The organism is Aneurinibacillus danicus, assembly GCF_007991215.1.
Lineage (GTDB): Bacteria > Bacillota > Bacilli > Aneurinibacillales > Aneurinibacillaceae > Aneurinibacillus > Aneurinibacillus danicus.
In genome coordinates this window covers 1-44,279 of sequence record NZ_BJXX01000124.1, presented here as the reverse complement: position 1 = coordinate 44,279, position 44,279 = coordinate 1, and the positions used below count along the sequence as shown (strand labels likewise).

At 47.3% G+C, this 44,279-nt stretch carries 42 protein-coding genes and 2 other annotated features; of the genes, 2 read left to right on the top strand and 40 right to left on the bottom strand.

Going from position 1 to position 44,279, the window contains the following annotated elements; genetic code table 11:
- Positions 1-542: 542 nt before the first annotated feature.
- Complete coding sequence (locus ADA01nite_RS13665; protein WP_146810777.1) at positions 543-773, top strand: glutaredoxin family protein; 231 nt, start codon at positions 543-545, stop codon at positions 771-773.
- Between the two features lie 152 nt (positions 774-925).
- On the opposite strand, the gene phoU is transcribed toward ADA01nite_RS13665, so the two are convergent.
- Positions 926-1,570 carry a phosphate signaling complex protein PhoU gene (gene phoU / locus ADA01nite_RS13660; RefSeq protein ID WP_146810775.1) on the bottom strand — a complete coding sequence of 215 codons (645 nt, stop codon included), beginning with the start codon at positions 1,568-1,570 and terminating at the stop codon, positions 926-928.
- A gap of 286 nt (positions 1,571-1,856) precedes the next feature.
- Between phoU and ftsW the strand changes: the two genes are divergently transcribed.
- Positions 1,857-3,044, top strand: a complete 1,188-nt coding sequence (gene ftsW, locus ADA01nite_RS13655) for a putative lipid II flippase FtsW (RefSeq protein ID WP_146810773.1) — start codon at positions 1,857-1,859, stop codon at positions 3,042-3,044.
- Positions 3,045-3,202: 158 nt separating this feature from the next.
- On the opposite strand, the gene tuf is transcribed toward ftsW, so the two are convergent.
- From tuf to pstS, 39 genes are all read right to left on the bottom strand, one after another.
- Positions 3,203-4,393, bottom strand: a complete 1,191-nt coding sequence (gene tuf / locus ADA01nite_RS13650; protein ID WP_146810771.1) for an elongation factor Tu — start codon at positions 4,391-4,393, stop codon at positions 3,203-3,205.
- Between the two features lie 137 nt (positions 4,394-4,530).
- Complete coding sequence (gene fusA / locus ADA01nite_RS13645) at positions 4,531-6,612, bottom strand: elongation factor G (protein ID WP_146810769.1); 2,082 nt, start codon at positions 6,610-6,612, stop codon at positions 4,531-4,533.
- Positions 6,613-6,683: 71 nt separating this feature from the next.
- The gene (gene rpsG, locus ADA01nite_RS13640; protein ID WP_146810768.1) at positions 6,684-7,154 is read right to left on the bottom strand and encodes a 30S ribosomal protein S7; all 471 of its coding nucleotides are present in this window, start codon (positions 7,152-7,154) and stop codon (positions 6,684-6,686) included.
- Positions 7,155-7,212: 58 nt separating this feature from the next.
- Positions 7,213-7,635, bottom strand: a complete 423-nt coding sequence (gene rpsL, locus ADA01nite_RS13635) for a 30S ribosomal protein S12 (RefSeq protein ID WP_146810766.1) — start codon at positions 7,633-7,635, stop codon at positions 7,213-7,215.
- Between the two features lie 149 nt (positions 7,636-7,784).
- Positions 7,785-8,033 carry a 50S ribosomal protein L7ae-like protein gene (locus tag ADA01nite_RS13630; RefSeq protein ID WP_146810764.1) on the bottom strand — a complete coding sequence of 83 codons (249 nt, stop codon included), beginning with the start codon at positions 8,031-8,033 and terminating at the stop codon, positions 7,785-7,787.
- Between the two features lie 82 nt (positions 8,034-8,115).
- Positions 8,116-11,757 carry a DNA-directed RNA polymerase subunit beta' gene (gene rpoC / locus ADA01nite_RS13625; RefSeq protein ID WP_146810762.1) on the bottom strand — a complete coding sequence of 1,214 codons (3,642 nt, stop codon included), beginning with the start codon at positions 11,755-11,757 and terminating at the stop codon, positions 8,116-8,118.
- Positions 11,758-11,792: 35 nt separating this feature from the next.
- Positions 11,793-15,320 (bottom strand): DNA-directed RNA polymerase subunit beta, encoded by a 3,528-nt coding sequence (rpoB, locus tag ADA01nite_RS13620; protein ID WP_146810760.1) that lies wholly within the window; start codon positions 15,318-15,320, stop codon positions 11,793-11,795.
- Between the two features lie 263 nt (positions 15,321-15,583).
- A complete protein-coding gene (locus ADA01nite_RS13615; protein WP_146810758.1) occupies positions 15,584-16,183 on the bottom strand; it encodes a class I SAM-dependent methyltransferase in 600 nt (199 codons plus the stop codon).
- A gap of 158 nt (positions 16,184-16,341) precedes the next feature.
- On the bottom strand, positions 16,342-16,707 hold the full coding sequence (gene rplL, locus ADA01nite_RS13610; protein WP_146810756.1) for a 50S ribosomal protein L7/L12: 366 nt from the start codon (positions 16,705-16,707) through the stop codon (positions 16,342-16,344).
- A gap of 29 nt (positions 16,708-16,736) precedes the next feature.
- The gene (rplJ, locus tag ADA01nite_RS13605; RefSeq protein ID WP_146810754.1) at positions 16,737-17,234 is read right to left on the bottom strand and encodes a 50S ribosomal protein L10; all 498 of its coding nucleotides are present in this window, start codon (positions 17,232-17,234) and stop codon (positions 16,737-16,739) included.
- Positions 17,235-17,260: 26 nt separating this feature from the next.
- Positions 17,261-17,396 (bottom strand) — a sequence feature (ribosomal protein L10 leader region).
- A 45-nt stretch (positions 17,397-17,441) separates the two neighbouring features.
- Positions 17,442-18,131: a 50S ribosomal protein L1 gene (gene rplA, locus ADA01nite_RS13600; protein WP_146810752.1), complete on the bottom strand. Its 690-nt coding sequence runs from the start codon at positions 18,129-18,131 to the stop codon at positions 17,442-17,444.
- A gap of 128 nt (positions 18,132-18,259) precedes the next feature.
- On the bottom strand, positions 18,260-18,685 hold the full coding sequence (rplK, locus tag ADA01nite_RS13595) for a 50S ribosomal protein L11 (RefSeq protein WP_146810750.1): 426 nt from the start codon (positions 18,683-18,685) through the stop codon (positions 18,260-18,262).
- Positions 18,686-18,712: 27 nt separating this feature from the next.
- On the bottom strand, positions 18,713-19,246 hold the full coding sequence (gene nusG, locus ADA01nite_RS13590) for a transcription termination/antitermination protein NusG (RefSeq protein WP_146810748.1): 534 nt from the start codon (positions 19,244-19,246) through the stop codon (positions 18,713-18,715).
- 37 nt (positions 19,247-19,283) lie between these two features.
- Positions 19,284-19,493, bottom strand: a complete 210-nt coding sequence (secE, locus tag ADA01nite_RS13585; RefSeq protein WP_146810746.1) for a preprotein translocase subunit SecE — start codon at positions 19,491-19,493, stop codon at positions 19,284-19,286.
- 36 nt (positions 19,494-19,529) lie between these two features.
- A complete protein-coding gene (rpmG, locus tag ADA01nite_RS13580; protein ID WP_043063763.1) occupies positions 19,530-19,679 on the bottom strand; it encodes a 50S ribosomal protein L33 in 150 nt (49 codons plus the stop codon).
- A 144-nt stretch (positions 19,680-19,823) separates the two neighbouring features.
- On the bottom strand, positions 19,824-21,800 hold the full coding sequence (locus tag ADA01nite_RS13575; RefSeq protein WP_146810745.1) for a methyl-accepting chemotaxis protein: 1,977 nt from the start codon (positions 21,798-21,800) through the stop codon (positions 19,824-19,826).
- Positions 21,801-21,955: 155 nt separating this feature from the next.
- Complete coding sequence (gene sigH / locus ADA01nite_RS13570; protein WP_146810743.1) at positions 21,956-22,594, bottom strand: RNA polymerase sporulation sigma factor SigH; 639 nt, start codon at positions 22,592-22,594, stop codon at positions 21,956-21,958.
- Between the two features lie 76 nt (positions 22,595-22,670).
- Complete coding sequence (locus ADA01nite_RS13565; protein ID WP_146810741.1) at positions 22,671-23,183, bottom strand: NYN domain-containing protein; 513 nt, start codon at positions 23,181-23,183, stop codon at positions 22,671-22,673.
- A 12-nt stretch (positions 23,184-23,195) separates the two neighbouring features.
- Complete coding sequence (gene rlmB, locus ADA01nite_RS13560) at positions 23,196-23,960, bottom strand: 23S rRNA (guanosine(2251)-2'-O)-methyltransferase RlmB (RefSeq protein ID WP_246147341.1); 765 nt, start codon at positions 23,958-23,960, stop codon at positions 23,196-23,198.
- Positions 23,953-24,360 (bottom strand): Mini-ribonuclease 3, encoded by a 408-nt coding sequence (locus tag ADA01nite_RS13555; RefSeq protein WP_146810785.1) that lies wholly within the window; start codon positions 24,358-24,360, stop codon positions 23,953-23,955. The genes rlmB and ADA01nite_RS13555 overlap by 8 nt, the downstream gene beginning before the upstream one ends.
- A 19-nt stretch (positions 24,361-24,379) precedes the next feature.
- Entirely contained in the window at positions 24,380-25,792 is a 1,413-nt protein-coding gene (gene cysS, locus ADA01nite_RS13550) for a cysteine--tRNA ligase (RefSeq protein WP_146810739.1), read from the bottom strand.
- The gene (gene cysE, locus ADA01nite_RS13545) at positions 25,779-26,531 is read right to left on the bottom strand and encodes a serine O-acetyltransferase (protein ID WP_281286012.1); all 753 of its coding nucleotides are present in this window, start codon (positions 26,529-26,531) and stop codon (positions 25,779-25,781) included. Before cysE ends, cysS begins: the two co-directional genes overlap by 14 nt.
- Positions 26,489-26,748, bottom strand: a binding site (T-box leader). Its footprint overlaps the gene before it by 43 nt.
- A gap of 18 nt (positions 26,749-26,766) precedes the next feature.
- A complete protein-coding gene (gene gltX / locus ADA01nite_RS13540) occupies positions 26,767-28,245 on the bottom strand; it encodes a glutamate--tRNA ligase (protein ID WP_146810735.1) in 1,479 nt (492 codons plus the stop codon).
- Between the two features lie 37 nt (positions 28,246-28,282).
- Positions 28,283-28,765, bottom strand: a complete 483-nt coding sequence (gene ispF, locus ADA01nite_RS13535) for a 2-C-methyl-D-erythritol 2,4-cyclodiphosphate synthase (RefSeq protein ID WP_146810733.1) — start codon at positions 28,763-28,765, stop codon at positions 28,283-28,285.
- Positions 28,762-29,448 carry a 2-C-methyl-D-erythritol 4-phosphate cytidylyltransferase gene (gene ispD, locus ADA01nite_RS13530; RefSeq protein ID WP_174760610.1) on the bottom strand — a complete coding sequence of 229 codons (687 nt, stop codon included), beginning with the start codon at positions 29,446-29,448 and terminating at the stop codon, positions 28,762-28,764. Before ispD ends, ispF begins: the two co-directional genes overlap by 4 nt.
- A 16-nt stretch (positions 29,449-29,464) precedes the next feature.
- On the bottom strand, positions 29,465-30,559 hold the full coding sequence (locus tag ADA01nite_RS13525) for a PIN/TRAM domain-containing protein (protein WP_146810729.1): 1,095 nt from the start codon (positions 30,557-30,559) through the stop codon (positions 29,465-29,467).
- Between the two features lie 176 nt (positions 30,560-30,735).
- Positions 30,736-31,215: a CarD family transcriptional regulator gene (locus ADA01nite_RS13520; RefSeq protein WP_146810727.1), complete on the bottom strand. Its 480-nt coding sequence runs from the start codon at positions 31,213-31,215 to the stop codon at positions 30,736-30,738.
- 166 nt (positions 31,216-31,381) lie between these two features.
- Positions 31,382-32,110 (bottom strand): CDP-diacylglycerol--serine O-phosphatidyltransferase, encoded by a 729-nt coding sequence (gene pssA / locus ADA01nite_RS13515; RefSeq protein ID WP_146810725.1) that lies wholly within the window; start codon positions 32,108-32,110, stop codon positions 31,382-31,384.
- A 121-nt stretch (positions 32,111-32,231) separates the two neighbouring features.
- Positions 32,232-33,311, bottom strand: coding sequence for a DNA integrity scanning diadenylate cyclase DisA (gene disA, locus ADA01nite_RS13510; protein WP_146810723.1), 1,080 nt, complete (start codon positions 33,309-33,311; stop codon positions 32,232-32,234).
- A 1-nt stretch (position 33,312) separates the two neighbouring features.
- Positions 33,313-34,686, bottom strand: coding sequence for a DNA repair protein RadA (radA, locus tag ADA01nite_RS13505; protein ID WP_146810721.1), 1,374 nt, complete (start codon positions 34,684-34,686; stop codon positions 33,313-33,315).
- A 175-nt stretch (positions 34,687-34,861) separates the two neighbouring features.
- Complete coding sequence (locus ADA01nite_RS13500; RefSeq protein WP_146810720.1) at positions 34,862-37,315, bottom strand: ATP-dependent Clp protease ATP-binding subunit; 2,454 nt, start codon at positions 37,313-37,315, stop codon at positions 34,862-34,864.
- A gap of 39 nt (positions 37,316-37,354) precedes the next feature.
- Positions 37,355-38,425 (bottom strand): protein-arginine kinase McsB, encoded by a 1,071-nt coding sequence (gene mcsB / locus ADA01nite_RS13495; protein WP_146810718.1) that lies wholly within the window; start codon positions 38,423-38,425, stop codon positions 37,355-37,357.
- A 12-nt stretch (positions 38,426-38,437) separates the two neighbouring features.
- A complete protein-coding gene (gene mcsA, locus ADA01nite_RS13490) occupies positions 38,438-38,959 on the bottom strand; it encodes a protein-arginine kinase activator protein McsA (RefSeq protein ID WP_146810716.1) in 522 nt (173 codons plus the stop codon).
- A gap of 36 nt (positions 38,960-38,995) precedes the next feature.
- Positions 38,996-39,454, bottom strand: a complete 459-nt coding sequence (locus ADA01nite_RS13485; protein ID WP_146810714.1) for a CtsR family transcriptional regulator — start codon at positions 39,452-39,454, stop codon at positions 38,996-38,998.
- Between the two features lie 187 nt (positions 39,455-39,641).
- Positions 39,642-39,881, bottom strand: a complete 240-nt coding sequence (locus tag ADA01nite_RS13480) for an HAD family hydrolase (RefSeq protein WP_146810712.1) — start codon at positions 39,879-39,881, stop codon at positions 39,642-39,644.
- 23 nt (positions 39,882-39,904) lie between these two features.
- Positions 39,905-40,660 carry a phosphate ABC transporter ATP-binding protein PstB gene (gene pstB, locus ADA01nite_RS13475; protein ID WP_146810710.1) on the bottom strand — a complete coding sequence of 252 codons (756 nt, stop codon included), beginning with the start codon at positions 40,658-40,660 and terminating at the stop codon, positions 39,905-39,907.
- 19 nt (positions 40,661-40,679) lie between these two features.
- Complete coding sequence (gene pstA / locus ADA01nite_RS13470; protein WP_246147340.1) at positions 40,680-41,558, bottom strand: phosphate ABC transporter permease PstA; 879 nt, start codon at positions 41,556-41,558, stop codon at positions 40,680-40,682.
- Positions 41,559-41,560: 2 nt separating this feature from the next.
- Positions 41,561-42,484, bottom strand: coding sequence for a phosphate ABC transporter permease subunit PstC (gene pstC, locus ADA01nite_RS13465; RefSeq protein ID WP_146810708.1), 924 nt, complete (start codon positions 42,482-42,484; stop codon positions 41,561-41,563).
- Positions 42,485-42,562: 78 nt separating this feature from the next.
- Positions 42,563-43,690: a phosphate ABC transporter substrate-binding protein PstS gene (gene pstS, locus ADA01nite_RS13460; protein WP_218029562.1), complete on the bottom strand. Its 1,128-nt coding sequence runs from the start codon at positions 43,688-43,690 to the stop codon at positions 42,563-42,565.
- Between the last annotated feature and the right edge of the window lie 589 nt (positions 43,691-44,279).

Here is a 44,279-nt window from a genome sequence, read left to right as displayed (position 1 = left end):
TACTTTTATAGGTTTGTTTTACTCGCACACATCGAGTAGTACTGTTCAGTTTTCAAGGAACTTCTTTTTTTTATGTATCGTTGCATTTCAACGAATACCTTATTATTTTATTACATTTCAAATCTAATTACAAGCGTTTTTTAAAAAATATTTCAACGTTCTTCTAGTTCCTTTTGTGACGACAAGAATTAATTTATCATATAACAAATAATATGGTCAACTGTTTTTTCAATAAAAAACACAGAAGATATTTCTCTGCGCTTTTGTTTTCTCACGATGGAGTCACGGACCGGCCAAAAGCCCCGCATTCATTCGCTTCCTCCATTTCCCCAATATATTTGTTGTTTTTCTTGATTAACGACGTTTTATGATAACGGTCAAGTACAGCACTCATCACTACAATGGCTACAATACGAAAATATTTTTCTTTTTCTTCTTTTATTCGTAAAAACCTTAAAGTGATGAAGTGTATTCCAACCTTACATGCCGAATCATTTTCTATATAATTAAAGAGGGAAATCGTAAAAACAGGAGGGATTAATATGGCAATTATTGTGTATTCCGCTCCCGGATGCAGCACCTGCGAACTTGTCAAAAACTATCTGAGAGATAAAGGCTATACATTTGAAGTCCGCGATCTGCTGTCTAATCCGGTATATCAGAAGGAAGTTGAAGCGCTCGGCATTATGGGCATTCCGGTTACCGTAGTCAACGGCAAGGCTGTAAAAGGATTCGAGCCTGCTGAATTGGATAACCTTTTGCAAGAAGCATAACCTTCTTCTTTATTCAAGTGGAAGAACAACGGGGTCATCCGCAAGACGTATACAGCTATATTTTGCTTTATTCCTGTAAAGCGAAATATACTTTTCTATACCGCAAGAAAAAGGCGACTGCATCGATGCAACCGCCTTTCCTCTTTATATATCTACGTATTCAAATCAGCAATACTTCCCGTAGATATATATAATGCCCATTCCCCGATATTGGTTGCATGGTCCCCGATTCGTTCCAGCGACTGCAGCACTTTAATCAACTGCACGCCTTCTTTTATTAGTTCCGGTTGTCTTTCCATGCTCCATTCCACATAATCAAAACACTTACTGTAGTATGCGTCAATAATATCATCCATTTCATCGAGAAGACGCAATCGACGTGCATCCCCACTCTTGATCGCCTGCACGCACACATCCAGCATCTCTTTCACTTTTTCACCCATCGTCGGCATTTCAAATAAAGCGAGTTGATACGCTTTTCCATCGAGGCGGACGACCACTTTAGCGATCGAAACCGACAAATCCCCAATGCGCTCTAAATCGGTTACAATCTTCAAATAAGAGCCAATCGCCCGCAAGTCAGCCGCTACAGGTGCTTGCAATGCGATAAGACGGAGACTCATTTTAAAAATTTTTTCGGCCAGCACATTTAACTTTTCGTCACGCACGATAACTTCTTTGGCTAGCGTTAAGTCCGCTTCCAGAAACGCCCGCCATGCCTGCAGAAACCCTGCTTGAGCAATGGCCGCCATCTCCGCCACTTCATTCGTCAATTGATTTAACTGACGTTCTTGCATTCAGGCTTTCTCCTCCTTCCCATTTCAATAATTGCTACTTTCTATATAATTTCGCCCTCCATGTTTCCGATAAGAACAACGCTACATGCAATATCTTTTCATCATAAAATAGAAGTATTAATTGAAAGTTAAGCCATTGTTAATATGCAATGAAATTCTATGACTACTTTTCTCCGTGCAAAGAAAGTAAAAAATACCCCTGATTCCCTTAACAGAGTGTAGTAAACTACTAATATGCATTTCTATGTTTATGCAATTTAAGCAAATTATATATCCGGAGGAAAATATGAAAACAAGAGGAAGACCTGACTTTCCCATTCTTCTCCTTACCCTTTTTCTTGTAGGATTTGGGATTGTGATTGTTTACAGCGCCAGTTCAGTTCTCTCCCTGGATAAATTCGGTACTGACACATACTTTATGAAGAAACAGGTGATGTGGGCCATTATCGGCATAGTATTCATGCTGTTTACCATGAATATTCCATATACATTCTACAAGAAACACTTTTTTGGGATTGCTGCGATTGCCTTTCTGCTGTTGATTGCTGTACTGATTCCGGGCATCGGCGTCATACGAAACGGAGCACGCAGTTGGATTAATCTTGGTATCGGTTCACTGCAGCCGGCCGAATTCGCCAAGCTGGCGGTGATTATTTATCTATCCGCATTAATCTCAAAAAAAGGCAAGAAAATTCGTGACGTTAAGAAAGGGCTTGTCCCTGTTTTCGTTATCGTCGGTTTGTTCTGTACCATTATTGGGATACAGCCTGACTTCGGATCAGCCGTTATTCTGCTAATGACATCCCTTGCGGTTATTGTTGCAGGCGGAGTGAATTTAAAGCATCTCTTTTTTGCGGGCATTCCTTTCGCTATTGGCGGCTTTCTATTTGTATTTCTTTCACCATACCGCTGGAACCGTCTGCAAAACGTAGGCGATCCCTGGGCGGACGGGTTGGAAGGACTTGGATCCGGTTATCAGCTTGCTCACTCTTATTTCGCGCTTGCACATGGTGGTATCACCGGGGCGGGCTTCGGTCAAAGCATAGAGAAATATCTTTATCTTCCCGAGGTACAGACCGACTTTATTTTTTCCATTTTGGCGGAAGAGCTCGGATTTATCGGATCTACCATCTTTTTGGTGATATATCTGCTCTTCCTATGGCGCATTCTGCTTATTACGCTGCGAATTAAAGATACGTTTGCCACATTGGTTGGTGTTGGCGTAGTTAGTATGATATTTATCCAGGCTTTTATCAATATCGGTGGAGTTACGGGCCTCATTCCGATTACCGGCGTTCCGCTTCCGTTCATCAGCTATGGAGGTTCATCCTTGTTGCTTAATATGATCAGTATCGGTATCATATTAAGTATTTCCCGTGAAAACTATAAACAAACCATCCGGAAGCTAGATAATCAGGAACGACGGCCTGTACGCAGTACAACAAAAGTGAATACACAGCGGCAGAAAGCATAGGGCAAACCCGGGAGCAAACAAACATAGTGATTAACATGCCAAAAAGCCCCTCTCACTACGAGTGAGGGGGGCTTTTGAATACCTGAATACAGATTATGATTCCAAATAAAAAACCCGGTCCAAAGACCGAGTTTTTTCTTATGCACAGTATGCAGAAATTACTTAAGGATAGTAGCAACCGCACCGGCGCCAACAGTACGTCCACCTTCGCGGATAGCGAAGCGAGTACCTTCTTCCATAGCGATCGGGCTGATGAGTTCAACAGTGATCTCAACGTTATCGCCAGGCATAACCATCTCAGTGCCTTCCGGCAGCTTGATGATACCAGTTACGTCTGTTGTACGGAAGTAGAATTGCGGACGATAGTTCGCGAAGAACGGAGTGTGACGTCCACCTTCTTCTTTAGACAGAACGTAGATTTGAGCAGTGAATTGAGTATGCGGTTTTACAGAACCCGGCTTAGCCAGAACCTGTCCACGCTCAACTTCATTACGGTCAATACCGCGAAGCAGCGCACCGATGTTGTCACCAGCTTCTGCTTGATCCAGAAGCTTACGGAACATTTCTACACCTGTTACAGTTGTAGTTTTCGGCTCTTCAGTCAGACCAAGGATTTCAACTTGGTCACCAACTTTAACGATACCGCGCTCTACACGACCAGTAGCAACTGTACCACGGCCAGTGATGGAGAATACATCCTCAATCGGCATCAAGAACGGCTGATCAACAGCACGCTCCGGAGTCGGGATGTAGCTGTCAACAGCATCCATCAGTTCAAGGATTTTTTGAGCCCATTCGCCAGTCGGGTTGTCCAGAGCTTCTTTAGCAGAACCTTTAATTACCGGAATGTCATCTCCCGGGAACTCATATTCGGACAGAAGGTCACGAATTTCCATTTCAACCAGTTCAAGCAGCTCTTCATCGTCAACCATGTCACATTTGTTCATGAATACAACGATGTAAGGAACGCCTACTTGACGAGACAGAAGGATGTGCTCGCGAGTTTGCGGCATCGGACCGTCAGCAGCGGATACTACCAGGATAGCACCGTCCATTTGAGCAGCACCAGTAATCATGTTTTTAACATAGTCAGCATGACCCGGGCAGTCAACGTGTGCATAGTGACGGTTGTCAGTCTCATACTCAACGTGTGCAGTGGAGATTGTGATACCGCGCTCACGCTCTTCCGGAGCAGCATCGATGCTGCCGTAATCCATAGCTTGCGCTTTACCAGTCTGAGACAGAACGGTTGTAATAGCAGCAGTCAGGGTAGTTTTACCATGGTCAACGTGACCAATAGTACCAATGTTTACGTGCGGTTTAGTCCGCTCAAATTTTGCTTTAGCCATTTGGGAAAAAGCCTCCTTAATCAAAGGTTTTAAGAAGTTAAGTATTTATAAAGAAAGATCCAAACGTGCGAAGGCCATATACCTTCTACACATTTTAACCCTTTCTTTAATTATAATAAAGGGTTTTTGCTGAAAAATTACAGACCTTTAGCTTTCTTAACGATCTCTTCAGCAATGCTCTTCGGCACTTCTTCATAATGATCGAAGTGCATAGAGTAAGTACCGCGACCTTGCGTACGAGAACGCAGGTTTGTTGCGTAACCGAACATTTCAGACAGCGGAACAAAACCGCGAACCACTTGTGCGTTACCACGAGCTTCCATACCTTCGATACGTCCGCGACGGGAGTTGATGTCACCCATGATATCGCCCATGTATTCTTCCGGTACGGTAACTTCTACTTTCATCATCGGCTCAAGAATAGCAGGGTTAGCTTTCTTACCTGCTTCTTTCAGAGCCATAGAAGCGGCGATTTTGAACGCCATCTCGGAGGAGTCAACCTCGTGGTAGCTTCCGTGAACAAGCGTTGCTTTCAAATCGAGAATCGGGTAACCGGCAAGAACGCCGTTTGCCATCGCTTCTTCAATACCTGCTTGAACTGCCGGAATGTATTCACGCGGAATCGCACCACCGACGATTTTGTTTTCAAATACAAAACCTGTTCCCGGTTCGCCTGGTTCGAATTCAACCACAACGTGGCCGTATTGACCTTTACCACCAGATTGTTTTGCATACTTGGTTTCAACTTTCGCACCTTGGCGGAAGGCTTCTTTGTATGCAACCTGTGGAGCACCGACATTAGCTTCTACTTTGAATTCACGACGCATACGATCAACGATGATATCAAGGTGAAGCTCACCCATACCTGCAATAATCGTTTGGCCTGTTTCTTCATCAGTATACGTTTTAAATGTCGGATCCTCATCAGCCAATTTCGCAAGCGCCATCCCCATTTTATCCTGGTCGGCTTTTGTTTTCGGCTCAATAGCAATACGGATAACCGGTTCAGGGAATTCCATAGATTCCAGGATTACTGGATTTTTCTCATCGCACAAAGTATCCCCTGTAGTTGTATCTTTCAAACCTACGCCCGCAGCAATATCGCCGGAATAAACCTGTTTGATTTCTTCACGGTGATTTGCGTGCATTTGCAGGATACGACCAATACGTTCGCGCTTACCTTTGGTAGAGTTCAGCACGTACGAACCAGACTCGAGTGTACCGGAGTACACACGGAAGAACGTTAGCTTACCCACATAAGGGTCAGTCATAATTTTGAATGCAAGTGCTGCGAACGGACCTTCGTCGCTTGATTCTCGCGTTACTTGCTCATCACTATTCGGAAGCACACCTTTAATCGCCGGAACGTCAGTCGGTGCCGGGAGATAATCGATAACAGCATCAAGCATCGGCTGAACGCCTTTGTTCTTGAATGCAGAACCACAAGTAACAGGATAGAACTTAACGCTAATCGTCGCTTTGCGGATCGCCGCTTTCAACTCTTCAACTGTTACTTCTTCACCTTCGAGATATTTCATCATGAGTTCTTCGTCAAAGTCAGCAACTGCTTCGATCAGCTGACTGCGCAGTTCTTCTGCCTGCTCAGCGTACTCAGCAGGGAAGCCTTCAGTGATTTCAATATCTGTTCCAAGGTCGTTTGTATAGATATATGTTTTCTTCTCGACAAGGTCGATGATACCACGGAAGTTCTCCTCTGCACCGATCGGCAATTGGATCGGATGCGCGTTCGCCTGCAGACGTTCGTGCAGCGTACGAACGGAAAAGAGGAAGTCCGCACCGAGTTTATCCATCTTGTTGACGAACACGATACGCGGCACGCCGTATGTCGTCGCTTGACGCCATACTGTCTCCGTTTGCGGCTCTACACCGGATTGGGCATCGAGAACGGCAACCGCACCATCGAGGACGCGGAGAGAACGCTCTACTTCAACTGTGAAGTCTACGTGACCCGGAGTATCGATGATGTTAACGCGGTAACCTTTCCATTGAGCAGTTGTTGCAGCGGATGTAATTGTAATACCGCGCTCCTGCTCTTGTTCCATCCAGTCCATTTGCGACGCACCCTCGTGAGTTTCACCGATTTTATGCACGCGGCCTGTATAGAACAGGATACGTTCCGTCGTCGTCGTTTTACCGGCATCGATGTGAGCCATGATACCAATATTACGAGTCTTGGCTAAGGGGAATTCGCGTCCCATGTAAGTACTAGCCCCTTTCTCAATTTAGAGATTTGGCAAGGTCAAAGCGGACTCCATGTCCGCTTTGTATTCTACCAGCGGTAGTGAGCAAATGCTTTGTTTGCTTCCGCCATTTTGTGCGTGTCTTCACGCTTTTTCACAGCTGCGCCTGTATTGTTGGCAGCATCCAGAATTTCGCCTGCGAGGCGTTCTTCCATCGTTTTCTCACCGCGTTTACGGGAGTATTCTACCAACCAGCGAAGTCCAAGAGTAGTGCGGCGCTCCGGACGAACTTCAACCGGAACTTGATAGTTCGCACCACCTACACGGCGTGCGCGCACTTCGAGAACCGGCATGATGTTTTTCATTGCTTCTTCAAACACTTCCATGGCATCACGGCCAGAGCGTTGTTGAACAAGATTGAAAGCATCATACAGAATGCGCTGAGAAACTCCGCGCTTACCATCAATCATCATACGATTGATTAGGCGAGTTACTAATTTGCTATTGTAAATCGGGTCAGGTAACACATCACGACGAGGTACTGGGCCTTTACGTGGCATTCGTTTCCCCTCCTTTGCCTTTAAGTTTTTTCGTATGTCTTATCTCGCTTTAAGCAGATTAAGCTTTCGGCGCTTTTGGACGTTTTGTGCCGTATTTGGAACGGGATTGCAGGCGGTTTTGTACACCCGCTGTATCCAGCGCACCACGTACGATTTTGTAGCGTACACCTGGCAGGTCTTTTACACGGCCGCCACGGATAAGAACAACGCTGTGTTCTTGCAGGTTGTGGCCGATTCCAGGGATGTATGCAGTAACCTCGATTCCGTTTGTTAAACGTACACGAGCATATTTACGAAGCGCTGAGTTCGGTTTTTTCGGAGTCATTGTACCTACACGAGTACATACACCACGTTTTTGTGGAGAATTCGTGTTAGTCAGCTCTTTCTTCATGCTGTTGTAGCCTTTTCCAAGAGCCGGAGACTTAGATTTGTAAACCTTCTTTTCGCGACCTTTGCGTACGAGTTGGTTAATTGTTGGCATGTGTCGCACCTCCTTCCAATGTTCACGAGTAAATTTAAGACCACAGGTCCTGGCGGTTCATCGATAGGCAAACGAAAAGTTTTTGCTTCCGAGAGCACACCGTAAAGATGAGCTCCCGGAATAAACAAAAACGTAATTTGAGTTGCATATTATAATTTCAAACCAACCATCGCGGCTCCTACATCAATCCCGCATGCCTTGCCTAAGCGGCGCATTGAATCGACGTAATGAACCGGCAGACCTTTATCTTGGCATAGTGAGATAACCTTTCCGGTTAATCGGGTATCTGCGTCCCGCGCCACGATGACTTCGGCTATCTGGCCATTCTCAATCGCTCGTGCGGTCTGCTTCACACCAATCACAGTCGCTTTAGCCTGTTCTACTTTTTCATAAGACATTTACATATCCTCCAAAGCAGTATTAGGCACACTCAGACATCATATCATTTACGGCGCTGTGTGTCAACAAATTTAATTTAGATTATTTTTCAAGCATAACGTCTTCGAACCGTTCTTCTTGCAAAGCGGAATCCGCCGCTTTCTCTGCCGGCATGAGTTCATGCTGCAAAGAAATATTGCGGTAACGGTTCATGCCTGTACCGGCAGGAACCAGCTTACCAATGATAACATTCTCTTTTAGACCTAACAAACGATCCACTTTTCCTTTAATCGCAGCATCTGTCAGGACACGTGTAGTCTCCTGGAACGAAGCTGCGGATAAGAAGGAATCTGTTTCAAGCGATGCTTTGGTAATACCGAGAAGCACCGGACGTGCAACAGCTGGCTGTTTGCCATCCCACAGTACTTTCTTGTTTGCCTCTTCGAACTCGTGGATTTCCACATAAGAACCCGGCAGAAGATCCGTATCTCCGCTATCAATGACGCGCACTTTGCGCAGCATCTGACGGATCATAACTTCTATGTGCTTGTCGTTAATTTCTACCCCCTGCATACGGTATACTTTCTGTACTTCCTGCAGGATGTAGTATTGAACACCGCGCATACCGCGGATTTTAAGCATCTCTTTCGGATCGATAGAGCCTTCCGTCAGCTCTTCACCGATATCGACTTTACTTCCGACAGAAACCTTCAGACGGGAACCGTAAGGAATTTGATATACCTTGTTCTCCGTCTCACCGCGGATTTCCACTTCACGACGATCTTTGCCTTCGCGGATATCAATAACTTCCCCTTCGATTTCCGTGATAATCGCCTGGCCTTTCGGATTCCGGGCTTCGAAAAGCTCCTGGATACGCGGAAGACCCTGCGTGATATCGTCTCCGGCAACACCACCGGTATGGAACGTACGCATCGTCAGCTGTGTACCCGGTTCACCGATGGATTGCGCAGCGATAATACCCACTGCTTCACCGATGTCGACCTGCTTGCCTGTCGCCAGGTTGCGGCCATAGCATTTCTTGCATACCCCGTGCTGCGTGCGGCAGCCGATAACAGAGCGAATGTTCACTTCAGTAATACCTGCGGCCATAATTTCGTCCGCGATGTTCTCGTCGATAAGCTCATTGCGGCCGACAATGACTTCACCCGTCTCCGGATGACGCACTGTTTGGAACGAATAGCGCCCAACGATACGGTCATACAGTTCTTCGATCACTTCTTTGCCGTCACGGAGCGCGCTTGCCATAACGCCTTTATCCGTACCGCAATCCTCTTCCCGTACAATAACATCCTGCGCCACGTCGACGAGACGGCGTGTCAGGTAACCGGAGTCCGCCGTACGAAGCGCGGTATCGGCCAGACCTTTCCGGGCACCGTGCGTGGAAATAAAGTATTCCAATACGGTAAGGCCTTCACGGAAGTTCGATTTAATCGGAAGCTCGATAATACGTCCGGACGGGTTCGCCATCAGACCACGCATACCCGCAAGCTGAGTAATCTGCGAGACGTTACCACGAGCACCGGATGTAGCCATCATGTTAATCGCATTGAACTTATCAAGCGATGCCATGAGCACCTTGGTTACGTCGTCCTTCGCTTTGCTCCAGATGCTGATAACCCGGTCATAGCGCTCGTTTTCCGTAATCAAACCGCGACGGTACTGCTGCATAACTTTTTGTACCTGTTCTTCGGCCTTTGCAAGAATTTCTTGCTTTTCGGCCGGAGTTTGAATATCGGCAACGGCAACTGTGATACCTGCCTGGGTGGAATATTTAAAGCCGTTCGCTTTGATTCTGTCAAGAATAACGGATGTTTGCGTCGTTCCGAAGCGACGGAAACACTCGGAAATAATCGTACCCAGATATCCTTTTTTTACCGCGTCCTGCTCAGGAAGCTGCTTCAGGAATTCTTTCACGTTTGTCCCTTTTTCGAAGATGAAGAATTTGTCCGGAACTTTCTTCTGCAAATTTTCTTTCGTCGGCTCATTGATAAACGGCAGTTCCGGCGGGAAGATTTCATTAAAGATGATCTTTCCGACCGTCGTTACTATCAATGGAGCTTTCGCTTGCTCCGGCGTAAAGGATGTCTTATTTAGACTCTCCGGCGGCAGGGCAATACGGGCATGCAGCGAAATATGTCCGTTCGAGTATGCGGCAATCGCCTGGTTTGCATTGGAGAAGATATGGCCCTCCCCTTTAGCTTCTTTGTTTTCCATGGTCAGGTAGTACGTACCGAGTACCATGTCCTGAGACGGCGTAACAACCGGTTTTCCGTCTTTTGGATTCAAAATATTTTGCGCCGCTAACATCAGAATACGAGCTTCTGCCTGTGCTTCGGCAGACAGCGGAACGTGCACGGCCATCTGGTCACCGTCGAAGTCGGCGTTATATGCCGTACATACAAGCGGATGCAGACGAATGGCACGACCTTCTACCAGCGTAGGTTCGAACGCCTGAATACCCAGTCTGTGCAGCGTAGGAGCACGGTTTAAGAGAACCGGGTGTTCTTTGATTACATCTTCAAGAACGTCCCATACTTCTGGATGAATGCGCTCCACTTTACGCTTCGCTGATTTGATATTGTGCGCAAGCCCCTTGCTAACGAGCTCTTTCATAACGAAAGGCTTAAACAGTTCAAGCGCCATTTCCTTTGGCAGACCGCACTGATACATCTTCAAATGCGGACCTACAACGATAACCGAACGTCCGGAGTAGTCAACACGCTTACCAAGCAGGTTCTGACGGAAACGTCCCTGCTTACCTTTCAACATATGACTGAGAGATTTGAGAGGACGGTTACCCGGGCCTGTTACCGGACGGCCACGGCGTCCGTTATCGATCAACGCATCCACCGCTTCCTGCAGCATGCGCTTCTCATTCTGTACGATAATATCCGGTGCGCCCAAGTCCAGAAGGCGCTTCAGACGGTTGTTCCGGTTAATTACGCGGCGATACAGATCGTTCAAATCAGACGTTGCAAAACGTCCGCCGTCCAGCTGTACCATCGGGCGAAGTTCCGGCGGAATGACCGGCAGTACATCAAGCACCATCCAATCCGGACGGTTGCCGGAGTTACGGAATGCTTCCAGCACTTCCAGACGCTTAATCACGCGGTTGCGTCGTTGTCCTTGCGCTGATTTCAATTCTTCTTTCAGGTAATCTACCTCTTTGTCGAGATCGATTTCCGCGAGCAGCCGCTTAATCGCTTCCGCACCCATGGAGGCCGTGAATGAGTTACCATACTTCTCACGATAGTTACGATACTCTTTCTCGGACAGCAGCTGTTTTTTCTCCAGGGGCGTCTCGCCCGGATCAACAACGACATAAGATGCGAAGTAGATAACTTCTTCTAAAGAGCGCGGGGACATGTCAAGCACAAGCCCCATGCGGCTCGGAATTCCTTTGAAATACCAGATGTGGGAAACAGGGGCAGCCAGTTCAATGTGCCCCATGCGCTCCCGGCGCACTTTCGCGCGGGTTACTTCAACGCCGCAACGATCGCAGACTACACCTTTGTAGCGAACACGCTTATACTTTCCACAGTGACATTCCCAGTCCTTTGTCGGCCCGAAAATTTTCTCGCAGAACAAGCCTTCTTTTTCCGGCTTTAAGGTCCGGTAGTTAATGGTTTCCGGCTTCTTGACCTCCCCGTAAGACCAGGAACGAATCTTATCCGGCGATGCGAGGCCAATCTTCATATACTCAAAATTATTCACATCTAACAAGGCGCATACCTCCCATTACTTCCCGGTTTCATCCTTTATTCTTCGGTACCGCTGATATTCAGGTGCAGCTTCTCTCCGGATGTATCGTCATCTTCATCCGTATCGCGCATCTCGATTTCCTGTTCGTCTTCGGAGAGAATTTTTACGTCCATACCTAAACTTTGCAGCTCTTTAATCAATACTTTAAAGGACTCCGGTACACCAGGTTCCGGTACATTTTCTCCTTTAACAATGGATTCGTATGTCTTCACACGACCCACAACGTCATCCGATTTGACAGTGAGGATTTCTTGGAGCGTATAAGCGGCACCGTATGCTTCGAGCGCCCATACTTCCATCTCCCCGAAACGCTGACCGCCGAACTGCGCTTTACCGCCGAGCGGTTGCTGGGTAACGAGAGAATACGGTCCTGTAGAGCGAGCATGGATTTTATCGTCAACCATGTGAGCCAGTTTAATCATATACATGACCCCGACAGTTACCGTGCGGTCAAATGGCTCTCCTGTACGTCCGTCATACAGAAGCGTCTTACCTGTGCGGCTTAATCCAGCCTCTTCCAAGGTATCAAATACATCTTCTTCGGTCGCACCGTCAAATACCGGCGTAGCAATATGAATACCAAGCGTCTTAGCGGCCATGCCAAGATGAACTTCGAGCGCCTGCCCAATGTTCATCCGAGACGGTACCCCCAGCGGATTCAGTACAACCTCTACCGGTGTGCCATCCGGTAGGAACGGCATATCCTCTTCCGGAAGGATACGGGCAATAACCCCCTTGTTACCATGTCGTCCGGCCATCTTATCTCCAACGGAGATTTTCCGTTTCTGTGCGATATATACGCGCACAAGCTGATTTACTCCCGGCGGAAGTTCATCGCCATTCTCACGGGTAAAGACTTTTACATCGACGACAATACCGGAGCCGCCGTGAGGCACGCGCAGGGATGTATCGCGCACTTCGCGCGCTTTCTCACCGAAGATGGCATGCAGCAGGCGCTCTTCCGCCGTCAGCTCTGTTACGCCCTTCGGTGTAACCTTACCTACCAGAATATCGCCGTCTTTAATTTCGGCACCGATGCGAATAATTCCGCGTTCGTCAAGATTACGCAGTGCGTCTTCCCCGACGTTCGGAATATCGCGTGTAATCTCTTCCGGTCCAAGCTTCGTATCGCGTGCTTCCGATTCATACTCTTCAATATGAATCGAAGTATAGACGTCTTCTTTTACGAGTTTCTCACTTAACAAAATGGCGTCCTCATAGTTGTAACCTTCCCAGGTCATGAACGCAACTACGACGTTGCGGCCAAGAGCCAACTCGCCCTTCTCCGTGGAAGGGCCATCTGCGATAATGTCCCCGGCTTTTACCACTTCGCCTTTTTTGATAATCGGACGCTGGTTAATGCATGTTCCCTGGTTAGAACGCTCAAACTTATGCAGTTTATATTTATCAATGTCACCCATAACCAGGCGGCCATCTACTTCTTCTTGACGTCGCACCCAAATTTCACGAGCAGTTACGCGTTCAACAACACCCGAATGGCGAACAACAGTGGCTACACCGGAGTCCTTGGCAGCTTTATGCTCCATACCTGTACCGATAAACGGAGCTTCCGGCACGAGCAGCGGTACAGCTTGACGCTGCATGTTCGCCCCCATTAGCGCGCGGTTGGCGTCGTCATTTTCCAGGAACGGAATCATTGCAGTCGCAACAGATACAACCTGCTTCGGCGATACGTCCATGTAATCGACCTTATCTCGCGGTACGGTAACGATTTCGCCTTTCCGGCGACAAATGACCATCTCATTGGCGAAACGTCCATCTTCCGTCAGCGGTGCATTGGCCTGCGCCACATTGAATACATCCTCTTCATCCGCGGTCAAATATTCAATCTCCATCGTTACACGGTTCGTTTCCGGGTCCACTTTGCGGCGCGGCGTCTCAATGAAGCCGTATTCGTTAATGCGCGCATACGAGGACAGCGAGTTAATCAGACCAATGTTTGGACCCTCTGGAGTCTCAATCGGACACATGCGCCCGTAGTGAGAATGGTGAACGTCACGTACTTCGAAGCCTGCGCGCTCACGCGTCAAACCGCCAGGTCCAAGTGCAGACAGACGGCGCTTGTGTGTAAGCTCAGCCAGCGGATTGGTCTGGTCCATAAATTGCGAGAGCTGAGAGCTTCCGAAGAACTCTTTGATCGCCGCAATAACCGGACGAATGTTAATCAATGCCTGCGGTGTAATCGCGTTCGCATCCTGGATGGACATACGCTCACGCACTACACGCTCCATCCGGGACAGACCGATACGGAACTGATTCTGCAGAAGTTCCCCTACAGAACGCAGACGACGGTTACCCAGATGGTCGATATCATCCGTTGTGCCAATACCATGCAGCAGATTAATGAAATAGTTGATAGACGCGATGATATCAGCCGGCGTAATATGCTTAACTTTTTTATCAATCATGCCGTTCGACGTAACTTTGATAACTTTTCCGTCTTCGGTCGGGGAGAAGATATTAATAGACTGCAGACGAATCTCTTCTTCCAACACGCCACCGCGAGGTCTTACGTTTACAAATCCAACGTTATCTTCAAGAAACGGCAGAATACGATCGAGCAGACGGCGGTCAATCACTTGGCCTGCTTCTGCGATAATTTCGCCCGTGTTTGTATCAATTAATGTTTCAGCTAAACGCTGATTGTATAATCTATTCTTAATATGGAGTTTCTTATTAATTTTATAGCGACCTACGTTCGCGAGGTCATATCGCTTCGGATCGAAGAAGCGAGAAATCAGCAGGCTCTTCGCATTCTCGACAGTCGGCGGCTCACCCGGACGCAGTCTTTCATAGATTTCGATAAGTGCTTTTTCAGTTGAATCCGTGTTGTCTTTCTCAAGCGTATTCTTGATATACTCGTCTTCGCCGAGCAGGTTCAAGATTTCTACATCCGTACCGAACCCTAATGCACGCAAAAGAACCGTAACCGGGATCTTCCTCGTACGGTCGATACGAACATAAATAATGTCCTTCGCGTCGGTTTCGAGTTCAAGCCATGCGCCTCGGTTTGGAATAACGGTTGCAGCATAAGCTTGCTTACCATTCTTATCTACTTTTGTGCTGAAATAAACGCTAGGAGAACGAACAAGCTGACTAACAATAACCCTCTCAGCTCCATTGATTATGAAAGTACCCGTCTCTGTCATAAGCGGGAAATCACCCATGAATACTTCCTGTTCTTTGACTTCTCCCGTTTCTTTGTTAATGAGACGAACTTTCACACGCAGCGGAGCAGCATACGTTACATCTCGTTCTTTTGATTCATCGACAGAATATTTCGGTTCACCTAAACTGTAATCAATAAATTCAAGAACAAGATTGCCTGTGAAATCTTGAATCGGCGAGATATCATGAAACATCTCGCGAAGCCCTTCTTCTAAGAACCATTCATATGACTTCTGTTGGATTTCAATCAGGTTCGGTAATTCCATTACCTCTTTGATTCTCGCGTAGCTGCGACGCTGGCGATGACGTCCACACTGAATTAGATGACCTGCCAACTTATTCACCTCTCAAACCGAGTTTTTGCACAAAAAAGAACAAAGCCTTCCTATTAGTATGTAGAGAAGACTTTATTATTAATTTGAAGAACCGGATGCTAATATTATTCCAGTATTTCCCGGATATAATATTCTCATACTTACTTCATAACCTTCCTTTCATTTCACAAAAAAAAGGTTGACATTTTATGCAGTTTCCATCCACTCGTTCGCATATACAGTGGCATTAAATAACGATATCACATGCGAAAAACAATGTCAACTCAAGATTTTATTGCCTGAAAAACGGAATATCCTTTCTTTTTTGCGACTTCCCGTACTTCAGAATACAATCCTTGCAGTTTTGCAAGCGCAGAGGGTGCTCCCTGCTTTTTTTGAATAACGACCCAAAGGCTTCCTCCCGGCACCAGATAGTGAACCGCATCTTCGAAAATGCCGTGTACCACTTGCTTCCCGGCGCGAATCGGCGGATTGGTTAGAATCACATCAAACTTCCGGTCGGAAGGTACAGCGGTAAGGCGGTCGCTTACTATCGCCTGCGCATTCTGAATTGCATTCAAGCTTATATTCCGGTTCGCAAGCGACACAGCCCGTTCATTCACATCCACCATAAGAACATTACCTGATGGGGAGAGCGTTGCCGCGGCCATTCCTATCGGACCATACCCGCAGCCCACATCGAGAACGTCCATCCCATCTTTGATTTCCATTGCCTCAATTAAAAGGACACTGCCAAAATCAATGCGATTTTTCGAAAAAACGCCGCGATCGGTAATAAAACGAAACTCTCTGCCTCGCAACTCGAACGTGAAAGTTTGCTCTTTACTGTCGGCTCCAGGTTGATTCGTATAGTAATGTTCCATCCGCGTCTCCTCATATTGGCCATGTTGGAAGTAAGAAAATAGAAGTTAAAATTTATGCAGAAAAAGGAGCATCCTTTTTCTTTCTATTCTTCTATCCTCCTGCCTCTAAAATAAAGCCCGGCGCATCGCACGCCGGGCTTATTATGAGCAGTTAAAAACTACTTAAGTTCAACAGTTGCGCCAGCTTCTTCAAGCTTAGCTTTGATTTGTTCAGCTTCTTCTTTAGCAACGCCTTCTTTAACGTTTGCAGGCGCGCCGTCAACCATAGCTTTCGCTTCTTTCAGGCCAAGACCCGTGATTTCGCGAACAACTTTGATAACGTTGATTTTGGAAGCACCAGCGTTAGCCAGAACAACTGTGAATTCAGTTTGTTCAGCTTCAGCAGCACCGCCAGCAGCGCCGCCTACAACTGCTACCGGAGCAGCTGCAGTTACGCCGAATTCTTCTTCGATTGCTTTTACAAGATCGTTCAGTTCAAGAACGGACATTTCTTTGATCGCTTCAATGATTTGTTCTTTACTCATTGTAATTTTCCTCCTAACAAATAAGTAGATTAAGCCTCTTGGCCTTCTTTTTGGTCACCGACAGCTTTAACAGCAAGCGCGAAGTTGCGAATAGGTGCTTGAAGCACGCTAAGCAACATAGAGAGCAGACCTTCGCGATTCGGCAGGCTAGCGATAGCCTTCACTTCGTCAACGGAAAGGACTTTGCCTTCCATTACGCCGCCCTTAATTTCAAGAGCTTCGTTTGCTTTTGCGAAATCAGAGAGAACTTTTGCAGCAGCGATTTCATCTTCCTTACTGAATGCGATGGCTGTAGGGCCAGTCAATACCGCATCCAGATCAGTCAGACCCGCTTCAGCAGTCGCACGGCGAGTCAGTGTGTTTTTGTACACTTTGAACTCTACGCCAGCTTCGCGGCACTTCTTGCGCAGCTCAGTTACTTGTGCTACGTTCAGCCCACGGTAGTCAGTTACGACTGTGCTTTTGCTATTTTGAAGTTTCTCAACGATTTCGTTAACGATTTGAACTTTCTCTTCACGTACGGACATGTTTGCACCTCCTGTAGCATGAGACTTTTATAATGAAAAAAGCCCACGCAGACATGCGAAGGCTTCGGATACATCAATCTATATCTTCATCAGCACCTCGGAAGGAAATTAAGCCTGACCGTGTCAGGCACCTTCTGTCTACGGTAACGGCATATTCATTTATCAACAAATGCTATCTTATCAATCCTAAGAATTTATGTCAAGCCATTATTTTGTAGGAACAGCAACTTTTACGCCGGGACCCATTGTGGAGCTTACAGTGATATTCTTCATGTAAGTACCTTTTGCGGCAGCCGGTTTTGCTTTTTGCAGGGTATCGATCAGCGTGCGCAGGTTTTCTGCAAGCTTCTCGCTTTCGAAAGATACTTTACCGATCGGAGCGTGGACATTACCCGCTTTATCTGTACGGTATTCGATTTTACCTGCTTTAATTTCTTTAACCGCTTTTTCAACTTCAAATGTTACAGTACCAGTTTTCGGGTTCGGCATTAAGCCTTTCGGTCCGAGTACACGACCCAGTTTACCTACAGTACCCATCATGTCCGGCGTTGCAACAACTACGTCGAATTCAAACCAACCTTGTTGAATCTTCGCTACGTAGTCTTCGTCGCCTACATAATCTGCTCCTGCAGCTTCTGCTTCTTTCGCTTTTTCGCCTTTTGCAAATACAAGCACGCGAGAAGTTTTACCAGTACCATGCGGAAGTACAACAGCGCCGCGGATTTGTTGATCGTTCTTACGAGGGTCAACGCCCAGGCGGAATGCTACTTCTACAGTTTCATCAAATTTAGCTTTCGAAGCTTTTTTAACGAGTTCAAGAGCTTCGTCGATTTCATAAGCAACGTTGCGGTCAATCAGTTTTGCAGCTTCTAAGTAATTCTTACCCTTTTTCGCCACTTTAATTTCCTCCTTAATTGTGGTTTTAACGGTTGTGCCTCCCACGAAACAGGGCTGCGCGTCGACGGATACACTCCGTACTTACACAACCCTGCGGCAGAAACATGTTTGGTTAGCCAGCCAATTAATTAGTCAACGATTGTGATGCCCATGCTGCGGGCAGTACCTTCAACCATGCGCATAGCAGCTTCTACATCTGCCGCGTTCAGGTCAGGCATTTTGGTTTCAGCGATTTCACGAACTTTGTCGCGTTTCACAGTCGCAACTTTTGTTTTATTCGGTACAGCGGAACCGGATTCGATTCCTGCAGCTTTTTTCAGCAGAACTGCAGCCGGCGGAGTTTTTGTGATGAATGTGAACGAACGATCTTCGAACACGGTAATCTCAACCGGAATAATCAGACCTGCTTGTTCTTGTGTACGAGCATTGAATTCTTTACAGAATCCCATAATATTCACACCAGCTTGACCGAGAGCCGGACCAACCGGCGGTGCCGGGTTCGCTTTACCTGCGGGGATTTGAAGTTTAACGACTTTCATAACTTTTTTAGCCATGTGGTACACCTCCTAGAAACAATAGCTCTATAACTTAGCCACTTGAGCAAAGTCCAACTCAACCGGCGTTTCGCGTCCAAACATATCAACCAATACTTTGACTTTGCGCTTGTCCAGTTGAATCTCTTCAACCAAACCAACCATGTTGGCGAACGGACCTTCTTTAACCTTCACCATTTCTTTCAGCTCAAAGTCGACACGGTGCACAGATTCTTCCATGCCCATCTGCTTCATAATCGAAGTCACTTCTTCAGGAAGTAAAGGAGTCGGTTTCGAACCCGCACCTGCAGAGCCAACGAACCCGGTCACACCCGGCGTATTACGTACCACATACCAGGAATCGTCGGTCATTACCATCTCGACGAGCACGTACCCCGGAAAAACCTTTTTCGTTACGACTTTTTTCTTACCGTCGCGTTCTTCGGTTTCCTCTTCGGTAGGAATCAGCACGCGGAAGATTTTATCTTCCATTCCCATTGACTCGACGCGCTTTTCCAGATTTGTTTTCACCTTATTCTCGTATCCTGAATAAGTGTGAACTACATACCAGTGTTTTTCCATGATTCGAGGACAAACAGGTGTCCTTACCCCCCCATCATTATTTCCCGGTCTTCAATATAAATTCGAGAAGTTGAGAAATACCTAAGTCGATTACTAAGAAGAAGATTGCGATGAGCGTCACCGTTACCAGCACGACCGTCGTGTAAGAAACCAGTTCTTTACGGGTCGGCCATGTCACTTTCTTCAGTTCGGTCCAGGCTTCCTTCAAAAAGGCCGGTCCGCGTTTGAGTTTATCAACAAAACTCATAACGCACCCCCAATAAAATCGAACTCTTACAATACATTAGCGAGTTTCACGATGAAGAGTATGATCATTGCAGAATTTGCAGTATTTCTTCATCTCGATGCGTTCCGTTTGCTTACGTTTGTTTTTCGTTGTGGTATAGTTGCGTTGTTTGCACTCGGTGCACGCTAACGTTACAGTTACCCGCATGATGTTACACCTCCCACATTATTAGCCGTTATCGGCTTTTCATAGTTAATTTTGCATCAAGTAAAACCGTGTTTGCACACGGCTACCTCAAATACTTTATCACAGTGGAAAATAGGTGTCAAACAAAAATTTTGACATCTACTTCTACATCTTAAATCGCGCCACCAAGCTTTCCATCTGATCAGATAGACGAGCCATATTAGCCGCATCATTTGACAACTGCTGTGCGGCCGCTGCCTGCTGCTCGCTGACCGCCGCCACTTCCTCAGAGCCTGCGGACGCTTCTTCCGTAATCGCTGAGACGCGCTCCATCTGTTCCAACACTTTGCGGGCATTCTCTTCCGCCACTTTAATAGATGAAGTAATATACGCGCTCCTCTCACCCACAAGCTTAATATGCTCATGAATTTTACCAAACGAATCACCGGTGTGGTGCACCATTTCCCGTCCTTCGATAATCACGTCGTGTCCGCGCAGAATCGAATCAATTGCTTCGTGCGTCTCCCGCTTGTTCTCCTGCACAATCCGTGAAATATTGCCTGCCGCTTTATCCGTCGCTTCCGCAAGCTTGCGGACTTCATCCGCCACGATCGCAAAGCCTCGGCCCGCTTCACCGGCACGTGCCGCTTCGATGCTGGCGTTCAGCGCGAGCAGGTTCGTCTGTGAAGCAATCCCGGTTATCAGACTAACAATCTGCCCGATTTCTTCAGAACGTTCACCAAGCTTCTGTACGACTTCGGACGCACTGTCTACCATTCGTTGAATCTCTTCCATTTTATCCATGGCCGCCTGCACTGACTTCTCGCCTTCTTCCGTCAATTCGTTGGTCGCGATAAACGTTCGGTTCATTTCATCGGCATAAACGGAGATTTGCTGCAGACTTTCATTGACGAGCGCAACCTCCATGTTTGCCGATTGAATAGAGTGGGCAATATCTCCGGCGCCTTCCGCCAGATCGTTAATCGTCACCGCTACCTGCTCCGCAGAGTGTGTTGTCTCCTGGCTGGCCAATGTAAGAACTTCTGAAGATTTTCGCATTTTTTGGGAAGCTTCCTTGATTTCAAGCAATAGCATATGAACACTTTCAACCATCTGGTTAAAGTTACGGCTAAGCACTCCTACTTCATCATTGCTGCGGTTTGGCGTTTTCACCGTTAAGTCGCCCGCTGCAATCATGGCCGTCAACTCGCTCAGATGGCGAATCGGACGCACGAAACGCGAGGAAAATACAATAAGAATAATAACCGCAAACACAAGGACGACGCTGGCGGTCACGAATGATAATTTCGCCAGATAATCTAGTTGACTGGATGCTTCCTTGACCGGAGCCGTAATGGCAACTACCCAGCCTGTGGTCGATACCTGTGAAAAGAACGCATATTTATCCACGCCTTTATAGGTATATCTTTTGTATCCAGTCTTACCAACAAACGCCTGCTCAATACCTTCCTTGAGTGATGGAATGTTCAACTTGAGAACATTAAGTTTTAGAATTTCCTCTTGCTGCGGATAGCTGATAACCAGGCCGTCCCGCTGCACCATATACGCATACCCGGTCTCTCCGATCTTTTGACTGACGACAATCTCGTTCATCGTGGTAAGCGGAACGGTCGCGCCTAACATACCGCTGAGTTGATTTTGTTGATTATAAATCGGACTTGCGATAACCACCACCAATTTACCGGAAGCCCGCGAGATAAGGGGGTCGGAAATGGCATAGAAATCTCCACTGGTCACCCGCTTAAAGTATGGACGGTTACCTACATCCACCTTTTGACCTGCCGTCGTAAATGCCTTCCCCTGTAAATCGGCAATAAAAAACATCTCATATCCCTGATATTCTTTTAGTTTGGATTTTAAATAGGAAAGCTGCATATCTTTATTCATGCTTCGGATATCCATGCTCGAAGCTATATTCGTGACGCGGTCCTTCTGCTGCACCAACCAGTCGGTTACTTTGTTATTTAGCAATTCAAGCTGAATAAACGCCCGTTCCTGAAAGCTGCTTTCCAGAAATTCTTTGGCCTTATTATGATTCAGCCAGGCCACAAAAGAAAGCGCTATCATAATAATCGGAATAATAACTGCTAACAATTTAATTTTAAGACTTCTTGCTCTCATCCTTCTCCCCCTCTCTAAGAAATCAATGAATTCAAACTATTATACCATGATAAATGACTTATATATTATATTTCGTCAAACTTTTTTTGATAATTTAAGATCGTTTTTGAAAAAAATAAAAACAGGGCTTTTGCCCTGTCTTCATCTGTCTTCTATTACACTTGAGAAACTTCACGAACTTCCAAATATTTTTCAAGCTTACGTTTTACTCGTTGGAGAGCATTATCAATCGATTTTACATGACGACGCAAGTCAACCGCAATTTCTTGGTACGAACGTCCGTCCAAATACAGAAGCAACACCTGTTGTTCTAAATCACTCAGAATTTCGCTGATTTTGTCTTCAATGTCATCATACTCTTCCTGGTTGATAATCAACTCTTCCGGGTCCGTCACCCGTGTCCCGCAGATAATATCCAGCAAAGTACGATCCGAATCTTCATCATAAATGGGCTTGTCCAATGAGACATAGGAATTAAGAGGAATATGTTTCTGTCGGGTGGCTGTTTTGATCGCAGTAATAATCTGGCGCGTAATACACAATTCAGCAAACGCTTTAAAGGAGGCAAGCTTATCTCCTTTAAAGTCCCGAATCGATTTGTACAGCCCAATCATACCTTCCTGCACAATATCTTCACGATCGGCACCGATTAAAAAATACGAACGGGCTTTCGAGCGCACAAAATTCTTATACTTATTAATTAGGTATTCCAGCGCGTCGCTGTCTCCTAACCGTACAAGATCCACAATGTCCTCATCATATAGAGCTTCATAGCGGGTATGGTCTGCAGCCAAACATCATCCCTCCGACCTGCCGTTATGCATTAGATAAAGCCATTATATATTATGTAACCTTTTACCGTCAATAAAATCACCTGTCCCCACGACGCCACTTTTCGAATTTTTTTTTAATTTCGTCGCTCAGTTCAAGACCTCTTCCTCTGGGCTGCTGCTTCGTCTCCCGTACTTTCTCACTAATGTCACGGTTCACCCGCTTCATCTCCAACCAGAGTTCGCGGGCTGATTTGCGTAAAGCGCCATATCCGAATGTTACCCGCTGCTCTGTATAATCCGAGGTCGCTACATAAATCTGACGATGGCGATTAGATAACTCGAATACGAGCCTTTCGATGCATTCGTCGGCCGTTTCCTTTTCTTTCGTATAGCGAATGTCCAGACGGTGTTCACGCATTTTTTTTCCTTTGCCTTTGACATTATGTGCGTCAAACACAACAATAACACGCGTCCCGGTGAATCCCTGGTAATCCGCAAGCCAACCGAGCAAATCATCCCGCGCTTCTTCCAGGCTGATTTTCTTTTTTTCCTTCAGTCTCTTCCAATCCCCGATGACATTGTAGCCATCCACTATCAGTATCTCTTCCATGCCGCTCCGCCCTTACTTGGCTAACGGATGACGCTGGCGGTAGACTTCATACATCAACAAGGCTCCAGCGACGGATGCATTCAACGATGTCACATGTCCAGTCATCGGAAGTTTAACCGTAAAATCACATTTCTTTTCAATCAGGCGGCTCATGCCTTTGCCTTCACTCCCAATGACGAGTGCAATGCCCATATCAAGCCGCGCTTCACGAAATTCTTCTGCTCCGGAAGCGTCCGTTCCTACAACCCAAATATTGCGCTCTTTCAAATCTTCAATGGTACGCGCCAGATTTGCTACACGAGCGACCGGGACATATTCAATGGCCCCGGCCGATGCTTTAGCCACTGTAGATGTTAAGCCGGCCGAGCGACGTTTTGGAATGATAACACCGTGTACACCTGTGGCATCTGCTGTCCGAAGAATAGAGCCAAGATTATGCGGGTCCTCTATTTCATCCAAAATGACAAGAAATGGCGGTTCTCCGGAGGTCTCTGCCCGGGCAAGAATTTCATCTACTTCTACATAGTCGTAAGCAGCAATATAGGCGAGAATACCTTGATGACTCTCTCCTGCGGCAGCCTGATCCAGCTTCTTGCGCGGCACGATTTGAATCGTTACTCCCGCTTCTTTTGCCAGCGCCATAACCTGGCCGGTTACCCCTTTTTGCGAGCCTTCGGCAATCCATATTTTATTGATTGAGCGTCCTGAGCGCAGCGCTTCAAGAACGGGATTCTTCCCAACAATATATTCACTCATGGCAAACTCCTTTTTATTCATTCGTTTTCTCCACCCAGTCGAGCGAATACGATAAAATCTCGTCCAACCGCTCTTCCTGTCCGGTCAAATACAAAAAGCCAAGCAACGCTTCAAACCCGGTGCTAAGGCGATAATCAGCCACCCGCGCATTCTTTGGCATGGTCGCCGATTTGGCGTTCCGGCCCCGTCTCAGTACTGCCTGTTCTTCTTCCGTCAATCGCTCCCAAATTCCGCTTACAATACCTGCCTGTGCCTTAGCCGACACATAGCGTACCGCAGCACGCTGCAGCAGGTTCGGTTTGACTTCCCCCGCTGCAATTAAATGCTGGCGTACACGAACCTCCAATACTGCATCGCCCATATAAGCAAGCGTGAGCGCATTCATCTGCTTCGGATCTCTTATTAGTTTGTCCTGCTTCATAGCCGCTCCTTCTCCCGGCTTATTTTCGATGCCATCGTATGCCCTGCGGCGTATCTTCCAGCACAATTCCCATCTCCTGCAGCTGGTTGCGGATTTCATCGGCGCGGGCGAAATTTTTCTCTTTCCGTGCTAGCGTTCTCTCTTCAATTAACGCATTGATTTCTTCGTCAGACGGACCCGTTACGGACGCTTCAGCTTCACCAAAAGAAATACCCAATACATCGCCTAATTCGGCAAACAGGGATAAATAAGCTTCCGCTAATTCTTTCTTCACTGCGCTCCCCGCCATGAACTGATTGACTTCACGCACGATATCAAACAGTACTGTAATCGCATCTGCCGTATTAAAGTCATTATTCATCTCTTCGATAAACCGCTTACGGAATGCATCCAACCGCTGTTTTTCTTCTTCTGTTGTGACTTCATTGGCTGCGGAAATGAGATGATGTTTCAGATTGCGAACACATGTATCTATGCGCCCCAGACTGTTTGCCGCCTGCTGCAGCAGTTCATCGCTGAAGTTGATAGGATTACGGTAATGGGCGCTCAGCATAAAGAAACGGACAACACGCGGTGAATATTTTTCCCGCACGTCCTTTACAAGGATGAAGTTACCGAGCGACTTGGACATTTTTTCATTTTCGATGTTAATATATCCATTATGCATCCAATATTTCGCCATCGGATGACCTGTTAAACATTCCGATTGCGCAATTTCGTTTTCATGGTGCGGGAAGGTCAGATCATGCCCGCCGCCATGAATGTCAAACGTGTCACCCAAATATTTGTGCGACATCGCCGAACACTCAATATGCCAGCCCGGACGCCCTTTGCCCCATGGACTCTCCCAGTAGATTTCCCCTGGCTTCGCACCTTTCCACAGCACGAAATCAAGCGGATTCTCTTTCTTGTCATTGACCTCGATACGCGCTCCCGCCTGCAGTTCTTCAATATTCTGATGCGACAGCTTCCCGTACTCCGGGAATGAAGCCGTACGGAAATACACGTCTCCACCTGCTACATACGCATGCCCCTTCTCGATCAATCCTTCGATAAAGAAGATAATTTCCGGAATATGCTCGGTGACTTTCGGATGAATATCAGCTTCTTTGACACCAAGCGCACGTACGTCCTCTACAAAAGAGGCAATGAACTTTTCCGCCACTTCCTCGACGCTCATGCCGCTCTCGTTGGCTTTTTTTATGATTTTGTCGTCCACATCAGTGAAATTTTGAACATAGGTTACATCGTATCCGCGATACATGAAATAACGGCGAACCACATCAAACACAATCGGCGGACGGGCATTTCCAATATGAATGAAGTTATAGACCGTAGGCCCACACACGTACATTTTTACCTTACCCGGCTCAAGAGGAACAAACTCTTCTTTTTTGCGTGTTAGCGTATTATATATTTTAATATTGCTCATCGGACTGTCGACTCTCCTTCAATTGTTTTACTTCCTGTCTAAGCATGTCAATCTCGCGCTGCATCGAACGCATAACTTCACCAATCGGGTCAGGCAGATTCACCTGATCCAAGTCTTGCCCTACACGTATACCGTCCTGTATGACAATCCGGCCCGGAATACCGACGACAGTCGAGTTTGGGGGCACTTCCTGCAACACGACTGAACCAGCACCGATTTTGGAGTTATCACCGATCGTCATCGAACCAAGCACTTTGGCCCCAGAAGCGATAAGGACGTTATTGCCGATAGTCGGATGGCGCTTGCCTTTTTCTTTACCGGTGCCGCCCAGAGTCACTCCCTGATAGAGCGTTACATTATCGCCGATTTCACACGTTTCTCCGATAACGACACCCATTCCATGGTCAATAAACAGCCCCTTGCCGATCTTCGCTCCCGGATGAATCTCAATTCCTGTCAACCATCGACCAAACTGGGATACCATCCTTGCTAAAGTATAAAACTTTCTATTCCATAGGCCATGGCTTACACGGTAAAACCAGATCGCATGCAATCCGGAGTACGTAAGTATGACCTCTAATGTACTGCGCGCCGCCGGGTCCCGTTCCATAACCGCACCAACATCTTCCCGCAGTGTTTTAAGCATCTTTTCACTCCTTTTTTTCAAAAAAAAAGCCTCTACAGCCAGTCTTCGGCTGCAGAGACGGTCGATGATTTCCGCGGTTCCACTCTGCTTCATCCTGCTTGAATCCGTAAAAGCAGGATGCTCTTTGCTACCGGTAACGCGGGAAACGGAGCTTCCTACTGACATATAAGGTGTTCGGAAGCCCGGCTCACGGATGCATTTCCGAAAACGGAGAACAGGGCCGCTTCCAGCACGGTACAGCTATTCTGTACCGGCGGCCTTCTCTGGTGCTCTCTTTCTTTTTCGTACTTCTTCCGCTCTTTGCCGTTGAATATTGGATTTTGTCGTATTATTTTACAATCTGTTCATAGTGATTAGCTACATTCGCCACTCGCTGCATTACGGTTTCGCGTCCCAGCAGAAACAACGTCTCGTTCAGATCTCTGCCGTGGGTAAATCCGGTAACCGCCACACGAACCGGCATGAATAATTTCTTACCTTTTTGTCCGGTCGACTTCTGCACGGCTTTTAACGCACCTTTAATTGTGTCAGCGGTATATTCATCAAGTGCCGCCAGCTCTTCATAGAAAGCCTTCATTACGTCCGGCACCTGTTCTTCGGCCAGCACAGTTTTTGCTTCTTCATCGTATTTTACTTCGTTTTCGAAGAAGGACGCAGCCAACTCCACGATTTCTGCCGCATAATGCAGCTGTTCCTGATACAGGGCTACCAATCTCTCTGCCCATATACGCTGCTCATCACTCAATTCCTGCGGAAGCTGCCCTGCGCTTTGCATATGCGAAATACAGAGTTCAGCAATTCGCTCCACCGGTGTCTGCTTGATGTAATAATTGTTCATCCAGTTTAGCTTATGAACGTCGAAGATGGCAGGTGACTTGGAGACACGGCTTAACGAGAACTTCTCAATAAGCTCCTCACGCGTGAATATCTCCTGCTCTTCTTCCGGAGACCATCCGAGAAGCACGAGAAAATTCATGAGAGCCTCCGGCAAATAACCCAGCTCCCGGTATTGTTCCATAAATTGAATAATGGACTCGTCCCGTTTGCTCATCTTCTTGCCGTCCGGATTCAGGATTAACGCAACATGCGCAAATTCAGGCGCTTCAAAACCGAGCGCTTCATAAATCATCAACTGGCGCGGTGTATTGGACAAATGCTCTTCACCGCGGATGACGTGCGTAATCTTCATTAAAGCATCGTCAATAACAACTGCAAAGTTATATGTTGGGATACCATCCGGACGACAAATGACAAAATCGCCGATCCCGTTCGATTCGAATGTGACTTCACCACGGATGTGATCATGCACGGTATATTCACGATTTTCCTGAACACGGAAACGAATGGAAGCTTTGCGGCCTTCCGCTTCATAGACTTCAATCTGTTCCGGAGTCAGATTGCGGCATGTTCCCGCATAGCGGGGCGTCTCGCCTCTCGCTTTCTGCGCCTCACGTTCCGCAGTCAGTTCTTCTTCCGTACAGTAGCAAGGATACGCTTTTCCTTCCGCTACCAGTTGGTCAATGTATTTCTGATAAATATCCAGTCTGTCCATGGAACGATAGGGACCGACACCGCCGTCCTTGTCAATGCTTTCGTCCCACTCCGTGCCAAACCAGCGCAGACTCTCGATTAATTTTGCTTCCGCATCTTCCACATTTCGCTTCCGATCCGTATCTTCAATGCGGACAATAAAATCACCGCCGTGGTGACGGGCAAACAGATAGTTAAACAGCGCCGAGCGGGCGCCTCCAATATGTAAATGTCCGGTTGGACTCGGTGCAAACCGTACGCGGACTTTTTTCGACATGAACTGCCACCATCCTTCAGTTTTTTCGCTTCATCTATTATAAGCCTACTTTTTGTAACAATACAACAGCCATGGCTGCGATTCCTTCGCCCCTGCCTGTAAAGCCGAGCTTCTCCGTTGTGGTGGCTTTCACATTAATCCGCTCTGTTTCCGTTTCGACGCAAGCAGCAATTGTCTCGCGCATTTGCTCTATATGCGGCGCCATTTTTGGCCGCTGGGCAATAATGGTTGCGTCCACATTGCCGATAGTATATCCTTTTTCTTTTACCAGCTTCCAGACATCGCGCAGCAGCACTTGACTATCTGCATCTTTGAATGCGGCGTCCGTATCCGGAAAATGCTTTCCGATATCACCAAAACCCAACGCCCCCAGAATGGCATCAGTAATCGCATGCAACAGCACATCCGCATCCGAATGCCCAAGAAGCCCTTTCTCATAAGGGATCTCCACACCGCCGATGATAAGTTTGCGGCCTTCTACCAACTGATGAACATCAAATCCCTGTCCTACCCGAATCATTGCTCCCTCTCCCTTCTCCACTTCAAAATCGCTTCGCCGAACACAATGTCCTCCGGCGTAGTCAGCTTAATATTCGTATATTCTCCTTCTACAACATGCACCGCCTGTCCGATTCTCTCCACCAGCGACGCATCGTCCGTGCCCAGAAAACCATCCTTTCGCGCCTGTTCATGGGCAGCAAGAATATCGGACAAAGCAAAAGCCTGTGGCGTTTGTACAGCCCACAAGCTTTTCCTTGGCGGTGTGTCCATCACAACTCCCGTCTCGTCCGTCCGCTTGATCGTATCCTTCACGGGTACAGCCAGAATGGCAGCGCGCTTCACACGCACCGCATCGACCAACTTCTCAAGCGTCGAACAGGAAAGAAACGGCCGGGCACCGTCATGGATCATGACATAGTCGGAAGAAGAGAGTGCCGTAATCCCCAGGTATACGCTGTCCTGACGCTCCGCTCCCCCCGGGATTACCAGAGCCTGCGGATACGCTGCGAGCAGCTTGCGCGTGCGCTCTACATCTTCCTCCGCTGTTACAACGACAATTTCCTTCACATATTCCAGTCCGACAAACAGGTCAAGCGTATGGAGCAGCACCGGTTTTCCGGCCAGTTCAATGAACTGCTTTTTCACCGGTCCGCCCATACGTTTTCCTTGCCCTGCGGCTGCAATGACTACACCTATATTCACTTCATTCACTCATTTCCTACAGCGCTTTTTCCATTAGCTTCGGCTTGGCGAAAATCATTCGTCCGGCCGACGTCTGCAGCACGCTTGTGACAATGACGTCCAAAAATGAACCGATGTATTCGCGTCCGCCTTCTACCACGATCATCGTGCCATCATCGAGATATGCCACGCCCTGACCATTTTCTTTACCATCTTTAATTACCTGCACATGCAGCTCTTCCCCCGGCAGAACCACCGGTTTGACCGCATTCGCCAAATCGTTAATATTTAAAACGGAGACACCCTGCAATTCACATACTTTATTTAAGTTAAAATCGTTCGTCACGACTTTCCCTTTCATCACTTTGGCCAGCTTAACCAGCTTGCTGTCCACTTCGCTAATTTCATCAAAGTCCTGATCCGTGATAATAACCTTTACCTTTAATTCTTTTTGAATCTTGTTTAAAATGTCAAGCCCGCGACGCCCACGATTACGCTTTAGCGCATCGGAAGAATCAGCGATATGCTGCAACTCTTCAAGGACGAATTCCGGAATGACAAGTGCGCCTTCGATGAAGCCCGTTTTACAAATGTCCGCAATTCGTCCGTCGATAATTACGCTTGTATCAAGAATTTTATAAGGAACCTGGTTTACTTCTTGTTTTTCCTCTTTCTTCTTGTCACTTTTAAAGCGACCGATAGAAAAAACCGACATAATTTCATCGCGTTTGCGCAGACCTACCTGAAAACCAATGTAACCGCACAAAACGGAAATAAGCAGCGGGAGCAATCGCGCCACGATCGGAATGGGAATGCTATTGATAGGAAGAAAAAGCAAAAACGCCACAATAAGTCCAATAATAAGCCCCATAGCTCCAAACAGCACATCCGTAATCGGAAGCTTAATTAGCGTCTCTTCACTGCGTTTAATCGTCTTCACAATATATTCTGTCGGCCAAGAGGTAATGAAAAAGAATAGCACTGCACCAAGCACCGCGCTAATATACTCCACACCTGGCACTGCCCCGATATAGATAAGCGAATTCAGCAATTCCAACAGGTCGGGGCCAAATTGATATCCCAATCCTGCACCAACCAGGAGGAAAAACAACTGAATAATTCTTCTGACCATACATTCACCTCCTCAAAATGATTCATATTTCATTATAGTCATATCTACCAAATAAAAAACGCTCGAAAGCAAAACAGTTTGCCAAAATTTGCTTTCTATTTCTCTTACGTAAACACGGAGCAAAAAGTTACATGGAAAGAAAAGAGAAAAGCTTCTCTTAGAGAAGCTTTTCCCCTCTAACTATTGACTACCTGCTCTAACAGGTCAGTCGCCTGCTCTTCATCAATATTTTTGACGAGCACCAATTCACTCAGCAAAATTTGTCGAGCGTTATCAAGCATCTTACGCTCGCCCGTCGATAGTCCTTTTTCTTTCTCTCTGTGCATTAATTCACGAACAACGCCAGCAACTTCGTAAATGTCACCCGTCCGCATCTTCTCCATGTTCTTACGATACCTGCGGTTCCAGCTGATGCTCAGGTCATCTTCTTCACGTCGCAAAATTTCCATCACTCTCTCAAGTGCCGCCATATCTACTACCTGACGAATACCAAGTTTCGACACTTTTCCCATCGGGATCATGATCTGCATATTGCCGACCGGCATCTTCATAATATAGTACTGCTGTTTCTCACCAAGAATCTCCTTCTCTTCAATGGCTTCGATGATACCTGCTCCATGCATTGGATAAACAACCTTATCGCCAATTCGAAACAACAAACCCACCCCCAACAGAGTATCCAAGTTCACCATATCATAGCATTCTGTTTTTGTCAACATTTAAAATTAATAATCATATCACATAAAAAACAAACATGTCAACAAATATGTCAAATTAATTTTATATGATCAAAAAAAGACCGGAGATAGACTCCGATCTTTACTATGAATTCGTAATCTCCTCTTCGGCATTCCGGTGGCGGCGCCTCCGCACCATCCGGTCAATATTCTTCTTCACGCCATACAGTGCGTAAAAAACGAGAGGAATAAATACAATCATCGGGAACTGTGCCGGAAAACGCATGGCCATAACCGCCACAATGATAACGATAATGGGAGTGACCCAATATGCAGAACGAGGAATTCCCACTTTTTTGAAGTTAGGATATTTAATGTTACTAACCATCAAGTAGGACAGTCCAAGCATGATCAGCACAAGATATACCGGCGGAAACGCATTGTGATACAATGCCAGCGTAGCCAGCACGCCACCCGCAGCCGTAATGGGCAAACCGACGAAATAGCCCGTATTGCCTCTGGTTGCCGAATTGAAACGAGCAAGGCGCAAAGCGCCGCAAATCGGAAACAGGCCTGTAAGCAGAATACCGGCCCACCCCATGTTCTCAAGCAGCACCACATACATAATCAAAGCAGGCGCTACGCCAAACGTTACAATATCTGAGAGTGAATCCAACTCTTTACCAAAATCGCTCTGTGCATTTAGCATACGGGCCAGGCGTCCGTCCAGTCCGTCCAATACCATACCGATAATAACCATAATCGCCGCATAGCTCAAATAAATCGGCTCATCACGAAACGCCAGCAACATCGCAATAACACCTAGAAACAAGTTGCCTATTGTAAATAAGTTCGGAATCATTTTCGCTATCATTCTAGCTCTTTTACCTCCCTGGTACTGTTTCTTTATGATGAAACAGTCTCCTCCCATCGTCAGGACCTGTCTGTTTCTAAATGGCATAGGCCCCTGAACAATTATTTTATTGTATGCCGAACTAAATGTGCCTGTCAATGAACACCTGCTCCTGTATCCGCTTCAGTCCTTCCTTAATGGCACGGGCCCGCACCTCACCTATTCCCTCCACTTCATCCAGCTCTTCAATGGTAGCCATCATTACCTGCGGCAGACTGGAGAATTCTTCAATAAGATTGCTGACAATCGAAGCCGGAAGACGCGGAATTTTGCTGAGAATTCGGTAGCCGCGAGGGAAGACGGGTTCATCGTTCAGGTTCGCGCTTGGTGTATATCCCAGAGTCTTAAGAATATTAACCGACTCAAGCAATTCATCCGCCGATAGCTTATGCAGTTGGGCCAGTACCTCTTCCGGATCGGTTTCATCACCGAGACGGCAATAGTCCTTGATTAGCAAGTAAGCGTCATCCTCGATGTTTGATACGAGTTCTTCCATCTGCATACTGATGAGACGTCCTTCCGTCCCTAGTTCATTAATATATTTAAGGATTTCTGACTTAATGCGTAAAACCATTTCAATCCGCTGCACAACGAGCGCCACTTCATGGAGCGTTACAAGCTCTTCGAATTCCAAAGCCCCCAGATTTGTCAGTGCCTGATCCAGTACGGACTTATACTTCTCCAGCGTTTGAATCGCTTGATTTGCTTTGGTTAGAATCACGCCGATATCTTTAAGAGAATAACGGTAAGGGCCCCGGTACAGCGTAATTACGTTGCGCCGCTGCGAAATGGAGATGACTAGCTGACCTGTCTGTCTCGCTACCCGTTCCGCCGTTCTATGCCTGATCCCCGTTTCCGTGGACGGTATGGAAGAATCGGGGATTAGCTGTGTATTAGCGTATAAAATTTTCTTTGCATCCTCACTCAGAATAATAGCTCCATCCATTTTCGCCAATTCATAAAGATGGGCAGGCGTCAAATCACAATTAATCGAAAAACCTCCGTCTACAATCGTCTGCACCGCTGGTGTGTTTCCAATGACGATGAGGGCACCTGTCTTCGCCCGCAGGACGTTCTCCAACCCTTCCCGCAGCGGCGTCCCCGGCGAGACGAAGCGCAGTACATCGCTAATAAACTGTTCACGCTTGTTGTCCGTTGCCATATTATCCTCCCAACGCTTCCCGCAGCGCTTCCGAAACCGTTTGCACCCCGACTACTTTAATTCCTTTTGGATGCTCCCAGCCCGTTACATTCTTGGCGGGAATGATTACACGTTTAAACCCTAATTTTTGCGCTTCTTTTACGCGCTGCTCAATGCGGGAAACCCCTCGAACCTCTCCGGTTAATCCCACTTCACCAATGACTACGTCATACGGATGGGTCTGCTTATCCCGAAAACTCGACGCCAGGCTAACCGCCACAGCCAGATCGATCGCCGGCTCATCGAGACGCACACCACCCGCTACGTTCACATAAGCATCCTGATTCTGAAGAAGCAGGCCTACACGCTTCTCCAGCACTGCCATAATCATGGCGATTCGATTGTGATCAACGCCTGTTGCCATCCGACGCGGAGTTGCAAAACCGGTAGGCGTTACCAGCGCCTGCAGTTCAACCAATACAGGCCGGGTCCCTTCCATGCTGGCCACGACAGTGGAACCGGCTACGCCTAGCGAGCGCTCGGATAGAAACATCTCTGAGGGGTTGATCACTTCCTTTAAACCGGCTTCCGCCATCTCAAAAATACCGATTTCGTTGGTGGAGCCGAAACGGTTTTTTACCGCTCTCAGGATTCGGTATGTGTTATGGCGTTCTCCCTCAAAGTACAATACGGAATCCACCATATGTTCCAGGAGGCGCGGACCGGCAATCGCTCCCTGCTTAGTGACGTGTCCAACAATAAGGATAGCGATATCTTTTGTTTTTGCCAACCGCATAAGGTGCGCAGTACACTCCCTTACCTGAGCCACACTTCCCGGTGCAGAAGTAACATCCGGGTGAAACACCGTTTGAATGGAGTCAAGAATGACCACTGCCGGCATAAACTGCAGTATCTGCTGTTCAAGTAAAAACAAATCGGTCTCCGCCAGCACATATAGATTCGGGCTGCTCGCACCTAACCGTTCGGCACGCAGCTTAATCTGCTTCGTCGATTCCTCACCGGAAATATATAATACTTTATTATTATTGCTTGCCAGCTCCTGTGATGCCTGCAATAGAAGTGTTGACTTGCCAATTCCCGGGTCTCCTCCTACAAGAACAAGGGAGCCGGGTACTACTCCGCCGCCAAGCACACGGTTTAATTCGCTAATATTCGTCGTCAAACGAGGTTCATCTTCTCCCACAATAGCCGTGATAGGGGCCAGATGGCTGGCAGCCGTAGACACACCCCGGCGTGCCGCATCACCCGGTTTCGCCCTCTCTTCCAGCTCTTCTACCATTGTATTCCACTTGGCACATCCCGGGCATTTTCCCATCCATTTCGGGGATTCGTATCCGCATTCTTGACATACATATTTGGATTTATATTTTGCCATGCCTATCTTCTCTTCTTCCTTAACATATTTTCTTGTTGATTATATCGTTTTCCTGCTTTGTCGCCCATTTCCTTTACACTTTCTCTATTTTATAAAAAAGGCTCTCCCAAGCAAAGGTTGCTTTCTCTGGGAGAGCCTTTTTCTCATTATCTATGCTTTCGTGCTGTATTTACCATTACTTTGAAACAGATTCTTCGCCTTCTTTGGCTTTTTCAACTTTCAGCTCGCCTTCTACGACATCAATTTTCACTGTATCGCCTTTCTTGATGCCACCGGTCAACAGCTCTTCGGAGAGGCGATCTTCAATGTGGCGCTGAATGGCACGACGCAGCGGACGAGCACCGAATGCCGGGTCGAAGCCTTCTTTTGCCAGGAATTTCTTCGCATCTTCAGTGAGAATGAAGTCAATTTCCTGCTCGTTCAGGCGTTTACGCAGCTCCTCGGACATCAGCATTACGATCTCTGCAATGTGTGTTTCGTCTAAGGAATGGAAGACAATTAACTCGTCGATCCGGTTCAGGAACTCTGGTCGGAAGCTGCGCTTCAATTCGCTCAATACACGGTCTTTCATGTCATCATAGTGCTTCGAGCTGTCCGGCGTTGTAAAGCCCAGGCTGGTATTCTTCTTGATAAGGTCCGCACCTACATTGGACGTCATGATGATAACCGTATTGCGGAAGTCAACCGTGCGTCCTTTAGAGTCAGTCAAACGACCATCTTCAAGGACCTGCAGCAATATGTTAAATACTTCCGGATGCGCCTTCTCAATCTCATCCAGGAGAATAACGGAGTACGGCTTGCGGCGTACTTTCTCAGTTAACTGACCACCTTCATCGAACCCCACATATCCCGGAGGGGCACCAACAAGACGAGACGTAGAGTGCTTCTCCATATACTCAGACATGTCGATGCGAATCATCGCGTCTTCTTCACCGAACAGCGCTTCCGCCAGCGCACGGGCCAACTCGGTTTTACCTACACCAGTCGGTCCAAGGAAGATAAAGGACCCAATCGGACGCTTCGGATCTTTCAGTCCGGCGCGAGCACGGCGCACGGCGCGGGAGATGGATTTTACCGCATCTTCCTGGCCGATAACGCGCTTATGAAGAATTTCTTCCATCTTCAACAGGCGCTCCGTTTCTTCCTCTTTTAGCTTGACAACCGGGATGCCGGTCCAGCTCGCTACAACGGAAGCAATATCTTCAGGAGTGACTTCAGAGTCAGTTTGACCTTGTTTTTCCTGCCATTCATTTTTCGTCCTATCCAGTTCTTCACGTAACTTTTGCTCTTTGTCGCGCATGGAAGCCGCTTTTTCAAATTCCTGGCTTTGCACGGCTGCATCTTTTTCCTTCCGTACTTCTTCGAGCTTCTGCTCAAGCTCTTTCAAGTTCGGCGGAATGGTGTAGGACTGCAGGCGTACTTTCGATGCCGCTTCATCAATCAAGTCAATGGCTTTATCCGGTAGAAAGCGGTCAGAGATATAGCGGTCTGACAGCTGTACCGCCTGACGAATCGCCTCGTCCGTAATATTTACGCGATGGTGCGCCTCGTAGCGGTCACGCAGACCGAACAGAATTTGCACCGCTTCTTCCGTAGATGGCTCATCGACCTGGATCGGTTGAAAACGACGTTCGAGCGCCGCATCCTTCTCGATATACTTGCGATATTCATCAAGTGTGGTGGCACCGATACACTGCAGTTCCCCACGAGCCAGGGACGGCTTCAGGATATTGGAAGCGTCAATCGCCCCCTCTGCCCCCCCTGCACCGATAAGTGTGTGCAGCTCGTCGATGAACAGAATGATATTGCCGGCTTGACGAATTTCATCCATGATTTTCTTGAGACGGTCCTCAAATTCACCGCGGTATTTCGTTCCGGCTACTACTGTACCCATATCGAGTGTCATTACACGTTTGTTACGCAGCGTTTCGGGAATCTCGTTATTAATAATACGCTGTGCCAGCCCTTCGACAACCGCTGTCTTACCGACACCCGGCTCACCGATAAGGACCGGGTTGTTCTTCGTCCGGCGGCTAAGTACCTGGATGACACGCTCGATTTCTTTGGCACGCCCGATAACAGGGTCAAGGCCGCCATCACGCGCTACTGCTGTCAGGTCACGAGCCAGACTGTCAAGCGTCGGAGTATTGATTGCCGCACTGTTTGAGCTTTGCTGATGCGAAGACATCGCTTCACTGCTGCCAAGCAGTTGCAATACCTGTTGACGCGCTTTGTTAAGGCTTACGCCCAAGTTGTTAAGTACGCGGGCTGCTACGCCTTCTCCCTCGCGGATTAGACCAAGAAGAATATGCTCGGTTCCTACGTAGGTATGACCCAGCTTTCTTGCTTCATCCATGGACAGTTCAATCACTTTTTTGGCACGCGGTGTATAGTTAATGTTGCTTGGCTGCTCACCGCCACGGCCAATTAATGACTCTACTTCACCCTGAATTTTATCGAGGCCAAGGCCCAGCGCCTGCAGGGCTTTTGCTGCAATGCCATCTCCTTCGCGAATCAGGCCGAGGAGAATGTGTTCGGTGCCGATATTCTTATGACCTAAGCGAACGGCTTCTTCCTGGGCAAGAGCCAAGACTTTTTGAGCTCTTTCCGTAAAACGACCAAACATCATAAAACAAGCACCTCCGTTAGTATAATAAAAGACAGGCTATTATGATTCCATCGTCGACTGCAAACGCTCCCGGATAAGCCGTGCCCGGCGTTCATCGCGGGAATCGGCAGTCAACTCTTGACCCGCATACTGCTGCAGAAATCCCGGCTGCGTCATTACCATCAATTCGTTCATGACGCTGAGCGGTATTCCTTTGATAATTTCAAGGTCAATACCGAGACGCACATCAGATAAACGTTCAGCCGCTTCTTTCGACTCGATAATGCGCGCATTCGTCAATATGCCGTATGAACGACATACCCTGTTTTCCAATTGAAGTCGATGATTATGCATTAAACTATGGCGTGCTTCACGTTCTCTTTCGATAATTTGCCGGGTTACACTGGTAAGGTTCTCAATAATCTCTTCTTCAGATTGTCCAAGCGTTACCTGGTTGGAAACCTGGAATAAGTTCCCTATTGCTTCACTTCCCTCTCCGTAAAGCCCTCTTACCACCAAACCAAGCTGATTGATAGCAGATAAAATGTGATTAATCTGTTGGGTCATTACAAGTCCTGGCAGATGCATCATAACCGAGGCACGGATTCCTGTTCCCACATTGGTGGGACAACTGGTGAGGAAGCCGCGCCGTTCGTCAAACGCGAAGTTGATATGCTTCTCGAAGATGTCATCGATCCGGTCGGCGGCTTCCCATGCCTCTTTCAACTGCAGCCCGGAAAACAAGCATTGAATGCGCAGGTGATCCTCTTCGTTCACCATGATGCTAACCGCTTCATTCTCGCTAAGAATGACAGCGCCTTTTCGAGAGTCTGCCAGAAGATTCGGGCTAATAAGATGCTTTTCCATTAGTACGCGCTTCTGCAAAGGAGTCAGCGCGTCCATGCGAATCATTTCAAAATGCCCCTGTCTCTTAAACGCTTCATCTTCCATCGCCTGCTCAACTTGCGCGATAACCTGGTCAAGCTGCGAATCGGTCGCCAGCATCGGAAACGGCTGATCGCGCAGGTTTCTCGCTAGCCGTACCCTGCTGCTGATCGCAATGTCAGCGTCCAGACCGTCGCCATTCATCCATTCGCTTACTGCGTTTGTTATAAACTTCTGGAAAGACATGCATTTCCCCTCCTACAAATCTGCGATTTGACGCTCTAAATCGCGGATTTGATCACGAATCTTTGCTGCTTCTTCGAATTCTTCCTGTTCGACGCGTTTTCTTAGCTCATTTTTTAACTGGGATACTTCTTTTTTCAGCTTGATTGTGCCGCCCGAGCGCTCCGGTACCTTGCCGCTATGATGTGTATTGCCATGCACGCGTCGGAACAGCGGGTCCAACTTCTCCCCGAACGCCTTATAACAATTGCTGCAGCCGAAGCGTCCGCTCTTGCTGAACTGGGAATATGTAAGCCCGCATGTATCACAACGCAGCGGTGCCTCCTGCTGCACCTTGAACGGACTGGTGCTTGGCTCAGCGTTGTTCAACAGGCCGGACAATAGATGGTGAATAGAGAAGTGGTTCATGCCACCCGGGAACATGTCGCCTTTTTCCTGGGCACACACTTCACAAAGATGGAATTCGTTCTTTTCGCCATTCACGATTTTAGTGAAATGCAGCGTAGCCGGACGCTGGTGGCATTCCTGGCAAATCATATCCGCTTCCCTCCCGAATACACATAGTTCTATATGCTAATAAACGAAAATCGTCGTTAACATCGCCCGGAGAATATCGGCGCGCAGCCGATCTCTAAGAGGTATCGGTACAGAAGACAATACTCTCCCTGTGGCCGTTTTCATCATCTGCATTTCTTTCAGCGAGATGAGCCTCTCTTCCCGAAGCCGTTCAATAATATTGTCACAAGCCGCCGCCGTTATACTCTCTCCGATGGTCTCCATTAACATGTTGTAGAAGCGCTGATTATCAATAATTTCGACCTTTCGGATGCGAATATAGCCGCCGCCGCCCCGTTTGCTTTCTACAAGGTAGCCTTTCTCAACAGTAAACCGGGTGCTGATTACATAATTAATCTGCGAAGGGACACACTGGAACTTATCAGCCAATTCGCTGCGCTGAATTTCTACGGCTCCATTGCTCTGCTGCAGAATTTTTTTCAAATGCTGCTCGATAATGTCCGATATGTTCCGCATCTACGCACCTCCCTAACCGGTTTTTCTTTTATCATATTTGACTTTGACTTTCTTTGACTTTAATTATAATGATCCTGATGAAAAATTGCAAGCCATTAATATTTTTATTTTTGACCTCATTTCAATTTTCTATTCTTATGTACCCTATTTTTAGCGTTTGTAACAGCAAAAAACCTGAAGCAAAATTTCACTTCAGGCTTTCTTTATATACTTCAATGAGTGGCAGGATATCAGGAAACGCAGTGACGCAGTCATCCGCACCGTCCAGTTCTCCCTCCGTGGCGAATCCGAAATCACAGGCAATTGTGTACAGTCCATTCACCTTACCTGCTTCTATATCGGAATGGCGATCGCCGACCATAACTGCATGTTGTACATGTAATAGAGGAGAAAGGGCTTCGCTTTTATGCCCGCCTTCCTTTTCCATACATCATTTTTATCCGATGCAACTTATCCAAATCTACCTGTAATATAATCTTCTGTGCGTTTGTCCTGCGGGTTGGTAAAGATGGTTTCTGTTTGATCGAATTCGATCATTTCGCCCAAAAGGAAGAACGCGGTATGGTCGGAGACGCGCGCAGCCTGCTGCATGTTGTGTGTCACGATGATAATCGTATATTTCTTCTTCAGCTCAAACAACAACTCTTCTACCTTCTGTGTGGAAATCGGATCAAGGGCGGAAGTCGGTTCATCCATCAGTACGACTTCCGGCTCCACCGCCAGCGTACGCGCGATGCACAGACGTTGTTGCTGACCACCGGATAAGCCCATAGCGTTCTTATCTAGACGATCTTTTACTTCATCCCACAGACCTGCCTGTGTCAGACAGCGTTCCACGATTTCATCCAACTTCTTCTTATTCCTAAACCCGTTAATCCTTAGGCCCGCTGCAACATTATCATAAATGGACATCGTCGGAAACGGATTCGGCTTTTGAAACACCATGCCTACCTGCTGGCGCACTGTAACCGGATCACGGTCAGAACTGTAGATATTCTGGCCCTCAAGCAGAATTTCCCCTTCCACTTTCGCACCCTCGATAACTTCATGCATACGGTTAATCGCACGCAGGAATGTCGATTTCCCGCAGCCGGAAGGACCGATAAATGCGGTGACCTTGTTTTTTTCGATTGTCATATTAATATCTTTAATCGCATGAAAATCGCCATACCACAAATTTAGGTTTTTCGCTTCAATCATTGTCATTGATCTCCACCTCTATATTCTATCGCTTTCTCGTAACCAAACGCGCCGATACATTTAATACAAGAACAATCAGGATAAGCGTTAACGCTCCGGCCCATGCCTGGGCTTGCCATTCCTTATACGGAGAAATCGCGTAGTTAAATACAAGTACCGGCATCGAGGCGATCGGTTCGCTGAGTGATTGATTCCAGTACATATTTCCAAATGCCGTAAAGAGCAGGGGAGCGGTTTCCCCAGATACACGGGCTACGGCTAACATAATACCGGTAATAATACCGCGCAATGCGGTCGGCAGGATAATCAGCATAATCACGCGCCATTTCGGAATGCCAAGTGCGAGACCTGCTTCACGGATATGGTTCGGCACCAGTTTCAACATCTCTTCCGTCGTACGCGTAACCGCTGGAATCATAATAAACGCCAGCGCTACCCCGCCCGCGTAAGCGGAGAATCCGCCCATCGCCAGTACGACCAGTGCATATACAACGATCCCGACGACGATCGATGGTACGCCGAGCATGATATCAGTCAGGAATGAAACCAGCTTACCGAAGCGGTTGCGTCCATATTCCGACAAGAAGATACCGGCCATTAAACCTACAGGTACGCCGATGGCCGAAGCAATCCCAATCAGTGTGAACGTGCCGAGAATCCCGTTGGCCATCCCCCCTCCCGCCTCTCCTGGAGGAGCCGGAAGCTCGGTAAAGAAAGACAAACTTAAGGCAGATGCACCTTTCACAAGCACATATCCGAGAATACTGAACAGCGGGGTAAGCGCCAACAGCATACTCAGGATCGTCAGCGCCACCATGAACTTGCTGAATGCGCGGCGGCGTCCCAGGTTCGCACTCAGTTTATTCACCTTTTGTTTTTTGGCAGTTTCTAATACGCTTTCCATACTTATTTCGCCTCCTGTACGCCTCTAGACGTGGACCAAACGAGGAAACGCGCGACGATATTCACCAGCAGCGTAACCGCAAACAGCAAGAAGCCAATTTCAATCAAGGTTGATAAGTAAATGTCAGAGGAGGCTTCGTTAAATTCGTTGGCAATGACACTCGCCATCGTATAGGCGGGATCGAATATAGAATCCGGAACTTCCGGGCGATTTCCGATAACCATAGTTACAGACATTGTTTCCCCAATCGCGCGGCCAAGACCGATAATCATCGCGCCGAGAATGCCTGAACGAGAATACGTAAGCACAGCCGTACGAATCATTTCCCATTTCGTAGCGCCGAGAGCCAAAGCGGCTTCACGCTGTGCATCCGGCACAACCATTAGCACTTCCCGCGAAATGGAAGCAATCGTCGGAATGATCATAATCGCCAGGATAACACCTGCCGTGAACATGCCTACACCAAAAGACGGGCCGGCAAAGAACGGGATGAATGTCCCTAGCGTGTTAATAAATACAGGAGCGATATACTCGCGAATGATGGGGCCTAATACGAAAATTCCCCATAAACCATATACAATTGAAGGGATAGCAGCCAGAAGCTCAATGAGAAAACCTACAATATCACGGAACCATTTCGGGGCGATTTCAACAAGAAAAATTGCGATGCCAATGCTAATAGGCGTCGCGATCGCAAGAGCCAACAGCGAAGAAACAATTGTACCATAAATGAACGGCCATGCGCCGAACTCTTCCATGACCGGGTCCCAATCTGAACTGAAGAGAAAGCCCAGTCCGTATTTCGCAAATGAAAAGCTCGATCCGCGGAACATCTCCCAGACCATAAGACCGAGCAGAGCAATAATTGAACAGCCAAAAACGTATGCGATTCCTTTAAATAATTGATCTCCATACCTCTTCTTCAAGGATTACACTCCCATTCTCTTGAAAAAAGCGGCAAAAAACCCCAAGGAGTTTTTTGCGCGCTATTTCCGTCTTACTTCTTATTTAAGAACCGGTTGACCGTCTACTTTTACTTTTTTCAGTTGCTCCACACACTTGTCTTGCAGTTCTTGCGGCAGCGGAGCGTACTGCAGGTCAGAAGCGAACTTCTGTCCATCCGTTACAACCCATTGCATCATAGTAAGCATTTTTTCAGCTTTTGCTTTGTCCATTTTCAAATCTTCCGGAATCAGCACCCATGTTGTACCAACGATCGGGTAGCTGTCTTTACCAGGCTGGTTGTTCAGCTCAATTTTCAAATCTTCCGGAACGTTAGCCAGTCCGCCTTTTGCGGCAGCTGTTACAGAATCAAGAGACGGAGCTACGAACTGACCTTCTTTGTTTTGAATTTGAGCTGCCGACATGTTGTTTTGGATAACATACGCAAGCTCAATGTATCCGATAGCGCCCGGAGTGTTTTGTACTTGACCGGCTACGCCTTCGTTACCTTTTGCACCAGTGCCTGCGCCATCCCACTTGATAGACTTACCAACCTTTTCTTTCGGCCATTTGTCCCCTGCAGCTTTGTTCAGGTACGTGGTGAAGATGTGGCTTGTACCGGAGCTGTCAGAACGGTGTACCGGGAAGATATCTGTGTCAGGAAGTTTTACTTCTTTGTTGTTTGCCGCGATTTGCGGGTCATTCCACTTTTTGATTTTGCCGCTGTAGATGTCGGCAATGTTTTGCGGAGTCAATTTCAAATCTTTAACACCTTCAAGATTATATGCAATGGCTACGCCGCCAAGCGTTACCGGAACGTGAAGTACATTGCCGCCAGCAGCTTTGATTTCATCTTCTTTCATCGGAGCGTCAGAAGCCGCGAAATCAACTGTTTTTGCAGTCAACTGCTTGATACCGCCGCCGGATCCGATTGCTTGATAGTTTACTTTCACATCGGCATGCTCTTTGGAATACTCGTTGAACATTTTAGAGAACAGCGGATTTACGAAGCTAGATCCAGCGCCGTTCAGCAGGCCTGCATCACCGCCTTCAGTCGGCTTTTGCTCTCCGCCAGCACCTGCTTGTTGTTTCTCTCCTTCCGGTTTCAGGCTCGTGCTAGAGCCGCACGCTGCGAGAGAGAACATCATCACAAGCGCGAAAAGTAGGACACCGAGTTTTTTCAACTTCACTGCAAAAATCCCCCTTAAAATTTTTAGTGAATAAGTTTCGCCTTTGCTTTGGTGTGAAATAATTACGTTGTTCATAATAATCCAGGGATTTAGGCCCTACAAGGTGTTTTACACGATCTTTATCCTATCTTTACAAACCATTTACACCGTTAAAAACAAGGGATTTCCCAGCATTCCACAACGATTTTAATTCCCTATTTTTCTAGGCTTGCACGCTTCTCTGAGATAATTGTAAATTTAATGTTAAGAAAACGCTAAAAAGAAAAAGAGTGCTTGCGACCCGCAAACACCCCTCATTTTTTCCTAATTATTCAAAATATGACTTGCTGTACAGATCGACATTCTCCCCCGTTCGAAGCACGTGGGCTTCTTTCCTGCGAACACCTCGCATACCGGCAGGAAGTTTCCTGCGGGCAGAGACAAGGCTATGGGCAGGCAACATGGCAGGAGCTTACCATGCTTCTGCATGGGCGAAGTCGTCGCCACCTGCGCCATCCCTCCGGCAATACTCCTTGATCCAGATCGGTTGTTTGAATACTTAAAAACCCCTTATCTGTGGTAATCAGATAAGGGGTTTATTCTTTGCACA

Coding starts and splice junctions, on each gene's coding strand:
- radA (WP_146810721.1), bottom strand. CDS start 34,686: ATGGCAAAATATAAATCCAAATATGTATGTCAAGAATGCGGATACGAA.
- ADA01nite_RS13615 (WP_146810758.1), bottom strand. CDS start 16,183: ATGGAACATTACTATACGAATCAACCTGGAGCCGACAGTAAAGAGCAA.
- cysS (WP_146810739.1), bottom strand. CDS start 25,792: ATGAGCAATATTAAAATATATAATACGCTAACACGCAAAAAAGAAGAG.
- rpsG (WP_146810768.1), bottom strand. CDS start 7,154: ATGCCACGTAAAGGCCCAGTACCTCGTCGTGATGTGTTACCTGACCCG.
- mcsA (WP_146810716.1), bottom strand. CDS start 38,959: ATGATTTGCCAGGAATGCCACCAGCGTCCGGCTACGCTGCATTTCACT.
- pstA (WP_246147340.1), bottom strand. CDS start 41,558: ATGGAAAGCGTATTAGAAACTGCCAAAAAACAAAAGGTGAATAAACTG.
- rpmG (WP_043063763.1), bottom strand. CDS start 19,679: ATGCGGGTAACTGTAACGTTAGCGTGCACCGAGTGCAAACAACGCAAC.
- rpsL (WP_146810766.1), bottom strand. CDS start 7,635: ATGCCAACAATTAACCAACTCGTACGCAAAGGTCGCGAAAAGAAGGTT.
- mcsB (WP_146810718.1), bottom strand. CDS start 38,425: ATGTCTTTCCAGAAGTTTATAACAAACGCAGTAAGCGAATGGATGAAT.
- ispF (WP_146810733.1), bottom strand. CDS start 28,765: ATGATTCGGGTAGGACAGGGATTTGATGTTCATCAGTTGGTAGAAGGC.
- ADA01nite_RS13630 (WP_146810764.1), bottom strand. CDS start 8,033: ATGTCTTATGAAAAAGTAGAACAGGCTAAAGCGACTGTGATTGGTGTG.
- disA (WP_146810723.1), bottom strand. CDS start 33,311: ATGGCAACGGACAACAAGCGTGAACAGTTTATTAGCGATGTACTGCGC.
- ADA01nite_RS13525 (WP_146810729.1), bottom strand. CDS start 30,559: ATGGTCAGAAGAATTATTCAGTTGTTTTTCCTCCTGGTTGGTGCAGGA.
- pstB (WP_146810710.1), bottom strand. CDS start 40,660: ATGACAATGATTGAAGCGAAAAACCTAAATTTGTGGTATGGCGATTTT.
- tuf (WP_146810771.1), bottom strand. CDS start 4,393: ATGGCTAAAGCAAAATTTGAGCGGACTAAACCGCACGTAAACATTGGT.
- secE (WP_146810746.1), bottom strand. CDS start 19,493: ATGAGTTTTGTTGATAAACTCAAACGCGGACCGGCCTTTTTGAAGGAA.
- rlmB (WP_246147341.1), bottom strand. CDS start 23,960: ATGAATAAAAAGGAGTTTGCCATGAGTGAATATATTGTTGGGAAGAAT.
- rplL (WP_146810756.1), bottom strand. CDS start 16,707: ATGAGTAAAGAACAAATCATTGAAGCGATCAAAGAAATGTCCGTTCTT.
- cysE (WP_281286012.1), bottom strand. CDS start 26,531: ATGAAGCAGAGTGGAACCGCGGAAATCATCGACCGTCTCTGCAGCCGA.
- pssA (WP_146810725.1), bottom strand. CDS start 32,110: ATGATAGCGAAAATGATTCCGAACTTATTTACAATAGGCAACTTGTTT.
- nusG (WP_146810748.1), bottom strand. CDS start 19,246: ATGGAAAAACACTGGTATGTAGTTCACACTTATTCAGGATACGAGAAT.
- rplK (WP_146810750.1), bottom strand. CDS start 18,685: ATGGCTAAAAAAGTTATGAAAGTCGTTAAACTTCAAATCCCCGCAGGT.
- ADA01nite_RS13665 (WP_146810777.1), top strand. CDS start 543: ATGGCAATTATTGTGTATTCCGCTCCCGGATGCAGCACCTGCGAACTT.
- rplJ (WP_146810754.1), bottom strand. CDS start 17,234: ATGTCCGTACGTGAAGAGAAAGTTCAAATCGTTAACGAAATCGTTGAG.
- fusA (WP_146810769.1), bottom strand. CDS start 6,612: ATGGGACGCGAATTCCCCTTAGCCAAGACTCGTAATATTGGTATCATG.
- ADA01nite_RS13555 (WP_146810785.1), bottom strand. CDS start 24,360: ATGAAGCAGGACAAACTAATAAGAGATCCGAAGCAGATGAATGCGCTC.
- ADA01nite_RS13575 (WP_146810745.1), bottom strand. CDS start 21,800: ATGAGAGCAAGAAGTCTTAAAATTAAATTGTTAGCAGTTATTATTCCG.
- gltX (WP_146810735.1), bottom strand. CDS start 28,245: ATGTCGAAAAAAGTCCGCGTACGGTTTGCACCGAGTCCAACCGGACAT.
- ADA01nite_RS13500 (WP_146810720.1), bottom strand. CDS start 37,315: ATGATGTTTGGTCGTTTTACGGAAAGAGCTCAAAAAGTCTTGGCTCTT.
- ADA01nite_RS13565 (WP_146810741.1), bottom strand. CDS start 23,183: ATGGAAGAGATACTGATAGTGGATGGCTACAATGTCATCGGGGATTGG.
- ftsW (WP_146810773.1), top strand. CDS start 1,857: ATGAAAACAAGAGGAAGACCTGACTTTCCCATTCTTCTCCTTACCCTT.
- ADA01nite_RS13480 (WP_146810712.1), bottom strand. CDS start 39,881: ATGGAAAAGGAAGGCGGGCATAAAAGCGAAGCCCTTTCTCCTCTATTA.
- ADA01nite_RS13485 (WP_146810714.1), bottom strand. CDS start 39,454: ATGCGGAACATATCGGACATTATCGAGCAGCATTTGAAAAAAATTCTG.
- phoU (WP_146810775.1), bottom strand. CDS start 1,570: ATGCAAGAACGTCAGTTAAATCAATTGACGAATGAAGTGGCGGAGATG.